Source organism: Rhizobium mongolense USDA 1844 (assembly GCF_000419765.1).
Classification (GTDB): domain Bacteria; phylum Pseudomonadota; class Alphaproteobacteria; order Rhizobiales; family Rhizobiaceae; genus Rhizobium; species Rhizobium mongolense.
Genome location: NZ_ATTQ01000014.1, coordinates 56,966 through 113,769, shown reverse-complemented (window position 1 = coordinate 113,769; position 56,804 = coordinate 56,966). Strand labels below are relative to the sequence as shown.

Annotated in this window: 49 protein-coding genes, 1 tRNA gene and 3 pseudogenes (2 of these 53 running past the window's edge); 22 read left to right on the top strand and 31 right to left on the bottom strand. The window is 60.1% G+C overall.

Annotation, left to right across the window (positions count from 1 at the left end):
- On the bottom strand, positions 1–1,558 hold the 5' portion of the coding sequence (locus tag A3C3_RS0124770; RefSeq protein WP_022717271.1) for an adenylate/guanylate cyclase domain-containing protein. The gene continues 185 nt to the left of window position 1, outside the view; 1,558 of the gene's 1,743 nt are visible here — the first part of the coding sequence; it begins with the start codon at positions 1,556–1,558; its stop codon lies beyond the left edge, outside the window.
- 184 nt (positions 1,559–1,742) lie between these two features.
- Positions 1,743–2,770: pseudogene (locus A3C3_RS41740) on the bottom strand (amino acid ABC transporter substrate-binding protein).
- A gap of 650 nt (positions 2,771–3,420) precedes the next feature.
- On the opposite strand from A3C3_RS41740, the gene A3C3_RS0124755 reads away from it, so the two are divergent.
- The 3 genes and pseudogenes from A3C3_RS0124755 to A3C3_RS43965 all read left to right on the top strand — a co-directional run.
- A complete protein-coding gene (locus tag A3C3_RS0124755) occupies positions 3,421–3,852 on the top strand; it encodes a serine hydrolase (RefSeq protein WP_084797019.1) in 432 nt (143 codons plus the stop codon).
- 103 nt (positions 3,853–3,955) lie between these two features.
- The gene (locus A3C3_RS0124750; RefSeq protein WP_233450651.1) at positions 3,956–4,237 is read left to right on the top strand and encodes a GYD domain-containing protein; all 282 of its coding nucleotides are present in this window, start codon (positions 3,956–3,958) and stop codon (positions 4,235–4,237) included.
- Between the two features lie 68 nt (positions 4,238–4,305).
- Positions 4,306–4,451 (top strand): annotated as a pseudogene (locus A3C3_RS43965) (DUF2277 family protein); the annotation flags it as partial.
- A gap of 272 nt (positions 4,452–4,723) precedes the next feature.
- Here A3C3_RS43965 and A3C3_RS39200 read toward each other — a convergent pair.
- Positions 4,724–8,242 carry a DUF3427 domain-containing protein gene (locus tag A3C3_RS39200; protein WP_022717267.1) on the bottom strand — a complete coding sequence of 1,173 codons (3,519 nt, stop codon included), beginning with the start codon at positions 8,240–8,242 and terminating at the stop codon, positions 4,724–4,726.
- Positions 8,243–9,278: 1,036 nt separating this feature from the next.
- Between A3C3_RS39200 and A3C3_RS0124735 the strand changes: the two genes are divergently transcribed.
- The gene (locus A3C3_RS0124735; RefSeq protein WP_022717265.1) at positions 9,279–9,545 is read left to right on the top strand and encodes a hypothetical protein; all 267 of its coding nucleotides are present in this window, start codon (positions 9,279–9,281) and stop codon (positions 9,543–9,545) included.
- A gap of 599 nt (positions 9,546–10,144) precedes the next feature.
- Here the strand turns inward: A3C3_RS0124735 and A3C3_RS0124730 are convergent.
- Together A3C3_RS0124730 and A3C3_RS0124725 are read right to left on the bottom strand one after the other, a co-directional pair.
- A complete protein-coding gene (locus tag A3C3_RS0124730) occupies positions 10,145–10,774 on the bottom strand; it encodes a hypothetical protein (RefSeq protein ID WP_022717264.1) in 630 nt (209 codons plus the stop codon).
- A gap of 29 nt (positions 10,775–10,803) precedes the next feature.
- A complete protein-coding gene (locus A3C3_RS0124725) occupies positions 10,804–12,198 on the bottom strand; it encodes a selenium-binding family protein (protein WP_022717263.1) in 1,395 nt (464 codons plus the stop codon).
- Positions 12,199–12,771: 573 nt separating this feature from the next.
- On the opposite strand from A3C3_RS0124725, the gene A3C3_RS0124715 reads away from it, so the two are divergent.
- The 5 genes and pseudogenes from A3C3_RS0124715 to A3C3_RS0124700 all read left to right on the top strand — a co-directional run bounded on the left by A3C3_RS0124715 (position 12,772) and on the right by A3C3_RS0124700 (position 18,582).
- Positions 12,772–13,866 carry a branched-chain amino acid ABC transporter substrate-binding protein gene (locus A3C3_RS0124715; protein ID WP_022717261.1) on the top strand — a complete coding sequence of 365 codons (1,095 nt, stop codon included), beginning with the start codon at positions 12,772–12,774 and terminating at the stop codon, positions 13,864–13,866.
- Positions 13,867–13,953: 87 nt separating this feature from the next.
- Positions 13,954–15,822 (top strand): annotated as a pseudogene (locus tag A3C3_RS47270) (PAS-domain containing protein); the annotation flags it as partial.
- Between the two features lie 51 nt (positions 15,823–15,873).
- Positions 15,874–17,169, top strand: coding sequence for a response regulator (locus A3C3_RS47265; RefSeq protein ID WP_312866137.1), 1,296 nt, complete (start codon positions 15,874–15,876; stop codon positions 17,167–17,169).
- Positions 17,162–17,539, top strand: coding sequence for a response regulator (locus tag A3C3_RS0124705; protein ID WP_022717259.1), 378 nt, complete (start codon positions 17,162–17,164; stop codon positions 17,537–17,539). The genes A3C3_RS47265 and A3C3_RS0124705 overlap by 8 nt, the downstream gene beginning before the upstream one ends.
- The gene (locus A3C3_RS0124700) at positions 17,536–18,582 is read left to right on the top strand and encodes an adenylate/guanylate cyclase domain-containing protein (protein WP_022717258.1); all 1,047 of its coding nucleotides are present in this window, start codon (positions 17,536–17,538) and stop codon (positions 18,580–18,582) included. Before A3C3_RS0124705 ends, A3C3_RS0124700 begins: the two co-directional genes overlap by 4 nt.
- Positions 18,583–18,891: 309 nt before the next feature.
- On the opposite strand, the gene A3C3_RS0124695 is transcribed toward A3C3_RS0124700, so the two are convergent.
- Positions 18,892–19,521 carry a Vgb family protein gene (locus A3C3_RS0124695; protein WP_022717257.1) on the bottom strand — a complete coding sequence of 210 codons (630 nt, stop codon included), beginning with the start codon at positions 19,519–19,521 and terminating at the stop codon, positions 18,892–18,894.
- Positions 19,522–19,563: 42 nt separating this feature from the next.
- Positions 19,564–20,784: a hypothetical protein gene (locus A3C3_RS0124690; RefSeq protein ID WP_022717256.1), complete on the bottom strand. Its 1,221-nt coding sequence runs from the start codon at positions 20,782–20,784 to the stop codon at positions 19,564–19,566.
- Positions 20,785–20,905: 121 nt separating this feature from the next.
- On the opposite strand from A3C3_RS0124690, the gene A3C3_RS39185 reads away from it, so the two are divergent.
- The 5 genes from A3C3_RS39185 to A3C3_RS0124670 all read left to right on the top strand — a co-directional run bounded on the left by A3C3_RS39185 (position 20,906) and on the right by A3C3_RS0124670 (position 24,145).
- Positions 20,906–21,742, top strand: a complete 837-nt coding sequence (locus A3C3_RS39185; protein ID WP_022717255.1) for a DUF899 domain-containing protein — start codon at positions 20,906–20,908, stop codon at positions 21,740–21,742.
- The gene (locus A3C3_RS39180; RefSeq protein WP_022717254.1) at positions 21,723–22,097 is read left to right on the top strand and encodes a hypothetical protein; all 375 of its coding nucleotides are present in this window, start codon (positions 21,723–21,725) and stop codon (positions 22,095–22,097) included. Before A3C3_RS39185 ends, A3C3_RS39180 begins: the two co-directional genes overlap by 20 nt.
- Before the next feature lie 72 nt (positions 22,098–22,169).
- Complete coding sequence (locus tag A3C3_RS48635) at positions 22,170–22,526, top strand: DUF899 domain-containing protein (RefSeq protein WP_233450652.1); 357 nt, start codon at positions 22,170–22,172, stop codon at positions 22,524–22,526.
- Complete coding sequence (locus A3C3_RS0124675) at positions 22,454–22,903, top strand: SRPBCC family protein (protein ID WP_022717253.1); 450 nt, start codon at positions 22,454–22,456, stop codon at positions 22,901–22,903. The genes A3C3_RS48635 and A3C3_RS0124675 overlap by 73 nt, the downstream gene beginning before the upstream one ends.
- Positions 22,904–23,086: 183 nt before the next feature.
- Positions 23,087–24,145, top strand: coding sequence for an adenylate/guanylate cyclase domain-containing protein (locus tag A3C3_RS0124670; protein WP_022717252.1), 1,059 nt, complete (start codon positions 23,087–23,089; stop codon positions 24,143–24,145).
- A 274-nt stretch (positions 24,146–24,419) separates the two neighbouring features.
- Here the strand turns inward: A3C3_RS0124670 and A3C3_RS0124665 are convergent, their stop codons facing one another.
- Entirely contained in the window at positions 24,420–25,376 is a 957-nt protein-coding gene (locus tag A3C3_RS0124665) for a DUF2950 family protein (RefSeq protein WP_033419811.1), read from the bottom strand.
- A gap of 21 nt (positions 25,377–25,397) precedes the next feature.
- On the bottom strand, positions 25,398–26,783 hold the full coding sequence (locus A3C3_RS0124660) for a DUF3300 domain-containing protein (protein ID WP_028739961.1): 1,386 nt from the start codon (positions 26,781–26,783) through the stop codon (positions 25,398–25,400).
- Between the two features lie 257 nt (positions 26,784–27,040).
- Between A3C3_RS0124660 and pepT the strand changes: the two genes are divergently transcribed.
- Entirely contained in the window at positions 27,041–28,273 is a 1,233-nt protein-coding gene (gene pepT, locus A3C3_RS0124655) for a peptidase T (RefSeq protein ID WP_022717249.1), read from the top strand.
- Positions 28,274–28,297: 24 nt separating this feature from the next.
- On the opposite strand, the gene A3C3_RS0124650 is transcribed toward pepT, so the two are convergent.
- The 6 genes from A3C3_RS0124650 to A3C3_RS0124625 form a co-directional block, all read right to left on the bottom strand.
- A complete protein-coding gene (locus tag A3C3_RS0124650; RefSeq protein WP_022717248.1) occupies positions 28,298–29,920 on the bottom strand; it encodes an ABC-F family ATP-binding cassette domain-containing protein in 1,623 nt (540 codons plus the stop codon).
- A gap of 184 nt (positions 29,921–30,104) precedes the next feature.
- A complete protein-coding gene (locus A3C3_RS43950) occupies positions 30,105–30,269 on the bottom strand; it encodes a DUF1328 domain-containing protein (protein ID WP_022717247.1) in 165 nt (54 codons plus the stop codon).
- Between the two features lie 77 nt (positions 30,270–30,346).
- Complete coding sequence (locus A3C3_RS0124640) at positions 30,347–30,874, bottom strand: hypothetical protein (protein WP_022717246.1); 528 nt, start codon at positions 30,872–30,874, stop codon at positions 30,347–30,349.
- Between the two features lie 78 nt (positions 30,875–30,952).
- The gene (locus tag A3C3_RS0124635) at positions 30,953–31,750 is read right to left on the bottom strand and encodes an anti-sigma factor family protein (RefSeq protein WP_022717245.1); all 798 of its coding nucleotides are present in this window, start codon (positions 31,748–31,750) and stop codon (positions 30,953–30,955) included.
- Complete coding sequence (locus A3C3_RS0124630) at positions 31,747–32,352, bottom strand: RNA polymerase sigma factor (protein WP_022717244.1); 606 nt, start codon at positions 32,350–32,352, stop codon at positions 31,747–31,749. Before A3C3_RS0124630 ends, A3C3_RS0124635 begins: the two co-directional genes overlap by 4 nt.
- Before the next feature lie 38 nt (positions 32,353–32,390).
- A complete protein-coding gene (locus A3C3_RS0124625; protein WP_022717243.1) occupies positions 32,391–32,936 on the bottom strand; it encodes a tetratricopeptide repeat protein in 546 nt (181 codons plus the stop codon).
- Between the two features lie 168 nt (positions 32,937–33,104).
- Between A3C3_RS0124625 and A3C3_RS0124615 the strand changes: the two genes are divergently transcribed.
- The 3 genes from A3C3_RS0124615 to A3C3_RS0124605 all read left to right on the top strand — a co-directional run bounded on the left by A3C3_RS0124615 (position 33,105) and on the right by A3C3_RS0124605 (position 35,982).
- Complete coding sequence (locus A3C3_RS0124615) at positions 33,105–34,157, top strand: type III polyketide synthase (RefSeq protein WP_022717241.1); 1,053 nt, start codon at positions 33,105–33,107, stop codon at positions 34,155–34,157.
- Positions 34,154–34,657, top strand: coding sequence for an isoprenylcysteine carboxyl methyltransferase family protein (locus A3C3_RS0124610; protein WP_022717240.1), 504 nt, complete (start codon positions 34,154–34,156; stop codon positions 34,655–34,657). The genes A3C3_RS0124615 and A3C3_RS0124610 overlap by 4 nt, the downstream gene beginning before the upstream one ends.
- Positions 34,658–34,734: 77 nt before the next feature.
- Complete coding sequence (locus tag A3C3_RS0124605) at positions 34,735–35,982, top strand: NAD(P)/FAD-dependent oxidoreductase (RefSeq protein ID WP_022717239.1); 1,248 nt, start codon at positions 34,735–34,737, stop codon at positions 35,980–35,982.
- 27 nt (positions 35,983–36,009) lie between these two features.
- Here the strand turns inward: A3C3_RS0124605 and A3C3_RS0124600 are convergent, their stop codons facing one another.
- The 9 genes from A3C3_RS0124600 to A3C3_RS0124560 form a co-directional block, all read right to left on the bottom strand.
- The gene (locus tag A3C3_RS0124600) at positions 36,010–36,396 is read right to left on the bottom strand and encodes an ester cyclase (RefSeq protein WP_022717238.1); all 387 of its coding nucleotides are present in this window, start codon (positions 36,394–36,396) and stop codon (positions 36,010–36,012) included.
- A gap of 76 nt (positions 36,397–36,472) precedes the next feature.
- Positions 36,473–37,006: a gluconokinase gene (locus tag A3C3_RS0124595; RefSeq protein ID WP_022717237.1), complete on the bottom strand. Its 534-nt coding sequence runs from the start codon at positions 37,004–37,006 to the stop codon at positions 36,473–36,475.
- A gap of 28 nt (positions 37,007–37,034) precedes the next feature.
- On the bottom strand, positions 37,035–37,988 hold the full coding sequence (locus tag A3C3_RS0124590) for a dipeptide ABC transporter ATP-binding protein (RefSeq protein ID WP_022717236.1): 954 nt from the start codon (positions 37,986–37,988) through the stop codon (positions 37,035–37,037).
- Positions 37,985–39,001: an ABC transporter ATP-binding protein gene (locus tag A3C3_RS0124585; protein ID WP_028739960.1), complete on the bottom strand. Its 1,017-nt coding sequence runs from the start codon at positions 38,999–39,001 to the stop codon at positions 37,985–37,987. Before A3C3_RS0124585 ends, A3C3_RS0124590 begins: the two co-directional genes overlap by 4 nt.
- Entirely contained in the window at positions 39,001–39,897 is an 897-nt protein-coding gene (locus A3C3_RS0124580; RefSeq protein WP_022717234.1) for an ABC transporter permease subunit, read from the bottom strand. Before A3C3_RS0124580 ends, A3C3_RS0124585 begins: the two co-directional genes overlap by 1 nt.
- 25 nt (positions 39,898–39,922) lie before the next feature.
- Positions 39,923–40,927 carry an ABC transporter permease subunit gene (locus A3C3_RS0124575; RefSeq protein WP_022717233.1) on the bottom strand — a complete coding sequence of 335 codons (1,005 nt, stop codon included), beginning with the start codon at positions 40,925–40,927 and terminating at the stop codon, positions 39,923–39,925.
- An 87-nt stretch (positions 40,928–41,014) separates the two neighbouring features.
- Complete coding sequence (locus tag A3C3_RS0124570; protein ID WP_022717232.1) at positions 41,015–42,610, bottom strand: ABC transporter substrate-binding protein; 1,596 nt, start codon at positions 42,608–42,610, stop codon at positions 41,015–41,017.
- Between the two features lie 342 nt (positions 42,611–42,952).
- The gene (rirA, locus tag A3C3_RS0124565; protein ID WP_022717231.1) at positions 42,953–43,429 is read right to left on the bottom strand and encodes an iron-responsive transcriptional regulator RirA; all 477 of its coding nucleotides are present in this window, start codon (positions 43,427–43,429) and stop codon (positions 42,953–42,955) included.
- A gap of 303 nt (positions 43,430–43,732) precedes the next feature.
- Positions 43,733–45,229 carry a CoA-acylating methylmalonate-semialdehyde dehydrogenase gene (locus A3C3_RS0124560; RefSeq protein WP_022717230.1) on the bottom strand — a complete coding sequence of 499 codons (1,497 nt, stop codon included), beginning with the start codon at positions 45,227–45,229 and terminating at the stop codon, positions 43,733–43,735.
- 197 nt (positions 45,230–45,426) lie between these two features.
- On the opposite strand from A3C3_RS0124560, the gene A3C3_RS0124555 reads away from it, so the two are divergent.
- Together A3C3_RS0124555 and A3C3_RS0124550 are read left to right on the top strand one after the other, a co-directional pair.
- Positions 45,427–45,759, top strand: a complete 333-nt coding sequence (locus A3C3_RS0124555; protein WP_022717229.1) for a putative quinol monooxygenase — start codon at positions 45,427–45,429, stop codon at positions 45,757–45,759.
- A 32-nt stretch (positions 45,760–45,791) separates the two neighbouring features.
- Positions 45,792–46,673 (top strand): LysR family transcriptional regulator, encoded by an 882-nt coding sequence (locus tag A3C3_RS0124550; protein WP_022717228.1) that lies wholly within the window; start codon positions 45,792–45,794, stop codon positions 46,671–46,673.
- Here A3C3_RS0124550 and A3C3_RS47260 read toward each other — a convergent pair.
- From A3C3_RS47260 to A3C3_RS0124525, 5 genes are all read right to left on the bottom strand, one after another.
- The gene (locus tag A3C3_RS47260) at positions 46,634–46,834 is read right to left on the bottom strand and encodes a hypothetical protein (protein WP_022717227.1); all 201 of its coding nucleotides are present in this window, start codon (positions 46,832–46,834) and stop codon (positions 46,634–46,636) included. The two genes, A3C3_RS0124550 and A3C3_RS47260, sit on opposite strands and share 40 nt — an antisense overlap.
- Positions 46,835–46,859: 25 nt before the next feature.
- Positions 46,860–47,297: a DUF4174 domain-containing protein gene (locus A3C3_RS0124540; protein ID WP_022717226.1), complete on the bottom strand. Its 438-nt coding sequence runs from the start codon at positions 47,295–47,297 to the stop codon at positions 46,860–46,862.
- Between the two features lie 130 nt (positions 47,298–47,427).
- On the bottom strand, positions 47,428–47,673 hold the full coding sequence (locus tag A3C3_RS0124535) for a helix-turn-helix domain-containing protein (RefSeq protein ID WP_022717225.1): 246 nt from the start codon (positions 47,671–47,673) through the stop codon (positions 47,428–47,430).
- A 202-nt stretch (positions 47,674–47,875) separates the two neighbouring features.
- A tRNA-His gene (locus A3C3_RS0124530) sits at positions 47,876–47,952 on the bottom strand.
- 130 nt (positions 47,953–48,082) lie between these two features.
- Positions 48,083–48,532, bottom strand: coding sequence for a phasin (locus A3C3_RS0124525; protein WP_022717224.1), 450 nt, complete (start codon positions 48,530–48,532; stop codon positions 48,083–48,085).
- Between the two features lie 215 nt (positions 48,533–48,747).
- Between A3C3_RS0124525 and A3C3_RS0124520 the strand changes: the two genes are divergently transcribed.
- Positions 48,748–52,278: an ATP-binding protein gene (locus A3C3_RS0124520; protein ID WP_022717223.1), complete on the top strand. Its 3,531-nt coding sequence runs from the start codon at positions 48,748–48,750 to the stop codon at positions 52,276–52,278.
- 218 nt (positions 52,279–52,496) lie between these two features.
- Here A3C3_RS0124520 and A3C3_RS0124515 read toward each other — a convergent pair whose 3' ends face one another.
- On the bottom strand, positions 52,497–54,449 hold the full coding sequence (locus tag A3C3_RS0124515; RefSeq protein WP_022717222.1) for an acetoacetate--CoA ligase: 1,953 nt from the start codon (positions 54,447–54,449) through the stop codon (positions 52,497–52,499).
- A gap of 165 nt (positions 54,450–54,614) precedes the next feature.
- On the opposite strand from A3C3_RS0124515, the gene A3C3_RS0124510 reads away from it, so the two are divergent.
- The gene (locus A3C3_RS0124510) at positions 54,615–56,504 is read left to right on the top strand and encodes an AsmA family protein (protein WP_022717221.1); all 1,890 of its coding nucleotides are present in this window, start codon (positions 54,615–54,617) and stop codon (positions 56,502–56,504) included.
- Positions 56,505–56,507: 3 nt separating this feature from the next.
- Here the strand turns inward: A3C3_RS0124510 and A3C3_RS0124505 are convergent, their stop codons facing one another.
- Positions 56,508–56,804, bottom strand: partial view of an ABC transporter permease gene (locus A3C3_RS0124505; protein WP_022717220.1) — the end only. The gene runs 522 nt beyond the window's last position; only the last 297 of its 819 coding nucleotides appear in the window; the start codon falls outside the window, past its right edge; the stop codon is at positions 56,508–56,510.

Genomic DNA, 56,804 nt, shown 5'->3' with positions numbered 1-56,804 from the left:
GGTAAGCAGGTCCTGGCTCCGTCATTTTTTCCAAAAGAGACAACGCACCAAGATAGTCTCCGGAAAGATACTTGCTGGCGGCAATGTCCCAGAGGTACCAATCGGGCCGGCTTGGATTAAGCCGGACGGCCAGCTCTCCGATCCTGATCGCGTCTTCAAGGCGCCCGAGATAACCCAAGGCATCACAGTACTCTGCGAGGAGATCACAGTTATAAGGTGCCAACTCGCGAGCCCGTTCGTAGCAGCCTATAGCCCGTTCAGCCTCCCCCCTCCACAGGTGGATGACGCCAAGCGCCCAGTGAACATCGGCTTCGTTGGGATTGAGTTGCAGGGCCTTGCTCGCCCATGCAGACGCAGTAGCCAGCGCGGTATCAATGTCGGCCCTTTGATTCCATTTCAGCTTCCGTAGCTCGATCCAGGCAAGCCCCAAATATGGACGCGGGTAGCTCGGATCATCATCGATCGCGGCGACGAACATCTCCTTCGCAAGTCCGACGTCCTCGGGATTGAAGCTTTGTTGAAGATGCTTCCCTCGCAGATAAAAGTCATACGCCTTTAGTGCCGTTGCCGGTTTGGCCAGAACGCGTTGACGTTCAGCCTCTTCAATCTTGACGTTCAGTGCGGCGGGGATCGATTGAGCCAGCTCGTCTTGGATATAAAACACGTCGACAAGGTCGAAGTCGTATTTTTCTGCCCAGACGTGTTCGCGTAGAATATTGGTCAGGCTGGCATTAACCCTGACACGATTGCCGAGCCGCCTCACACTGCCCTTGAGGGTGTAAAAGTTAGTCGGACCGTCATGCCGGGGTTCTAAACGGGGCGGTTGAACGATCACGTTCAGCCTCGAGAAGCGCGATAAAGCGGCCACGACGTCCTCCGTTAAACCGGACGCAAAATATTCCTGATCTGGATCGCCGCTCAGATTTGAAAACCGTGAAACATAAAGGATCGTTCTGTTCGGCTTGAAAACTGGATCAGCTTGTATGGTCATCGCTGGCACTGCGGCAGAGGCGGGGGAACTTTCGGATTCCGGTGTTTCGCGATCACCGACAATGACGTTGAAGATGCGGAGCGGACGTTCAATGTTTTTCAACGTTTGCTCACCTGCATCCTCAAAGCCAATGCCCAGACGGTTTCCCAATGTGTCCCGCACCGATGCGGACACCGCGATACCTCCGGGCCTTGCGATGTTCTCGATACGAGCTGCAACGTTCACGCCGTCGCCATAGACGTCGTCGTCTTCAAAAAGGATGTCTCCGATATTGATTCCGATCCGAAATTCTATTCGTCGATCGGGCGAAACATCCGAATTCCTCGTCCGCATTTCTCGCTGGATTCCGACGGCGCAGAGAACCGCCTCTTCTGCGGTCCGGAACTCGGTCAGCATTCCGTCGCCGACGAGCTTAATGGTGCGGCCATGATGCAGAGCGATCTTGACATCGAGGAGTTCATGTCGGTGCCGCTTGAGAGCCGAAAGGGTGCCTCTCTCGTCGATGCCCATCAGGCGGCTGTAGCCGACTACATCAGACGCCATGATGACGGAAAGCTTCTGTTCCATCGCCACCCCGAGTCACTGACTTAACTATCAACTACATAGCACATCCACACCGCCGAAGCATCGCCCTTGATGACTGGAAATCGGATGCCAGTCGGACATCGGGGCTGCCGCATACGGTGACCGAGTTTTATTCTCGACCTTTAGGGCTCATCGACTGGTTCGGTACGCTGGAGCCCTATTTCGGCTAGCGGATGGGCGGAGCGTACTGGATGCCGCCCTTGTTCCACAAGGCATTGAGACCTCGCTTGATCTTGAGCGGGCTGCCTTGGCCGAGATTGCGCTCGAAGACTTCGCCATAGTTACCGACGCCTTTAATCACGTAGTAGGCCCAGTCGTTGGTCAGGCCGAGATCGGTGCCGATCCTGGTGCCGGCTTCAGAGCCGAGGAATCGCTTGATGTCCGGGTTCGGCGAGTTCTTCATATCGTCGACGTTCGCCTGGGTAATGCCGAATTCCTCAGCGTTGATCAGCGCGTAAGCCGTCCAGGAAACGATGTCGAACCACTGGTCGTCACCTTGGCGGACGGCGGGGCCGAGCGGCTCCTTGGAGATAATTTCCGGAAGAACTACGTGCTCACCGGGGTTCCTGAAGTTCAGAAGCCAGATGTACAAGCCGGACAGGTCTGTTGTGTACACGTCGCAACGACCCGCCTCATAGGCCGTAAAAAGGCTTCCTCCTTCTCGAACACGATAGGTCGGTAGTCCAGCTTGTTGGACTTGAAGAAATCGGCGAGGTTGAGCTCGGTGGTCGTGCCCGCCTGGACGCAGACCTCTGTGCCTGAAAGCTCGAAGGCAGACTTCACGTTCAGGGACTTGTGAACCATGAAACCCTGACCGTCGTAGTAGGTGATCGCGCGGAAATTGAAGCCTAGACTGGAGTCCCGACTGGCTGTCCAGGTCGTGTTTCTCGACAGAAGATCGACTTCGTCGGACTGGAGCGCAGGAAATCGGTCGATAGCGGTCAGCGGCTGGTATCTGACCTTGTTGGGTGCGCCGAAGATGGCAGATGCGACTGCCTTGCAGAAGTCGACGTCAAACCCTGCCCAGTTTCCGGAGGCATCGGGCGCAGAAAAGCCGATGAACCCGGAGTTGATGCCGCATTTGACATAACCTTTTGCCTTGATGTCATCGAGCATCGTCGCATGGCCAACGCCAGAGATCGAGATGAGGACCGCGGACACAGTGATAGCGTCGCGAAGTTTGATGCGGGTCATGTCATCTCCTTCCAGTTGATACCGAGCTAGCAACTATGCCCGCTACCTGCTGATCCGATCTTGATCGCTGCGACTGGCGCTAGCGGAGGCGGCCAGGCTCCTTGGCCGGGGGTAACTTGTGAAATAGCCCCGGCCTTACGTTCTAAGATGAATCTCGAAGTCGTTGATGGGCGCAGCTGCCCTGTGAGTGGATGCGGGCCCGCGCGCATCGGATCAACGCGAGCCCTTTTCGCACCGCGCGACAGGGACTCTGCTCCTCCCCGACACGCACCAGGAGAATGACAGACCAGCAAAAGACAGCAAACTACCTAAAACTGGTTAGGTCATTCCTTTGCGCCCTCTGCGCCGGGCTGTTCAGAAGCCGAATGCCTCTTTCTCAGGGCGTCAACGATCTCCATAGCGGTGGCTTCATCAAGGCGTTTGAGCGGGAGAGTTTCAGCAATGACAGCGACCTTGTGCGTCTGTGCATCGACAATCGACCACTTGCCATCCCCGTCGTGCCTGTTCAAAGGATGAGGAAGCGGAAAAAATTTCCGCTTCCCTGACGGAACAGCCTCACTCCTCGCCGAAGAAGTCCTCGTCCAGCCGCTTAAACTCGACGACACGATACTTTCGGCGACACTTATACTTTCGCTTCAAGCACTGCCACTCTGGCGGAGTATCTGGCCCGCAATCCAACGACGGGGTTACTGATAGCGCACGACCAGACCATATTGTACGAACACTACCAATATGGCCCCACCAATCACGACCGATTTCTTTCGCAATCGATGGCAAAAACCATAACTGCCATGCTGATTGGAATTGCGATCTCGGAAGGTGCGATCCACTCTGTAGATGACACGGTGCAAACCTACGTGCCCGAGCTGACGGGTAAAGAGATCGGCAAGACGCCGATCCAGGCTTTTCTCCACATGGCGTCCGGCATCGCTTTCACGCAGAGCTCTCAAGGAGCTGATGACCGCACGAGCGACGACGCGAGGCTCGATAGAGAACTTTTCGGGAAAGACAAAATCAGCACCATCGACCAATCTAGCGCTCTGCGGTCCGACGCTCGTCTAACGCCAAGTTTTTTGAGATAATAAGTATTGGGCAGATCACCCGATCTGCCCAATTATCGAGGGAGGATGTCCTATGCCACTTTTCGTAACAACAGGGTGCTATACAGCCACGTCAGCGAAGGGAATGATTGACAATCCATCGAACCGAGAAAAGGCGGCCCGTGGCGTCATGGAAGCAGCGGGCGGGAAACTGCATTCTTTCTACCTCACGACCGGCGAAACCGACTGGATGGCAATCACGGAATTCGACGATGGTGCTGACCTGATCCCCGCACTTCTCGTCGTCAGCGCATCGGGAGCCGTATCGAATGTCAAAACCGTGCGAGCCTACACGGGCGCGGAATTCAAGGCTGCGCAAGAGAAGGCGGGCACAATCGCATCTTCCTACAAGCCCCCGGCAAAATAAGCAGACCACTGGTTGAAACATCTCTGGCAGCGGATCGAACCTCCGCTGCCAGAAACGATGTGATGGCGCGCAATGAGGCCGCATTCGAGCGCGTCAGTTCGATCGCGGCATGTCCCGCGAGCTGCTCGATTCGCTGGAGACCTCTCAACCTCCTCGCGATCGCGAGGAAGTAGCGGCAAAGGCGCGCGCGAGAACGGCGATCCGGTTCGCGTAAGAGAGTCCGTCAGCGCACAGGAGATCATCTCAGTCAGGTCTCAAGTTGGCCCGTTTGCGGTGTTGAGAAGAGCTTAGAAGATTTGCAGCACTCCAGCCGTCCAGCCCTGTCGCTAGCGACGTCTGCTTTCGGGCCGCGTCCAAGTTGGTCTCTACGGCCGCCATGAAGGCGCTCAGCTGCCGCGGCGTCTCGGCAAGTTGACCTAAAAGACGGAAATCATTTCCGCATTTGCGCACACAGCCCGCCGCCTAATCGACCCATCAGCGTTCTGTTCAGCTCTTCAGCTGTGACAGAAGCGTCAGTGGGACCGCCTCCCGCAGTCGCCATGTCACGGTAATCGGCATCTCGCCTGTCCAGGTTTCGAAATCCACTTCGCCACAATAGATAAACGGTGCCGGCTTGGGCCCGATCTTCTTCGTCTTGCGGACGAGCAAGTGGATGTGAAGACCCAGTGCTTGATGGTCGCGGATCATCTCGCCATGCTTCGATTGTTGCTTGGTCCTGTTCTGGCTTTGCCAGGAGAATTCCGTGGCTGAGGTGAAGTGATCAGTATAGCGGTGCTCGTCCATCATCCCCTCCTTCTCCAAGGTGACGAGCAGAAAGATGTGAGGCGGTTTCGGCACGAAACCAGCGTTCCACGTCGCCTGATCGAAGGTTAGGCCAAAGACCGGGGGGATAGCCTCGCGCAAATAGCGTTCCCAAAGCCGAAGGCTGGCCTGTGCCTGGCTCTGTGCGCCCATCGGCCCCATGCGCCAGACATCGCTTTGGAACCGGAATCGGACACGATCGCCTTTGCCTGGCAGTCCGGCATCGTCGCCGAACCACCCGCGAAGGATGGTGGGCAACTGGTTGGACGGATCGCCGGCTCTTCGCACAACGTTAATCGCGATCTTGGCAACTGTTGCCTCCATCGGCTGATCGTCTACAATAACGTCCAAGGGACCCTCCGGCAGCGGTCCCGCCCCCGACGTATTCGGGAGGAATAGGATAGGTTGGCCGCTCGTGTTTCGGGCGACGCGGCAAACGGCATCCGCCCGTTCGTTGGGGCCACCGCTCCTGCTTAGATATTGCGCGAGACGCCAATCGAGGATTTCCCGCAAAAGTTGGCTGAACGTCTCTCTGTCCCGTGTCGCTCTTACTAAGCGGAATTGATCTTCTCCCAAAATAAAATAGGGAGCGCCGTCGCTATCCCGCAGCTTCGTCAGGACATCGATCGGAAACCTTAGCAGGAGCGATTTAAGCGCTTTCCGATCCGCGAGATCGACAGAGAAATCCTGCTGAAGCTTGTGGACTCGAGAGGCCACCTGCGCGACGCGCTCGACGAGCTCATCGACGGTACAGCGGTCCCGCACGGTCTCCTCATCGAACAGTGCGAGAAGCGTCACGAGCTTGTAGCTTCGGGTTAGTTCGGTCTTCTCCATCTCCTGAAAGAAATCCCGATGCTCCAGCCAGGTCCATCGTTCCAGATCGTCCAACCCACGCATGCGTTCCACGAAACCAATCCAGGAACGTTCGCTGCTGCTTCTTGGATTGTTACCTGAGTGGAAAACCTCTGACGCCGTTGGGCGGACGCCATGCCGCTCCAGGAAGTCGCGGTAAAAGTCTTCCAGTGCATTCTCGGTGCTGGCTGGTTTCACCAGCATGCGCAGTATGTCGAGCGCCTCGAGGTCGTAGGTCACTTCACAACCGGTGGGCAGATTGATCTGATCGCCTTGCAGCCGTTCCAGGAGCTCGCGGATATGGCCACCAGAAGACGCATCGACATTCGCAATCGAGGCGATCGCACGCAACTTCGTGAGGAAGATACGATGGTTGCCGATATAGTCGATGACAACGAGACGCTTCTTGTTTGCGGATTTTCGCAAACCGCGGCCGAGCTGTTGCAGCCAGATTATAGTCGATTCCGTTGGCCGCAACATCAACACGGTATCGATACTTGGGACATCGACACCTTCGTTGAACATGTCAACGGCAAACACTACCTCGAGTTCGCCCGCTTCCAGTCTCTGCAGCGACGTAGCCCGAGGTGCGGAGTTGATGCCGGAATGGACGGCGACGGCCGGCACGCCGTGGCGGTTGAAGAAGTCGGCCATGAAATCGGCATGTGTCTGGGAGCAGCAGAAGCCGATGCACTTCGTCCCGCCGCGCAGTCGGTACTGTTCGAGCGCGTTCTGGGCTCGTGCTTCTGTGGCGACAGCAGCGGTGAGTTCTGTCATGTCGAACTGCGCGCTGCGCCAGGGGATGTTTCGATAATCTACATTGTCCGGGATGCCGAAGTAATGAAAGGGGCAGAGATGCCCGGCTTCTATCCCCAGATGGACACCGGCCTGGAAGACGAGGTTCTCTTGGCACAGACCGAGGAGATCAGCTCCATCGCTCCGCTCGGGCGTCGCCGTCAGACCGAGGAGGAACTTTGGTTCGAAGTAAGCGATGATGCGTCGGTAGGTGGTCGCTGCTGCGTGATGGAATTCATCGATGACGATATAATCGAAGGTGTCCGGTCGAAATTGCTTGATCTGGTTCACCTTGCCGAGAGTTTGAACGGAGGCGAAAAGGAGATCGGCATCCGTGTCCTTGTAATCGCCCGACAACCTTCCGATCCGAGCTGTCGGTCGCACGCGTCGAAATGTCTCGATCGCCTGATTGAGTATTTCCTCGCGGTGGGCGACGAAGAGGATGCGACGATATTCGAGGCGATCGCTGTCGAAGGCCGCCAGCCAAGTCTTGCCAAGACCGGTAGCGAGCACAACAAGGCCCGCAGTAAATCCGTCCTGCCGTGTGTGCTCGAGCGCTGCGAGAGCCTGCCGTTGGAGGGCGTGGGGTTCGGGAGGGGGCAGCGGCGGCTCGTATGCTAAGCCAGCATCCTTGAAGCCTAGCGGATTCCTCCGGCTTTCATAGCGGTCGATCCACTCCGGCGTGACGGAGACGGCGCTATAGGAATTGAACAGGTCTTCGAAGCCATTGGTGATCTGGGGGAAGGCCGATCGGTCGTGGCTGGAAATGACCTTGTAGTTCCACTCGATGGATGTGGTCAGCGCCGCCTCTGACAGGTTGGAACTGCCGACGAATGCCACGCCCTCCTTGCCCGATAAAAAGATATAGGTCTTGAGGTGAAATCCCTGCGCCGCAGCCTCGAAGACCCGGAACGTCAGATCGCCGTCGAGATCGGCCAGACGCCGCAGTGCCATCGGCTCCGTCACGTCCATGTAGTCGCCGACGAGAATTCGGGCTCGTCCACCGCGGGCCAGAAAATCTTTCAGATGTTCGACGATCAGTCTGGCGCCGCTATCAAGCAAAAATGCTACTGCGATGTCGCAGGCGTTCGCCTCGTCCATGTGCATGATGAGATGGGGCAGAAGGTGGTCGCTTCCACCAGTGACCAAGCGCTTTAACGCTTCGGTGCTGCTCACCTCCTGGGCTAGGTAGTTGGCCTTGTGCGGGATAACATGCCTGATGCCGCCTCTCGGATCGTCGACGTCACCTAGGTAGCGCGGAATGACGTGCAGGTGAAAATGGGAGACCGTTTGTCCTGCAGCCTCAGCCAGATTGAAACCGACGTTGTACCCATCCGACTTATGCTTTCGTTCGATCTCGATCTTTGCCCTGTCGATGTTCTGCCAGATAGCCTGCTTCTCGTCCGCTGAAAGATCGTCCCATGTCGCCGCATGCCGTCGTGGAACGATGAGGCAATGTCCCGGCGACACCGGGAAGGCGTCCCACATGGCGACGACTTGATCGTCCATAAAGGCGATGCGGCTCAGTTCGGCGGTGCAGAAAGGGCATTGGATCATCGGTAAACTATGGGCTGCGTCGCCGAAGCATCCCAGGATGGCTGATGCTTTTCCACACAATGATTTTTGAGAACCCGCCGCGTTTCGGCACCTGGCTGAGGCGCCATCCAATGTGGAACCGTGAGGTGGAAGCGCGTTCAATCTAAGGAGGAGAATTTGGATCAGCTTCGATTCAAGGTTGCTTTGGCGCAAACTTGCCGCCTCGCCGATTCACGGAGACGACCACTTCTGGCACGCGGCAGGAGCTATGACGGGAATGAGCGGTCGTTAACAAGGTGATGGCCAGACAATAACTTCGCCCCGAAAGCGGAAATTATTGCCGGTATACCCCTCCTGTTGACTGAGGCCCAAAGCCAGGGCACAAAGGTGGCATCCGCGGTCGCTCGCGACGGAAAAACAGAGGGAATTTCAAGGCTATCTTGTTAAGCCATTGAAATCATGTGAGAATCCAAGGTCTCCAGGGAGGCGCAATCTTGGCCTGTAGCGCTACTTTCTTGCGGACTAAGTACCCGAGAAAATTCTGCAGCTTTTTCAGCTATTTGGTCGCCCTTCCTTTGCGGCGCTCGCAGATCGTGGTTCTACTTCGTCGCAATGGTCGCATTAAATGCTGGCTGGGACCTGCTTTGCGCGGAAGTTATGTCCGATTTGCGCCCAGAAGTCGACGCAACGCATTTCAAGGTTAGCGGCTGGAATCGACCCGAAGACGACCTTGGCCCGCCGGATCATGAATGGCAGCCCTACGCCCACTGCCCTTTCCGACCCCCGCGCCGGATCCCGATATCTGCCACGCAGGCCCTTGCAGTTGTTGTCCGGCTGTTTGCGCATGTCCCATGTCATTAGCCACAGCCGCGTGACCGCGATCCTGGTTCATTGAGGTCGAACCGTCCGCAAGAAACGCCCTCTCCGAATCGGGCTTCCGCGCCCTTAACGGAAATAATTGACAGTCCAACCAAAACGGCGCTCCGTGGTTCGACGGCGATGGATCTTGGCACGTTTGGTTGATGCCGGCCCTCGCCGTTACGATAGGGAGGATGCAATGCCGACAGTCATTGGCCACCATAACATCTCAAAGGGAACGAAGCACTGGCTCGACTCGCCAAAGCGCAAAGAGCTTTTTGGTCCGCTCGGCGTGACCAACATACGAACATTTGTAGATCCACAAAATCCGTCTCGGGTGGCCGTTCTTATGGACGTTCCGGACATGGACGCCATGATGAAAGCTATGCAGAGCAGGGAAGCCGCGGATGCGATGGCCTTCGATGGAGTGGTGCCAGAGTCCTTGGTAATCCTGGTCGAATCGTAAAGGTGATTGCTCTGCTGGCCAGGGTTAGTAGGGTTTGGTCAGCGGTTGCCGTGCGGCTCCGGTCATTCTGGAAAGCGCCCATTATCGGCGTAGAGCCCGTTGGCCACTGGCTTCAAGAGCGGGCCCTGTGCGTGAGCGCCGACGTTGGTCTCGGTCGCGCCAAGATCAGCCGCTACAGCTTGCGCAACCTAATGTCGGCTCAAGTCAGCAAAGCAACTATTCCGCGCGTTCACGCTGGACTTCCGCTGCCACCCGATTCGGACCCTGACGTGCGAGGCCCGCTTTAGGCCCCAAGAGCGGAAATTATTTCCGTTTCCGCGCGCCGGTTGACTGAGGCCCTGAGCCAGGGCACAAAGATGGCATCCACGGTCGCCCGCGACGGAAAAACAGAGGGAATTCAAAGGCAATCTCGCTAAGCCTTTGAAATGATGTGAGAATCCAGGCTCCCCAGCCATTCACACTCACGTCGTGAACCGACCTCGTTATGTCAACGACGTAGCGTTATCTTCGCCTCTTGGATGTGCCGCTTGCGATGCCAAGCCGATCGAAGAACACCGCACGGATTGCTTCCTGACTTCAGCGCATCGTTCCCGTCTTCGCTAGACGATCAGCAGCACGGAACCAGTGCCAAGCAGTACCAGCGTCCATACGAGATCCACGTTGAGCCAGGCGCTGCGCAATATCTCGAGCCCGATCCAGTGATAGACCACCAGGGCAACGAGACTTGTAACCGCCAACATCGCAAGTGTATGGACGCCGACCGCGGCGATCGCGATGGCAGCAGACCCATCCCCGCCGATTTCGCGCAATGGTGAATCCGCGAGACAAAGTGGTATCAACGCTGGCAGGATCATCAGTCCGGCCCCATGGGCCGTCGCCATCAGGAACGACCAGAACGCCAGGCCGGCAAGCCCCGTGCGCATGCCGATACGAACGCGACGCCCGTGTCCGACGAAATGATGCCAGACAGCCCAGCCTATGAGGCCGGCTCCCGCAGCCGTGCGCACGGCAGCCTGGTCCACGAAGAGGCCGGCCGCGACCAGGACTCCAGCCACCAGTGCAATCGACACGGCGTGTCCGACGGCGATGGCGGGCACTGCCTGAACCACGGCGGCAGAACTCTGTCGGTGAACGCCAAGCGCCACGGCAAACAGCCATCCCATCGCCGGGTTGAGACCATGAAAGGCTCCGAGTCCCGCCAACAAAATCCATGGCCAGAGTTCGTTCATAGGCGCCTCATCCGGCGAACCTTCGCTCCTTAGGGATAACAATATGAATCTGACGAGCAATCCCCACCCTGGAGGCGGACCTGGTGCGGGCGATGCGATTTTGGCCATTCGATGAAGAATTTCTCGTCGAATGCAATCCCGCCGTCAGGCTCCGCGTCAAGCTTCACCATCCAGCCAGAGACGCCATCGGGATAGAACTGCTCGTCGATCGCACCGTAGAGAGAGTTGGTGAAATAGACACGGCGACCATCGCGGCTGATCTCGACCATCTGCGGGCCGCCATTCAACGCGCCATTCTTCGCTCCTGGATGTGAAGCACGCGAAACGATGCCGCCGATCCGAACCTTGCCTGTCAGCTTCGGCTTGAACGGATCGGAAACATCGTACTGATGCAGGTCGCCGGTTCCCCAGCAAGACACGTAGAGAAATCTGTCATCCATCGAAAGGTCGATGTCGGTGACGAGTGGTGGCACGGCATTGAAACCCTTCAGCATCGGCGGCAACAGGTCTGGATCGGCGGGCTCGGCCGGAATGTCGATCACCTTTGTCACCGCCCACTGGGTGCCGTCACGGTGCCAGACCCATATCGAGGAGGAGAGGTCCTCAAGACTGAGAACGCAGTTGACAAAACCATAGGCTTTGGTCGGGTCATGCGCGGGTCTAAGTTCGAATACGAGCTGATACTTGTCACCGAAATCGATCGTCTGCAGGTGCTTGCGCTTATGCAGATCCCAAAAGTGCAGACGGCGGCCGTATTTCGCACCGAGCAGGATTTCCGGGATCAGGCCGTTTTCGAACGTATCCGGCGTGCCCCACTCGCTGGTGACGAGTGTGTCGTGTCCCAGATGCCACCAGACGTCATAGGAAAGCTGTTGCGGTCCGCGATCCATTTCCCACTGGCCGCGCACCTCGAATGTTTCGTGATCCATGAGGAACACGCCGCCCGGTCCCTTACCCTCGGCATTGCCAAGTGCAGCGACATAGATCCCTTCTGGTCCGCAGTGAACGGTATGCGGCCTGGAGTAGCCGGCCCGGTCGGCGACTTCGCCGGGTTCGATGACCTTGACGATCGATGGCCTGCGGCCATCGGGCTTGGTGTCGATGATATGGATACGCGAGGATTTCAATCCCGGCACCACCAGATAGCGGCGCTCTGCATGCGGGTGCGGCGCATTCGGGCAAAGGCAGGATGAACAGGCGTTCCAGCCGAAATGATGCAGCTCGTCACCGACATTAGGCATCGCAAGCGATGTGACGATCTGACTATAGGAGGCTGATTGAGGATCGACATCGACGACCGCGAGTTCGTCGGGAACCGCTCGCGTCGGATCGAAGGCGACGACATAGGCAAGTGTCTCCGGCGCAGCCTTCATAGCCATTCGCGGTGACGGATAAAAACTTGGATCGGGTTTCCACGTTACCATGTGAAGTGCTCCTGGCTCGCGTTTGCTGAACAATATGAACGATGTTCGCTAGATGCTTGCCGACAGCCGACTCAGCGCTGCGGACGGGGCAGGATCCAAGGATGTTTCGACGAGATACAGATTCGAAACCGCCCTCTGCGGCTGAGCGAGCTGTAGAGGTAATCCTCCCTGCGTAATTGTCTCAGATAATGGCGAGTTTTGGCAGTCCCTTTTTCGCCGCCTCCCTCATCACGGCTTCCACTTCATCGCTTCATGCAAGCCGCGCCCACCATACGACAGACGTCGCGAGATTCGGCAGTTCCGCGCGGCAAGCCCCGCTGCCCGCCCTCTTCGCGACGGAGCCGCTCACGTGCTCGCCATGAACGCGCCCTGCTCGCGCCATCGACACCAAAGGCCGTATCACTCCTCAGCGCCGCATGGTATATTTTCAAGCATGGCGACTAGGCGCCGCTGGAACAGCAGATTGCTGATCGCGGCAAGTCGCAAGTGCCACATCATGACAGAGGCGCCCCGCTGCGCAGTTGCGGTACCGCTCTCGTGCACAAAATTGGTATCAAGGCGGAAGGCTGTTTCATGCACCGAATCGCCGTCGCAGTTTTCGCGCTTGCAGCCGTGGTCAGTTATTCCGCGCACGCTGAGATACTGATCGGCGTTTCAGCCGCGATGACCGGACGGCTCGCGTGGATCGGCGAACAGGGGCAGCGTGGCGCAGAGATGGCCGTGGCCGATATCAATGCGGAGGGCGGCGTTCTAGGCCAGCGAGTGCGGATCATCGCAGTCGACGACTTCTGCGATCCAGAACAAGCGGTGGCCGTCGCCAAAAAACTCGTGGCTGACGGTGTGGTTCTCGTCGTCGGGCACTACTGCTCTGGGGCCTCAATCCCGGCATCAAAGGTGTATGAGGCGGCGGGAGTTCTGCAGATTTCACCGGGGTCGACCAATCCGCTGCTGACCGAGCAAGGCCGTGCCAACGTGTTCCGCGTCATTGGTCGCGACGATGCGCAAGGCATCGTCGCCGGCAACTATCTGGCCGATCATTGGGGCAACAAGAAAATTGCGATCCTTCACGATGGCACCACCTATGGCAGGGGCCTTGCCGATGAGACGAAAAAGCAGTTGAAAAAGCGGGGCATGACCGACACGATCTACGAGGCGTACAGTCCTGAGAAGAACGACTATTCGATTGAAATCGCTGCACTAAAGGCTGCAAAAGTCGCTGTGGTATATGTCGGCGGTTATCATGCTGAAGTTGCGCTGATGGTTCGCGCTGCACACGACCAAGGCTACGCCGTTCAGTTCATCTCAGGCGATGCCCTGGCGACCGAGGAATTTGCGCTGATCGCCGGTCCAGCCGCTGAGGGAACTCTCTTCACGTTCTCCGCGGACGCCCGGCGGACACCCCAAGCGGCCCGGGTGGTGGAGCGGTTCCGTGCAGAAAACTTCGAACCCGCAGGCTATACGCTGCTGAGCTACGGCGCCGTTCAGGCCTGGGCGCAGGCGCTCAAGGAAGCCGGTTCGCTGGAGGTGCACGAGGTGATTGCTTCATTGCGCGGCCACTCGTTTGATACTGTATTGGGCCGTATCGACTTTGACGACAAGGGCGACCTCACGGTTCAGAGCTGGGTATGGTATATCTGGAAGGGTGGCGAATACGTGCCATTGGAATAACGCAACGCTGATCACTGCCGATCGCGTTCGAGAAAAAAGCTGTGCGGGCCATGTTGACCACATCAGCCGGATCGATGGGTCGCCGCGATGTTTGAACGTCTCGGCATACGTGGCCGCTTACTCTTCGCTTTCTTTGGTATCAGCACCTTCGCGGTGCTCGCAACCGCTGCAGCCGTGTATGCCTTTCTGCAAGTGGGCGAGGTCGTCGAGAGGATCACGGAGCGCCGGGTCCCCTCGGCGCTTGCATCGCTCGAGCTCTCCCGTCAAGCTGAGCGGGTCGCCGCCACTACGCCGGCCGTACTTGCTACGACCAGCACGGTTCAGCACAACGAGGTCTCGGCTGCGATCGGAGCAGAGATGTCGCGCCTCGAAGAGTTGCTCGCCGCGCTCAAAGACACCGCGGCAAGCACGGCGGCGGTAGCTGAGATCGAAGCCGCAGTGATTGGCCTGAGGCGCAATCTCAACGCACTCAACGAACTTGTCGCCGCTCGCCTCGGTGTGGTTGCACGCAAAGAGGAACTGCTGGGCCGTTTGTCGGCTACGACAGTCGCAAGCGAGCGTCTCGTGGCCCCCGGCATCCTCGTGATGAACTCCAAGGTCCCCCAGTGGCGTGTAACCGTGGCGGATGCCGCCGTACCACCCGAAGCACGCGTGGCGGCTACGACAGAGCTTGCGCAGGCAATCTCCGCCTACATCCCGCAACAGAAGGCACAGCGGGAGATTTCCGCGATCAACGAAGCGCTGCTCAAAACGGCCGTTGCGCCGACGCCCGGCGACCTAGCGCTGATGTCGTTTCCGCTGCGCCGCTCGGTCGAGTCGCTTGCGGCGGTGACATCGGAGATCGATGAGAAGCTGCAGACACGGTTCCGTCAGCGCGTTGACGAGTTCGAGGGGCTGATCGACGGGCCGAAGAGCATTGCACAAGCGCGTGAGGATGAGCTCGCATTACTCGCAAACGGCGGGAAGCTTTTGGTCGAAAACGCTCAGCTCTCGCGTAATTTGACCGTTGCCGTGGATCGCTTGGTAGCTGCGGCTAACCGTGACATCACCGAGGCTGGTCGTGAAGCTGCGACCGTCCAGCGCTACGGTACCGGTGTTGTTCTTGGCTCAGCCGTTCTGAGCCTCCTGAGTTCAGTTCTGATCGTCTGGTTGTATGTCGACCGCAATCTTCTTGCCCGCTTGTCGGGGCTGAGCCAAAGCATGCTTGCCATCGCCGGCGGCAATCTTCGGGCACCACTGCCTGCCACGGGCCGCGACGAGATCGGCCGCATGGCCAAAGCGCTTCTGTTGTTCCGTGACACTGCGGTCGAGGTCGAGGAAAAAAACCTGCGTGACGTCGCCGAAGCGCGCCAGCGACTCGTCGATGCAATCGAGAGCATCTCCGAGGGCTTCGCCCTTTACGATGCTCAGGACCGGCTTGTTCTATGCAACAGCCGCTATAGGGAAATCCTCTATCCCGGCATAGCCGATGCCGTCGTGCCGGGTGCGCAATTTGAGACGATTGTCCGTAAGGCGGTGGAACAGGGCCTCGTCGAGGATGCGAAAGGCCGGGAGGAGGAATGGCTCGCCGCGCGGCTTGAGGCACACTGCAACCCTAAGCAGACGCTGGTTCAACATCGCAGCCATGACCAGTGGGTTCAGGTAAATGAGCGGCGCATTACCGGCGGCGGCACGGTCGCGGTCTACACCGATATCAGCAAGCTGAAGAGGCATGAAACGGAGCTTGAGATCGCCCGCGACGCGGCCATGGCGGCGACACAGGCCAAGAGCAAGTTCCTTGCCAGCATGAGCCACGAGTTGCGCACACCGCTGAACGCCATCCTGGGCATAACCGAAATGTTGCAGGAAGATGCCAGCGAAGCCGGCCAGGGCGAACTGATCGAACCGCTTCAGCGGGTCTCGCGCGCCGGCAAGCATCTGCTCAAGCTCATTAATGAGGTCCTCGATCTGTCAAAGATCGAGGCCGGCCGACTGGAATTGCATATCGAGGAGTTCGATATCGCAGGAATGGTTCAAGATGCCGCCACAACCGCGCAGCCCCTTGCGCAGAAAAACCGCAACCGGATCATCATCCGCTGTCCGGATGACATTGGCAGCATGCGCGCCGATCAGCTTCGTGTGCGCCAGATCCTCCTCAACCTGTTGAGTAACGCCTGCAAGTTCACGGAGAACGGCCAAGTGACGATTGGGGCGACCTGCGCGAAGGATGATGGAGGCGGTGGCGTAATATTTACCGTCTCCGACACTGGCATCGGTATGACGCCGCAGCAGATGACGAACCTGTTCCAGGAGTTTAGTCAGGCCGACAGCTCCACCACCCGCAAGTACGGCGGCACTGGGCTAGGGCTTGCCATCAGCCAACGCCTGTGCCGCGCGATGGATGGCCAGATCACTGTGGACAGCACTCCCGGCGCCGGTACCAAGTTCACGGTGTGGCTGCCGTCGGCAATCGACGCGGGCCCCGCGCTGCAAGAGCCGGCCTCTGGCACCGGGGTCGCCGCCGATGATCACATTCGCCTCGTCTCGAACGTGGTCCTCGTCGTTGATGACGATAAGGCGGTGCGGGACCAGATGCGCCGGTTTTTTGCCCGCGAAGGTTGCGATGTCGTGACGGCCAGAGACGGTGCCGAGGGCCTTAATCTGGCCCGGCAGGTGAAGCCCGCGCTCATCACCCTTGACGTGCTCATGCCGGGTTGCGACGGCTGGAGCGTCCTGCAGGAACTGAAGGCGGATCCTGAGCTCGCGAGTATCCCCGTGGTGATGCTCACCATGGCCGATAAGAGGAATCGCGGGTACGCGCTCGGTGCCGCCGATTACATGATGAAGCCGATCGACCGCGACGCGCTCCGGAAACTGATCGCCAAATTCTGGTCGGGCGCGCCCAGCCCAGCACTTCGTGTTCTGATCGTTGAAGATGATGAGAACACGCGCCAGCAATGGCGGCGCATATTGAGTGCCGAGGGTTGCGCTGTGGACGAGGCCGAGAATGGCCGGGTCGCGCTGGAACGGCTCATCCGCGCGCCTCCGGACCTGATCATTCTCGACCTCATCATGCCGGAAATGGACGGCTTCGAGTTCCTTGTCGAACTGCGAAAGCAGCCTGCCTTCAAGGCGATGCCGGTCGTGGTTGTGACGGCGGCGACCCTTGGCAAGGAAGACCACCGGCGTCTGAACGGTGGCGTCGAGCGCGTGCTCGCCAAGACCGCCTTCAGCCGCGACGATCTTCTGGAGGAATTGCGCAAGATGGTTGCTCGATACATTGTCAAACGTAACTCACCTGATGAGGATCGACGTGATGGTTAGGATCCTCTATGTCGAGGACAATGAGGACAACATCTACATGCTGTCCGCGCGGCTAAGACGCAAAGGCTACGAGGTAGTCGTCGCCACCGATGGCGATCAGGGCGTGGCGCGTGCACGATCGGACGCCCCGGCGCTAATCCTGATGGACTTAAGCCTTCCCGTCCTCGACGGCTGGGAGGCGACAAGACGTCTCAAGGCATTGGCTGAGACGCGGGGTATTCCCGTGATCGCACTCTCGTCGCACGCGATGGCTGGCGACCGCGAAGCAGCACTGGCAGCCGGGTGCGATGACTTCGATACCAAGCCCGTCGACTTCGCGCGCCTGCTTGGAAAGATCAAGGCCCTGCTCCCAAAGGAGTCGATGCCATGAGTGAGGTTGGACCTGCCCTGCTCGTCGTCGACGATAACGAGGACAATCGCTTTACGCTGACCGAGCGCTTGAAGCGAGAAGGCTACCGGAACGTGGCGTGCGCCAGCAATGGACGAGAGGCGCTCGAAATGCTGGCAACGAGACCGTTCGACCTCGTACTGCTCGACATTACGATGCCGGAAATGGACGGCTACCAGGTGCTCGAGCACCTGAAGGCCGACACAACGCTGCGCAACATTCCGGTCGTCATGATTTCGGCGGTCGATGAGATCGACAGTGTGGCGCGCTGCATCAGCCTCGGCGCCGAGGATTATCTGGCCAAACCGTTCAACGCGGTGCTGCTGCGTGCCCGCGTGGCTGCGTGCCTTGAAAAGAAGAGGCTGCGCGACCAAGAGGCGGTATATACGCAGCAAGTCGAAAGCGAAAAGCGCCGAGCCGACGAGCTTCTGTACGCCATCCTACCCGCCGGCGCGGTGCGCGAGCTCAAAGCGACCAATGAGGTCCGGCCCCGTCGATACAATGAAGTCGCGGTGCTATTCTGTGATATCGTTGGCTTCACAGCCTATTGCGATGAGAATCCACCGGAGAAAGTGGTGGAGGATCTTCAGGCGCTGATCGGCGAATACGAACGAATCGTCCGTCAGCATGGGATGGAGAAGATCAAGACAATCGGCGACGCCTTTATGGCTACGGCCGGCCTGTTTGATCGCATGCCAGATCCAGTTTTTGCCAGCTTGCAATGCGGACTCGACATGGTGACGGCATCACGCCGCATCGAGCCCAAATGGGAGGTGCGAGTCGGCGTTCAATTCGGTCCAGTTGTGGCAGGAATCATCGGGAAGCGGCAATACGTGTTCGACCTGTGGGGCGACACAGTAAATATGGCCTCACGGATCGCAGCCCATGCTAGCCCTGGGACTGTAGCAACCAGCGGGGCCACGTGGCATCGCATTCGCGAGCGGGGTCGGGGGCGCTCACTGGGCTTCGTAGAAATCAAGGGCAAGGGTCGGATTGAACTGATCGAATGCCAGGAACTTCGTTGAGGGGACCGGAACAACCCTAGCCATCGCATCCCCATGCAGCCCAGTCCTGCCAGGCTGAGATGTTCCTGAGCAACGGCAAGAGCCTGCAGCTTTTGCGGCAGATGCAAAAATTGTTGCCGTTTTGGGTAGCTAAGCCTTTGAAATTATGTCAGAATCCAGATTCCCCACCAATTCTCGCTACATCATCTTAAATCCTTGTTTTTCTGGGTGTTTCGGGGCGCGTTTTGACGCGATACGCTTGTCGTCCGTGAGGCCGCTTCGACCACTCGTCGGGTTAGTCAGCATGTGTCCCCGGCACCGCGGCATATCTCACCTCGGCCGACGAACGGCCCGCACTTTGCCGCTGTTCCCGCCGCCGCAGAAGAGCTGATCGCCGCCATCGGATTCGAGCCCGGAGACACTCACACCGGCCGGCATGGCGAGCACTTCCAGGACCTCCCCCGTTTCAGGATCGATTTGCCTGACCTCGCTCTCGTCACCTTCCCAGGTGGCGTGCCAGAGTTCGCCGTCGACCCAGGTGACCCCCGTGACGAAGCGGCTGGACTCGATGGTGCGGAGAACCGCTCCTGTCTCGGGATCAATCTGATGGATCTTGCGGTCCCGGTATTGCCCCACCCAGAGCGTGCCCTCGGCCCAGGCAAGGCCAGAGTCACCGCCGCCGGGCGCCGGGATCGTCGAAAGCACGCGGCCGGTCTTCGGGTCGATCTTCTGGATGCGGTCCTCGGCAATCTGAAACAGGTGCTCGCCGTCGAAGGCGGTCCCTGCGTGCGCGGCTACATCAATGGAGCGCACCGTCTCTCCGCTCGCGGGGTCGAGGGCGTTCAGTTTGTCTCCGGACGCAAACCAGACGTGCCGGCCGTCGAAGGTGACGCCGTGCACCTGCTCGGCACCCGGAAAAGGACCATATTCACGGAGAATTTCGGCTGCGGATCTTTTCATGATTCACCCTGTCGTCTCAGGTTTTCAACTCAGGCCCTGATCTTAATCACCCGGCAGCGGACCGGGGAGTAACAAGATCGTCGGGAATCCCGGCACGGGTGGGGTCATCCAGCGACGCGCCCGCCCGCGACCATAAGACTGCACCTTGCCTCCTGCGGCAAGCTGCTCGAGCGCCCGCTGTACCGTGCGCGGGCTGGCTCCGAGCGCAATCGCAAGCGCTGAGCTCGACCATGACTCGCCGTCGGCGAGAAAGGCGAGCACCGCCGGATGCTGCTCTTCGACGGGCGGCGCCAGCACAGCGATCTCGCAAGCCCGGCGCGGCGCCAACACAAAGCCTCGCTTCGTCGCCTTCACATCTGCAAGCGTTCGGATCTCCGCGCGCAGCCGCCCGATCTCGACCCGCAGTCGCACGCGATGGGATTCGTCGGCATGTTTTCCCCGGAATGCGCGTGCGATGAGCGCGCCCCTCGGCACGTCTCCAGGCCAGGCTTCGCCCAGCGCACGGGCAAGCGCGAACAATACCGGGCGCGTCGCGAGCGGGACGGCCAGCCGGTCGTCCCGCACGATATTCCGGCACGCGTCCACAACAAGCGCACCGGAGGCCGGGAGCGCTTCGATCTCCTCGAGCAGGAGCGGGCGTTCCTCACCACGCGCAATGAGGCGCGCTGCGGGCGTGATCAGGAGGAGGGATGCTCGTTCTACCTCCGCCGTGAGCGCAGGGATGTCTGCCTCGCTGGCGGCGTGCCTGGCCCGCGTGAGAGCCTCGCCCGCCGCTTTCGTCTGGAGACGCCGAATGGCGATCCCTGCAACAACCAACTCATGGGCGGCCCTCGACGCGGGCGGGAGCGGTGCTTGGTCGAGCGTAGCCAGCATACGCTCGGCCTCGTCGAGGCGGCCGATCAGGAGCAGGCGCCGGACCTCCACATTCCGTGCATGCGCGGCATTGATGCGGTCGCCGTGGGCTTCGAGGGTCGCCCGCGCTGCGTCGAGCGCCTTCGCAGGCCAGGTGAGATCGCGCGAGACGAGTGCGATCTCGGCCTCGGCGACGACACACCTTGCGCGAGCCACCGCCTCTTTGCGGCCGAACGCACGCGCCGCACTCTTGAGGAGAGCCGTGGCCCGGACGAGATCGCCGAGCTGCGCCATCGCAATACCCCTAAGCGCAAGTGCTGGTGCGTCGTCGCGCAGGGCGACCCGCTTCAATGCGCCGAGGGGATCGCCTGCGGCGAGGGCGCGTGCTGCGGCAGTGATCAGCGAGTCCATCGGAATCCCGTCACACTTGTAACTCCCACCATTCGATATCCGGCCCTAGTCTATTCACGACCAGCAAGCAACACGCCGCACCGAAAATGAGACGGCGACAGACAGCCATTGGAGAAGAACGATGACGGCACACATAACCGGAACACGCCAAGAGTGGTTATCGGCACGCCTCGACCTGCTCAAGGATGAGAAGGAGCTGACACGGCGCAGCGACGCATTGGCGTTGCGGCGCCAGGAATTGCCCTGGGTTCGGATCGACAAGGAATACCGGTTCGAGACCGAAGAAGGGAACGCCAAGCTGGTGGATCTTTTCAGGGGCCGCTCGCAGCTTCTCGTCTATCACTTCATGTTCGGCCCCGACTATACCGCCGGCTGCCCGTCCTGCTCTTCGATCGCCGATGGATTCAACGGCATCGTCGTCCATCTCGAGAACCACGATGTCGCCTTCTCGGCGGTCTCGCGCGCACCGCTCGCAAAGCTGCAGGGATTCAAGCGGCGGATGGGCTGGACCTTTCGCTGGGCGTCGTCGAACGGCGGCGATTTCAACCGTGACTTCGGCGTCTGGTTCACTGAAGAGCAGCAGCGCGAGGGCAGCATAGAATACAATTTCGACCGCGAGCCGCCGGCACCTGAGCCGCTTCCCGGAAAAACCGTTCAGGAATGGCAGTTGCGTGGCAGCGAGGAGCCGGTCGCGCAGATCGCAGCCATGACCGGAACCGACGTTGCCACATATACGCGCGACAGGCCGGGCCTCAGTGCCTTCGTGCTCGACGATGGCATCGTCTACCATACCTATTCCAGCTATGCGCGCGGTCTGGACGGCCTGTGGGGTATGTACCAATGGCTCGACCGTGCTCCTATGGGGCGCAACGAGCACGGCGTCTGGTGGCGCCACCACGACAAGTACGACAAGCAATTTCGCCCGGAGGGTCACAACAATGATTGCTGCTCGGCGTGAAGCTTTGGGCTCCTCCGGCGAAAGCGGCAACCTGGCGGCCCTCGGTGCTGCGGGTTGGCTATCCCTTGCGGCGGCGCCGACCTTCGCGGTCATGGCGCTGTTGACAGCGATCTTCGGCGATACGGACATGATCTGCTCTGCCGCGTCTCATGCGTCACCGCTGACCGGAATGGTCCCGATGTACTTGCTGATGAGCGCCTTCCATTTGGCGCCCTGGCTGAAGCTGATCTCCGGCCTGCGAAGCAGAACCCGCCGTCCCGACCCGGCTTTCGCCCCGCAAAGCACCGACGAACAGGGGAATAACCATGCAGAATCAAGTCGTTTCGCACGAGGAGTGGCTGAAGGCGCGCCTTGAGATCAGCCTCTTCTACAGGGACGAGTGAGGTCAGGTGTTCCACACCTATTCCTCTATGAGCGGGGCATCGACATGGTCAATGGCGCCTACCAGTACCTTGACCTCGTGCCGAAAGGCCGTGATGAGCACGGTTTTAACTACCGATGGAATAGCTACGCCGGCACGATCAGTGTTGATGGACGTAAAAGATGCGGGCGCCCGGTGGTGTCACCAGCAACCATCTGGCAGTGCCATCGCAAGCGCTGGCCGGTGCCCTTGTTGCGGGTGTGCGTTTGCCTACATGCTGTCTCACGCCAGCGGGACATCCATTCTGCGCCTCAAACGGTGGCAGGCAATAGCAACCACAGGAGAGACCAATGCAAGAGGCCCTTGTCGTTCGTCGTGAGACGCATATCCCGGCGCCGCCCTCGGCGGTGTTTGCCCTGTTGACAGATCCAGAGAAAATCCTGCGCTGGATGGGTACTGAGGCGGAGATCGAGCCGCAGCCTGGGGGGATCTATCTGGTCAACGTCACCGGCGCCCGCTTCGCCCGCGGCTCCTTTCGCGAGGTGGTGCCGGTGCACCGTCTGGCCTACAGTTTCGGCTGGGACGGCAGCGAAATCGTGCCGCCGGGGTCGAGCCTGGTCGAGATCGACCTGATCGAGCAGCCGGACGGGACGCTGCTGCGCCTGACCCACACTGGCCTGCCCAATGCCGAACAATGCGCCGGCCATGCGGAAGGCTGGGCTCACTACCTCGGCCGGCTGGTCGAGGTGGCAGCCGGACGCGACCCAGGCCCGGATCCGATGCATGGCAGATATGACTGAACTCCGCTCCCGAAACGCCCGCCTTGAGGCGATCGCCAGGCAACGGTCAGCCGTCCGGAGCTACGTCCGGGGGGCCGCCTCTCCTCGATGACGTTCGCGGGATGTCCTCCGACATAGGCCAGGCGGACATCCCCTCGCCACGGCGTGGATGACAGCCTCCGGCCCGCGTGGCATGATCGCGGCATGGATCTGCCCGCCCCCCTCGCCTGGCTGGTCGACGAGGCTGGCGCCTCATCCGACCCGGAATTGTTCCTGGCCGAGCTCGGCGGCCGGTTGCTGGCCGACGGCCTGCCGCTGGCCGGCGCAGCCCTGACGCTTACCCTGCCGCATCCGATCATCGCCCACCGCACCTGGCTATGGCGGGCCGAAACCGGCGTAGTGATCGAGGCGCTCGGCTTTGCCGGCGGTCCGCCCGGTCAGGCCGGACACGGCTGGCTTGTCGGACTTGGCCCCGTACTGGAGGAGACAGTCGGCACGGCTCCGGACAGCCCGGTGCTGGGCTGGGCCGGGTGCCGACCATTCGATCCCGCCGAGACCTACCGGCTGCGACAGGCCTCGCGCTTTGCAACCGCTCCCCTGGCCGCGCTGGCCGCACGGGCGGCGCTGGCAACGCTGCTTGAGGCCTATCTCGGCCGGCGCAGCGCCGCGCAGGTGCAGGCCGGCGCGCTCTGCCGTGGTGCCGGCGAGACCATCCGCGCCGCATTGCTCTGCGCCGATCTGCGCGATTTCACAGCGCTGTCCGAAGCGACAGAGCCCTCCGTCATGATCGCCGCCCTCGACGCCTGGTTCGACCGCGTCACGGGGGCGGTGCATGCTTTCGGGGGCGAAGTGCTGAAGTTCATCGGCGACGGCGTGCTGGCGATCTTCCCGGCCACCGGCGCGCCGGGCGAGGCTTGCGACGCGGCGCTGCGCGCGGTCGCCGCCGCCCGCGCCGGCATGGTTCATCTCGATGCGACGCGGCAGGCGCAGGGCCTGCCATCGCTGCCCTTCGGCATGGCACTGCATTTCGGAGAGATGCTATGGGGCAATATCGGCGCGGCCGACCGGCTGGACTTTACCGCCATCGGCCCCGCGGTCAACCTGGTCAGCCGGCTCGAAGGGCTCTGCAAGCCCCTTGGTCACAGCGTGCTCATCTCGGGCGCTGTCGCCAAGGAGACGGCAACGGCCTTGATCCCCTTGGGCGAACACGCATTGCGCGGCATCGCCGATCCCTGCGCGGTCTTCACCCTGCCGGAGGATTGAGCTCTGCTGTCCGGGCCCCGTAAGGACACGGGGTGCCCCACCACTTCATGAGAGGTCGATACGTCTGCAGGCAATCGGCTTTGGCAGCGGCCGGCATACGCCCACCTGCGCCGGTCATTACCAGGGGCTGCGCTCGGCTACGACTCCGGCTTCGCTCAACGTCCACTTACCAGTGGCGATGTCCGCCAATGAAGGTCCGGATTGAGGTCAAAAGATTCCCTAACAAGCCATTTCTCCTCGCATTTCCCTTTCCAAGAACAGCGGTGAAATCCGCTCAATCCTCGGTCACGGCCCAATTGTCGTTCGGATTGAACCGCTCGATGCCAGAAGCCAGTCTATCCGTGCCTTCTCCGAGATCCGCCTGATAGACGATGCCGTTGCGGTTGACCACGAAGGTGTGGATGCCGGTTTCGCCGTATGTCACCGGCCAAGCGACGAGGCCGAAACCGGCGATCATGTTTCCGTTGATGGTATAGTCATAGGCGCCGCCGGCGATGTTGGCGCCCTGCCGCTTGAGTATCTTAAAGCGATAGCCGTAATAGCCCCTGTCCTCCGTTGCCTTCTGAAGTTCCGACTGATCGACAAAGGAGCCTGCCGGACTCGTGCCGACATCCTGCCTCTCGGGCCAGTACAGGCCGTCCGTCTTGCCTTCGCTGCTGATCAGCCTCTGGGCATATTCCAAAACGCCGTCGTCATCGCGATCCGCCTCGGCATATTCTTCCTGCGCATCAATATAGGCGCGGACCGTCGCGATCGCTTCGAGTTCGTTTTCGCCGATACGGCGATTGGTGACTTCCTCGATCCCGGCATAGGTGTCGAACGCCCATTTGCCTTCATCGTCTTTTGATATGGGAAACGGGAATGGCCAGAGCTCTTCGCCGATCTCAATGATCTTCTGATTGCCATCGCCGGTCAGAACGACGGCTTTTGCCGCACGGTCCCTGACGGTGCCGAAGGTATCCATAACGCCTTCGCTGGTCTTCAGTTTTTGCGCATCGAGGCCGAGTATCCCCGCGAGCTTGTCGAAGTCATTGGCCGACAGGGCATCCTTGAAGGCCGCGACCGCCTTGCCGGGGTCGTCATATTCGGCCGGTTCGGTTGCCGCCACATATTGCTCAAGCGTGGTCGCTCCCTCTTCAGCCGCATTCGCCACGGCCGGCAGCATGGATACGCCCAGGAGGAGCAATCCCAAGCCGGAACGAAAAATCATTCGCCGATACCGCATAGCCATAACGTTCCCCCGTTCACCCGGTCAGCGGCGCCGACCGCCACCGCCACGACGCATGACTGCGCCGCCACCGCCACCACCCCGATGGATTTCCCTGTGCGGCCTGCCGCCGCCACTGATGCCGCCCCCCATGGCCTTGCCGCCGCGGTTGGATTGAATCTTCGCCACTTTCCCGGAGCGCACCTCGCCGAGCGCTGACGGTTTGCGCGGGCGATTGTCGAGCTTCGCGGCCGGCCGTTGCTTGCTGACGGCGTGGGTGATCTTTCCGCTCTCCTTGACATTCCGCGTCGGCCGGCTCGGCGCGGCGTCGGGTCTTCGCGCGGCAATCGCTCCGTCGGGCCGTCTAGCCGCCCCTTCGCGACGAGATGTCACCTTGTTCGCACGAACATCCTTGAGAGCCCCCGAACCCGCTCTCTGACGCAGCTCTGATGCGGCATTGCTTTTCGTGAGCTTCGCCTTGTCGCGGATATTGTTGCGGCCGTCTGCCTCTATCCTGTTTTTGACGTTGGTCCGGTCGAGCTTAGCGAATTGATCCCTGTCGAATTTGATCTTGCTGCGATCGACATTCTTCCAGTCGACATCGTTGAATTTGAGCTTGCCGTTGACGTCGATGTTGTTGAAGCACTTGTTGCAGTCGATATCGATGTCATTGCCGTCAAAGCGGCCGCCCCAGACGCCCCAATTGTCCCAATCGACAACGGCGCCGAAGATCGCGCCGGTGACAACGCCGGCAAAGAAGGTCGCGGTTGGATAATAATAGTTCGGATAGGGCTCCGGATAATAGGCCAGAGGCACCGGCTCGTAGTCCTCGGCGTAGAGCATTGCCGGCTCATAGCGAGGCACATAGATCTTTTCCGGATTGGCCGCCTGAATAATGACGTTGTCGTTCTCCTGGATAACCTTGATCTTGTCGTCGGTTTTGATGATGTTGTCTGCAACTGCCTTATCGCGTAGTAACTGTATGGCGACCAGAACGTCCTTCTGCTGATAGGCGATCGCGCCGCTGAGAGTCTGCGTCCAGTCAAGATCGTCGCTCATCATCCTGACGATCTCCGGGTAGTTCAGAAGTGAGACGACGCTCCCGTCCCAGCTATCCTTCGGTTTGAGCTTCGCGTCCTTCTTGAGGTTATCGAGGTATCGCGCCGCCTCCACTGTCTGCAGCGGATAGAGAGAGGCCGAGCTGATCAGCGCCACCAGTTCATCCGGATAAAGCGCTATGCGGGCGACCAGAACTTCCATCTCGTCCGCGGTCAGCGGTGCAGGCTGTTGCTCGTCCGCGGAATTCGTTGCCGATGGTTGTTGCTGGGCGTAGGCGTGAGGGCAGAAAGCCACAAGGGTGACGGCAGGCAGCCAAATCGCACCGATAAGAAAAAGGTGGCGAGCTAAATGGACGACGTTCGGAACACTCATTTCCACCCCCAGGCGCCACGGCGTCATCCGTCAACTCAAGTTGGATTTCACTCCCATATCTAAACGAGCATGCGGCCCGCATAAGACAATTTATGATTTAGATTTAGGATACTATATAAGACATTTCTTATCAATGCTCACAATACGAAGCCTGCCTCACCCGCTGACACAGGCGCGAGGCAAAAAGGGCCTTCACCGCAACGCGGATGAAGGTTACAGCAGTTTATCGCTGACGATCATGCACTGGACTTGAGCCTATGACCGATACTGTTACCGATCGCTTCCTTCGATATGTCGTTATTGACACGCAATCGGATCCCACGTCGTCGACGCAGCCTTCCACCGACAAGCAGAAGAATCTCGGCCGTATGCTGGTCGAGGAACTGCTGGCAATCGGGCTTTCGGATGCGCATCTCGACGAACACGGCTATGTCTATGCGACCATTCCGTCCAAAGTGGACAAGCCAGTGCCAGTCATCTGCTTCTGTTCGCATATGGATACGGCACCGGACTTCACCGGAACGAATGTCAAGCCGCAAATCGTGCGGAGCTACAGCGGCGGCGACATTAGGCTCTCAGGCGATCCGCAGCAGATCATTCGCGTCGGCGACAATCCAGCGCTCAACGACCAGATCGGCAACGACATCATCACCACCGACGGTACGACGCTGCTCGGGGCCGACGACAAGGCCGGCATTGCCGAGATCATGACGGCAGCGCAAATCCTGGTCGACAATCCGGATATCAAGCACGGGACAATCAAGATCCTCTTCACGCCGGATGAGGAAATCGGCCGTGGCGTCGACAAGGTCGACCTTGAAAAGCTCGGCGCCCGGTTCGCATACACCATGGATGGCGAGACGGCAGGGCATATCGAAGACGAAACCTTCTCCGCCGATGGCGTCGAGATCACTATTCAAGGTGTGGCCATCCATCCCGGCTTCGCCAAGGGAAAGATGGAAAACGCCATCAAGATCGCCGGCGAAATCATCAGCCGGCTGCCGAAGAACCTGGCACCGGAGACGACCGAAGGCAGAGAGGGATTTGTCCACCCGACGGGCGTCACAGGCTCGATGGAAAAAGCAGCCCTCAACCTTATCGTTCGTGACTTCAATGACGATGGCCTCGCAGCCAAGGAAGCCCTGCTGGAGAGGATCATAAAGGAGGTCATGGCGGACTATCCCGGCTCCTCTTACGGCTTCAAAGTCAAGCCGCAGTACCGCAACATGAAGGCCATCCTCGACCGCCATCCGGAAATCATCGACAACGCCGTCGAGGCAATCCGGCGCGCCGGAATGGAGCCGGTGCGCGGCAGCATCCGGGGCGGGACCGATGGTTCCCGGCTTTCGTTCATGAGCCTGCCCTGTCCCAATATCTTCGCAGGCGGCCACGCCTTCCACTCGCCGCTCGAATGGGTCAGCCGACAAGATATGGAGAAAGCGGTCAAGACGATCGTCGAACTGGCGAAAATCTGGGAAGAGCGCGCTTAAGCGCGCGCCCTTATTGCTCTCGACTCAACTGCGCAGGCCAGGCGCCTCATGACCGGTGCGCGCCACATATTCCGTGTAGCCGCCGCTATACTGGTGAATGCCGTCGGGGGTGAGTTCCAGCACCCGATTGGACAAAGCGCCCAGGAAGTGCCGGTCATGCGAAACGAACAGCATCGTGCCCTCGTATTCGGACAACGCCTTGATGAGCATTTCCTTGGTGTCCAGATCCAGGTGGTTTGTCGGCTCGTCCAGCACGAGAAGGTTCGGCGGATCGAAGAGCATCATTGCCATGACGAGCCGCGCCTTCTCGCCACCCGAGAGCACCCGGCATTTCTTCTCGACGTCGTCGCCGGAAAATCCGAAGCAGCCCGCCAGCGCTCGCAACGAGCCTTGCCCCGCTTGCGGGAACTTATCTTCCAGTGACTGGAGTACGGTGCGCTCGCCGTCCAAGAGATCCATGGCGTGCTGCGCGAAATATCCCATCTTCACGCTGGCACCGAGAGCGACGTTGCCTTCATCCGGCTCCGCCGAACCCGCGACCAGCTTCAGAAGCGTGGACTTTCCGGCGCCGTTGATGCCCATGATGCACCAGCGCTCGCGCCGCCGCACCATGAAATCCAGCCCCTCGTAGATGGTCCGGCTGCCGTATTTCTTGTGCACGTTCTTCAGGCTGATGACATCTTCGCCCGAGCGCGGTGCCGGCAGAAACTCGAATGAGACGACCTGGCGGCGCTTGGGCGGTTCCACCCGGTCGATCTTCTCCAGCTTCTTCACGCGGCTCTGTACCTGCGAGGCATGCGAGGCGCGGGCCTTGAAGCGCTCGATAAACTTGATTTCCTTGGCGAGCATCGCCTGCTGGCGCTCGAACTGGGCCTGCTGCTGCTTCTCGTTCTGGGCCCGCTGCTGTTCGTAAAAGGCATAGTCGCCGGAGTAGCTGTTCAAGTTGCCACCATCGATCTCGATAATCTTGGTGACGATGCGATTCATGAACTCGCGGTCGTGCGAGGTCATCAGCAGCGCGCCGTCATAACCTTTCAGGAACTCCTCCAACCAGATAAGGCTTTCCAGATCCAGATGGTTGCTCGGCTCATCAAGCAGCATAACGTCGGGACGCATCAGGAGAATTCGGGCAAGCGCCACACGCATCTTCCAGCCGCCGGACAGTGCGCCCACGTCGCCGTCCATCATTTCCTGGCTGAAGCTCAGACCGGCCAGAACTTCGCGCGCGCGTCCTTCCAGGGCATAGCCGTCCAGCTCCTCGTAGCGCGCCTGGACCTCGCCGTAGCGCTCGATGATCCTGTCCATGTCATCGGCCTGTTCGGGGTCCGACATGGCCGCCTCGAGCTCCCGCAATTCGGCAGCAACGATGCTCACGGGGCCGGCGCCGTCCATCACCTCGGATACGGCGCTGCGGCCCTCCATCTCGCCGACATCCTGATTGAAATAGCCGATGGTGACGCCCTTATCGACGGATACCTGCCCCTCGTCGGGGTGCTCCGCCTGTGTGATCATCCGGAAAAGGGTCGTCTTGCCGGCACCGTTCGGACCGACGAGGCCGACCTTGTCGCCTCTGTTGAGCGCTGCGGTCGCCTCGATGAAGAGGATGCGGTGGCTGTTCTGCTTGCTGATGTTTTCGATACGAATCATATGCGATAAGGACCCAGAAAAGTTTTTCGGTGGCCTTATGCCACGGGGCGGCGAGGCTGTCGCAAGTTTTTCCGCATTAAGATCTGTTTCGGGGTCGCGCCTGATGCCGGATGACATCGCGCGCTATCGACACAAAAAACCCGGCGCCACAACGCCGGGTTTTCAAACATCTCATTTCGTCGCACTATTCGCGGCGCATCAGGCGCATGACGAGCGATACGACGAACAGCACCAGGAATATGAAGAAAAGAACCTGTGCTATGGAAGCCGAAGCGCCTGCAATCCCGCCAAATCCGAGGACGCCGGCGATCAGGGCTACGACGAGAAATACCAAAGCGTAGTACAGCATGGTGAACTCCTCTCTCGATTCTGATCTATCAACGGCTACCCTTGGCAATTGGTTCCAAAACGCCTGGTTTCCGGCCATCAGCCGAACTGGAGGATGCCCTGATGCGTGCGGTCGCCTTCGTCGGGGGCGGGTGGCTCTGCTGCTTCGAGATAGAACTTCACGGGCGCGGTGAGCACGAACCAGATGCAGGCGCCAGCCATGAACGCCGATCCGATGGGATCATCAATGCGCGTCACGAATGGCAGCCCGGCGGAGGCGAAGAGAACGGTCATCCGCAGAGACCATTCCGCCTCACGCTTGCTGATCGCTCGGGCTCGCAGCGACTTGTAACGCCGCGCGTCATAGCCGCCCCTTCCCACCCTTGCGGAGGAAGCCAGCTTCCAGATGGACGGCAGAGCCAGCATCAACAACGCCGCGAGGCTGAGGACAAGAGGCTGGCCGGAGAGATTGTACCGGCTTGCGATTGCCAGGAACGAAAGCGCCGCCAGGTTCCACACCGGTTCCAAACGCTCCGGATGCTGCGCCGTGTAGACATGCCAAACCCGCAGCGTACGCGCCGCGCCGGAAAGCAGCGGCTCGTCGATATAACGATTGATCCAATCCATGCTGAAATGCCGGCCCCTGTCGTATCGAGATGATCGGCAACACCATGCAATCTGGTCATCATGATGGCGGGACGGCATTCATGCCGTCAATTTTGACCTCAGGTTATCGACGATTTCCTGCATCCGGTCTGCCGGGGCATGGCCGATCAACATGAAGGCATAGCTCCGGCTGGACCAGTAGATGACGTTCATGCCCTCGCGGCCTTCGATGTCCGGCGCCTTTTCACCATTGTCCGAGCGGATGATGCAGAGCGCCATCGGGCCGGTCTCGGGATCAAGGTAGGCGATCTGGGCGAGCGGTCTTTCGTCATATTCCAGGAGCAGCACGCGCTTAAAGTCTATCCCCGGCAGAGCAACCATCCTCGGGGAAAGTGCAAGCCCGAGCTTTCGGTCGATCTGTGCAAGCTGAATGCTCTGCACATCGGCAGGCGGAACGGGACCTGCCAGCGTGTCCGGCGTGTAGAGCGAGATATATTGGGCGACGACAGCGCGCCATTCGGCGCCGCCCCCCTCGTCCTTCGAAAGGCTGCGGCCGATGCCGAGATAGGCGCGGTCTGCAATGACACCCACGACCACCGAAGCGGCAAGCGCGCCGAGAAAGCCGCGGCGGCTCGCAAAGCTTGAGCCCCTACTTTCCCGCTGTGTGGGGATTGCGGCAAGCATCGATTCGAGGCTCGCCCGCGGCGCGGCGGCGAGAAGCGGGGTGAAGGCCTCCTTGAATGGCAGGTTGCTGTGGGACAGGAATTCCAGCCTGGCGGCTACGCGTTCGTCGGCATTGACGAGCGCTTCGATGCGCGCAGCATCCTGCGACGGCAGTTCGCCGTCGATCAAGGCCGTCAGTTCTTCGTCAGAAGGCATGTTGATATCGTTGCTCATTGCCGTCCCTCGTCCGAAATGGCTCCGCAAAGCGTCGCACGTGCTGCCGCCAGCCGGCTCATCACGGTTCCGATCGGTATGGCCAATACATCCGCCACCTCGCGATAGGAGAGCCCTTCCACGTAGGCGAGGAAGACGGCACTGCGCTGTGCTTCCGGCAGTGCGTTCACCTGCAGCAGCACCTGATTTGCCATGACATGCGTTTCGGTGTCGCGGGCTCCATCGAAGACCAGTGCTTCCTCCGGATCAGCCAAGCCCCTGCCCTGGCGGACCTTGCGGGAACGGACCTCGTTCAGCCAGATCGAATGCAGGATCGAAAACAGCCAGCGATCGAGCCGTGTCCCCTTTTCGAATTGCCCGCAGCGTTCCAGCGCCCGGACACAGGTCTGCTGCACGAGGTCATCGGCCACATCGCGCTGCCGCGAGAGCACGAGACCATAACGCCAGAGCCTGGCAAGGTTCTCCGTCAGACCTTTCCTGATGTCCGCTTCGCTCGCGATGGCCGCCTCCGCCCCAGTTCGTCTTCCGGGGATCGCCAGCCGAAGCGGCAATCCCGTTTCCAGGCGACTATAGGCAGGAAATGTGGTGCGCGCGACCGGCATTCGATCATCCCTCCTTGCCGCCACGCGCCCGCCTCTTTTCAGATCTTCGATGGATCGAGGATTGCGGCGTTTAGGTCCTGGTATTCCTCGCAACCCGTGCCGCAGATCGCCTTGATCATGTTCAACTGCTCCTTGGCGAGATCGATGCGGCCTTTGACGACGTAGGCTTCGCCGAGATATTCACGAACCTTCGCATATTGCGGATCGAGCTTGACCGACTGAAGGTAATAGGAGATGCCTTCGTCCGTTCGGCCGAGCTTGCGGGTGGCGTAGCCGCGATAATTCAGCACTTCCGCATTGTTCTGATCCTTGACGGTGTCGAGTATCGCCAGCGCTTCTTCATAGCGGCCGGCCTTTGCCAGCGAATAGGCATAGTCGGTGCGGTTCTCATCCGTCACATTGGCGCCCTGCTGCTTCACGCACTGCTTCGATCTCTTGTCATAGATCTGACCCTTTTTGCAGGTGGGCGTGTTCGCGCCGCCACCGCTACCGCCACCGACGGCGAAGACGGGTGTGGAAAGCATGGAGGCGGCGATGCAGCCGCCGAGGACGAGAGAAGCGATACGGACAATCGTGGTCGTCATGGGATATCTCCGGGAAAATGACGTTGCCGCGAAAGAACACGCCTGCCCGGCATTTTATTCGGACGGCGCACGGCATTTTTCCATCACCTTTTCGTGATGAAACCGGTACGAATAAATCGCTGTCAGACGTGTTCTCCGCTTTACCGCCGGGGGCAAAAGGAGAATGCCGTGAACGATACGGTCAAATTTCTGAGCCTCGCCATTGCAGTGCCCGAGCACATCATCACGCAGGCAGAGGCAGCCGAGGCATCGGCCCGCCTCTTTGCCGGCCGCCTCCAGGACTTTCGGCATCTTGCGAGCGTCTTCGACAATGCGGGCATTACCAAGCGGCATGCGGCGCGGCCGCTCTCATGGTTCGACGAGCCGCATGGCTGGCAGGACAGGATGGAGGCCTATGCGGAGGTCGCAAGCAGCCTCTTCATCGAAGCGGCGACCAAGGCACTGCGGCAGGCCGATTTGCAGGCAAGCGACATCGATTGCGTCGTCACCGTCTCCTCCACCGGGTTTACGACGCCGAGCCTCGATGCGCGGCTTGCCGGAAAGATGGGCTTCCGGGCGGATACAGAGCGCGTCCCCGTGTTCGGGCTTGGCTGTGCTGCCGGCGTCTCGGGTTTCGGCATCGCGTCGCGTCTGGCGAAGGGCAAACCGGGCAAGACCGTGCTCTTCGTGACGATCGAACTCTGCACCCTCGCCTTCCGGCTGGACGAGCTGACGCGGCCCAATATCATCGCAACCGCACTCTTCGGCGATGGTGCCGCAGCTTGCGTGCTTCGCAACGGTGGAGACGGCATCGCCGAAGTGGAGTCGAGCGGCGAACATCTGTTTCCCGACACGCTCGACATTATGGGCTGGAAGATCGACGACGCAGGCTTCGGCATCGTGCTTGCGCAGTCGCTGCCCCCCTTCGCGGAGACGGAGCTTGGTCCCGCTGTCGACGCGATCCTTGCCCGCAATGGCCTGTCCCGTCAGGATATCGACCGTTTCATATGCCACCCGGGCGGGACCAAGGTGCTGGCAGCAATGGAAAGTGCGCTTTCGCTCGCGCCCGGTTCGCTGGATCACGAGCGCGCGGTGATTTCCGACTATGGCAACATGTCCTCGCCAACCGTCCTCTTCGTGCTGGAACGCGCAATCCGCGCCGGCCTGCCCGACCGCGCTGCGATGATCGCCATGGGACCGGGATTTTCCGCAAGCTGCGTTACGCTGCGAAGGACGGCATGATGCTTGCGTCCATCGCGCTTTTGACCTTCGTCACGATCCAGCGGCTCGGCGAACTTGCTCTCTCCAGGCGCAACACGGCCGCGCTTCTTGCAAAAGGCGCACGCGAGACCGGGGCGGAACACTACCCCTACATGGTCGCGCTGCATGCCGCCTGGATCGGCGGGTTGTGGCTGCTCGCCATGGACAGGCCGGTGAACCTTGTTTGGTTCGGCATCTTCATGCTGCTGCAAATCCTGCGCCTCTGGGTGCTCGCCACCCTCAAGGAGCGGTGGACGACGCGGATCATCGTTCTACCGGAGGCGCCGCTCGTGCGTAGCGGACCCTATCGCTTCATCCGGCATCCGAATTATGCGATCGTTGCGGGGGAGATCGCGGTCCTGCCGCTTGCCTTCGGCATGCCGCTCTACGGGGCCGCCTTCACGATCTTGAATGCGCTCATGCTCGCCATCCGCATCCGTGCCGAAAATGCCGCACTCAAAACGGCAATGATTTTGAAATAAAGTGCGATTTTTCAATTGCGCCATTGCAATCCTAAGGGCATTTTCGACCCTCGGAATTCAGTGGGCTGCAGGGAAAAATGACCAAGAACGCAATCGTGCTCGGTGCCGGCATCGTCGGTGTTTCGACGGCAATTCATCTGCAACGGCGTGGACGGCAGGTGACGCTGATCGACCGCAAGGATCCCGGCAGCGAGACCTCGTACGGCAATGCGGGACTGATCCAGCGTGAAGGTGTCGTGCCTTACGGCTTTCCCCAACAGATCGGACTGCTGCTGCGCTACGCGCTCAACAACCGCATCGACGCGCACTATCATCTGAAGGCCCTCCCGAGCCAGCTCGCCTTCCTCGCCCGATACTGGTGGAACTCCAATGCACGGCGCCATGAGATGATCACCCGTGCCTATGCCCCGCTGATCGAGAACTCGATCCTTGAGCACAAGGACCTGATCGAGGCGTCGCATGCACAACAGCTGATCCGCAAGGATGGCTGGATGAAGATCTTCCGGACCGAAGTAAAGCGCGACGAAGAGCTTGCTGAGGCCGAAAGCTGGCAGAAGGAATTCGGCGTCAGCTACGAAACGCTGTCTTCCGCGGATATTGCCCGCATGGAGCCTAGCCTCATGAAGACCTTCGCCGGCGGCATCCGCTGGCGCGATCCCTGGTCGGTCCTTGATCCTCAAGCGCTGACTGCCGCCTACCGCAGCTATTTCGAAAGCCTTGGCGGCCGCTTTGTTGTCGGCGACGCCGTTTCGCTCGGCCAGTCGGGTTCCGGCTGGAAAATCATGACGTCCGAAGGCTCGATCGAGGCAGACGACGCGGTGATGGCGCTCGGCCCTTGGGCTGCGGTTGCAACGAAGCGGCTCGGCTATTCCTTTCCGCTCGGCGTCAAGCGCGGCTACCACATGCACTATGCGGCGGAAGGCAATGCCGTCCTCAACAACTGGACGCTCGATGCCGAGCGCGGCTATTTCCTTGCGCCGATGAACCGCGGCATCCGGCTGACAACCGGTGCGGAATTCGCAGCACTCGACGCGCCGAAGACGCCGGTTCAGCTCGACCGCGCAGAAAAAGTCGCCCGTACCGTCTTCCCGCTCGGACGCAGGCTCGATCCCGAGCCGTGGATGGGCGCGCGCCCCTGCACGCCGGACATGATGCCGATCATCGGCAAGGCGCCGCGGCACAACGGCCTGTGGTTCGCCTTCGGGCATGCGCACCACGGCCTGACGCTCGGTCCGGTGACCGGCCGCGTGCTGGCGGAACTGATCACCGGCGAGACGCCGTTTATCAATATTTCCGCCTATTCGCCGCAGCGCTTCAATCCGTAGCGGCACGACAAGACGCGGCGGCTTTCATCAGAGCTGTGCTTCGATGGCCGCCTTGTCGATGATCGACCATACCTCATCGATCTTTTCCCGATCGAAGCGATAGAAGACGTTTTCGGTGAAAAAGACTCTCTTTCCGTTGACTGGAAGGCCGAGAAACGTTCCCTTCGGCGTGCAATCGAAAGCCAGCCGGCATGCAATAAGGGGTGGGTCGGACGTCAGCAACTGGACGTCAAAACGAAGATCGGGAATCTCCTCGAAATCCCGCTCCAGCATCGCCCGATAGCCTGCCAGGCCAAGCCGCCGGCCATTGTGGCGCACATCGTCGCCGACGAAGCGCCCCAGCCGCTGCCAGTCCCGCGCGTTCAGGCAGGCGATGTAGCCGCGATAAATCGCCGAAAGTTCAGCCCTGTTCAAGGCAAGTCCTCCGGGCACTGGACTTCTATGAGCACTCAAAGATGGCCGCTTCCAAGAGGCCGTCAATAGATCGTGCTCAGGCAACGCCGAGCGGCGCTAGCTTCTTTCGGGCTTCCTCGGCGATGTCTTCGATCGTGTCGTCGATATCCACCGTTACGACCCCTGGCTCGCCGGTCGGCACTTCCAGCGTTTCGAGCTGACTTTCAAGCAGGGACGTCGGCATGAAGTGACCCGAGCGATGCCCCATGCGCTCGCTCAGCAGCTCCTTCGAACCTTCGAGATAGACGAAGAAGAGATTGCCGCCGGCCGCAACTCGCAGCCGCTCGCGATAGATGCGCTTCAGCGCCGAGCAGGAGACGATGACGCCATCGCCTTTTGCAAGAGCCGCCTTCATGGCTTCACCGATAAGGTCGAGCCAGGGCATGCGGTCCGCATCGGTCAGTGGAATGCCTTTCGACATCTTCTCGACATTGGATGCCGGATGAAGCTGGTCGCCTTCAATGAAGCGAAGACTGAGCGCCTCCGCCAGTTTCTCGCCGATTGAGGATTTTCCGGAGCCGCTGACGCCCATGACGATGATTGCATGGGCCCTGTTCGTCCGCTCCGGCATTCGGTCCTCCGTCGTCGCCTGCCTCCGTTCAGTCGAGCGGAAAATGACAGGCGTATTTTTGTTCGCCCTCTCCACTTAGTTCAGGCTCCACCCGGCGGCAATAGTCCTGCGCCTTCCAGCAACGCGGGTTGAAATGACAGCCGGTCGGCGGCTTCAGCGGCGAGGGAAGCTCGCCCTGTAGACGGATGCGGCTCTTGGCGCGATCAGGATCGGCGATCGGCGTCGCCGACAGAAGTGCCGCCGTATAGGGATGACGCGGGTGCGCAAAGACTTCGGCCGCCGGCCCCGTCTCGACCGGACGGCCGAGATACATGACCATCACATCGTCGGCGATATGGCGAACGACCGAAAGACCATGCGAGATGAAGAGATAGGCAAGCCCCATTTCCTTCTGCAGATCCATCAACAGGTTCAGCACCTGCGCCTGGATCGACAGGTCGAGCGCCGAAACCGGCTCGTCGAGCACCAGCACCTTCGGCCGCAGCATGAGAGCGCGGGCAATCGCGATACGCTGGCGCTGTCCACCGGAGAACATGTGCGGATATCGATCGTAGTGTTCCGGCCGCAGCCCGACGCGCGCCATCATTTCCTCTGCCCTGCGGCGGCGGCGTGTGGCATCGAGATCGGTGTTGATTTTTAGCGGCTCCTCGAGGATCGCACCGACCTTCTGACGCGGATTGAGCGATCCGTAAGGATTTTGGAAAACGATCTGCACCTGGCTGCGGAGACTCCGGTCGCCGACGCGAGCTGGCTTGCCGTCGATCAGCAGTTCGCCTGCCGTCGGATCCTCGATCATCGTGACCAGGCGCGCGAGCGTCGACTTGCCGCAACCGGATTCGCCGACGACGGCAAGCGTCTTGCCGGAATAGAGACTGAAGCTCACGCCGTTCAGCGCCTTGACGGTCGCCTCCGATTTGAACATGCCGCGATTGACTGTGTAGAAACGGGCAAGATCCTTGCCCTCGAGAACGGCGCCGGTCATACGAAGTCTCCAGCGGATTGCTTCGGCAACACGCCGGGATGACCGAGCGGCTTGCCGTCTTTCAATGGATAGTTGCAGAGTGCGAGGCCGAGTTCCGTCCCCTGGCGGACGACGCCACGATCGCATTCCACCGTCGCATAGCCGCAGCGCGGCGCAAAGAGACAGCCGCGCGGGCGGTCATGCTGGCCGGGAACGACACCGGCGATCGACGGCAAATGCTGGCCGACTTGGGCACGCTCCGGCAGGGCGGAAAGCAATGCGGCGGTATAGGGATGATGCGGGTCGCGGAAGAGTGCCTTGACCGGCTGCTCCTCGACCTTTTGTCCGGCATACTGAACCTGCACCCGCTCGGCAGTTTCGGCGACGACGCCCATGTCGTGGGTGATCAATACCAGCGCCATGCCCTGCTCCTTCTGCAGGCGCACGAGCAGATCGAGGATCTGCGCCTGGATCGTCACGTCGAGCGCGGTCGTCGGCTCGTCGGCGATCAAGAGCTTCGGATTGCAGGCGAGCGCCATGGCGATCATCACGCGCTGGCTCATGCCGCCGGACATCTGGTGAGGGAAGTTCGACAGGCGATCTTCCGGCGCCGGGATGCCGACAAGGTTCAGGAGCTCGATCGAGCGCTCGCGGCGCTCCTTGCGGTTCAGACCCATGTGCACCCGCAGACTCTCGCCAAGCTGGAAGCCGACCGTGAAGCACGGGTTCAGGCTCGACATCGGCTCCTGGAAGATCATCGCCATGTCCTTGCCGATAATCCTGCGGCGCTGTCGGCCGGAAATGCCGATGAGTTCCTTGCCGTCGAAAGTCATGCGGTCAGCGGTGATCTTCGCCGTCCAAGGCAGAAGGCCCATCATGGCGAGCATTGCAACGGACTTGCCGGAGCCGGATTCGCCGACGATCGAGAGGATCTCGCCCTTGTCGCAGCTGAGCGATACGCCGTCTACGGCGCGGAAGAGACCGGAAGACGTCTGGAATTCGACGGTCAGATTCTGAATATCGAGAAGTGGCATCATGACCTCTTCAGCTTGGGATCGAGCGCATCGCGCAACCCGTCGCCCATCAGGTTGATGGCAAGAACGGTGACGAGGATGGCAAGCCCCGGGAACGTTACGACCCACCAGGCGCGCTGGATGAACTCTCGCGCTTCGGCGAGCATCGTGCCCCATTCGGGTGTCGGAGGCTGGGCGCCCATGCCGAGGAAGCCGAGGGCCGCAGCATCGAGGATCGCTGCCGAGAAGGCGAGCGTCGCCTGGACGATCAGTGGCCCGAGACAGTTCGGCAGGATGGTCTTGAACATCAGCCGCAAGGTGCCGGCACCGGCGACGCGCGATGCGATGACATACTCCTTCTCACGCTCGGCCATGACCGAGGCACGCGTCAGGCGCACGAAATGCGGCTGGTTGACGATGGAGATCGCAATCATTGCGTTGATGAGGCCGGGGCCAAGGACTGCGACCAGGACGAGGGCCAAAAGCAGCGACGGGAAGGCGAGGATGATATCCATCAGGCGCATGATGGCGATATCGATGCGGCCGCGGAAATAGCCGGCCACGAGGCCGATCAGAACACCAGCGATCACCGAGAGCGTCACGACGACAACGCCGATGAAGAGCGAGAAGCGCGCGCCATAGATGAGGCGCGAGAGAATGTCGCGTCCGACAGCGTCCGTCCCGAGCGGGAAGGACGAGCTGCCGCCTTCCATCCAGAACGGAGCAAGAAGCAGCATTTGCCGGTTCTGCTCGTTTGGGGTATGCGGCGCAACGAGCGGCGCAAATAGCGCCACGACGAGGATGAAGATGAAAACGGCGAGGCCGATGACGGCGCCCTTGTTTCGCGAGAAATAATACCAGAATTCCGCAAGAGCCGATGGGTGGGCGGTTTTTGCAGCGACCGTGCCGGTTTGCATGTTTGTCGTACTCACGGGACCGCTCCTAATACCGAATACGTGGGTTGATGAAGCCGTAGGTGATGTCGACGATCAGATTGACCAGCATGATGATGCCGGCAATCAGCAGGAGACCACCCTGGACAACCGCATAGTCCCGCTTGAACACCGAATCGACCATCCACTTGCCGATACCGGGCCAGGAAAAGATCGTCTCGGTCAGGATCGCGCCCGCTAGAAGGACGCCGATCTGCAGACCGATGGTCGTCACAACCGGTATCATGGCGTTGCGCAATGCATGCACGCCGACGACTCGAAGTGGCTTCAAGCCCTTGGAGCGGGCAGTCCGCACATAGTCTTCGCCAAGCACTTCGAGCATCGCCGAGCGGGTCTGGCGCGCGATGACGGCAAGCGGAATGGTGGCAAGCACGATCGTCGGCAGAATGAGATAGCTGACGGCGGAGCGGAAGGCGCCCGCCTGCCCCGACAGCAGGCTGTCGATCAGCATGAAGCCGGTGACCGGCTTGAAGAAATACATGAGCGAGATGCGGCCCGAGACGGGCGTCCAGCCGAGATAGCCGGAGAAAAAGATGATGAGCAGCAGGCCCCACCAGAAGATCGGCATCGAATAGCCGACAAGGGCGACCCCCATCACACTTTGGTCGAACCACGTGCCTCGCTTGACGGCGGCAAAGACGCCGGCGGGCACGCCAAGACAGACCGCGAGAAGAATCGCACAAAGCGAGAGCTCGAGCGTTGCCGGGAAGAGCGCACCAAAATCACCGAGAACCGGGCGCTTCGTGACGATCGACGTTCCGAAGTCGCCCTGCAGCACCTTGCCGAGGTAATCGAAGTACTGGATGTACATGGGCCGGTCGAAACCGAGATCGTGCATGATCTGGGCGTGACGCTCAGGCGCCATCACGCGTTCACCCGACAGAAGCATGACGGGATCGCCGGGAAGCATGCGGATGAACGAGAAGGCAATGAGCGTGACGCCGAGGAATGTTGGGATCAGGACCGCGAGGCGCCCGATGAGAAATCGCAACATGGCAGATGTTCCAATAGTTTCCGGCGGTCAGGGGAGCCTGACCGCCGGCCAGCCCGGCGTTAGCCGGGCATTCTTGCATAATTCTTGTTATTCGGAAATGTCGACGCCGTCGAAGCGGTGGTAGCCGAGCGGATCCTGGACGAAGCCGGAAACCTTCTTGCTGACCGGAATGAAGACGAGCGAATGGTCGAGCGTTGCCCAGGGAGCTTCCTTCTTGAAGATCAGCTGAGCCTGCTCGTAGGCCTTGGTGCGCTCGGCAACATCTGCCGTCGTCTTGGCCTTGGTCATCAGGTCGTCGAATTCCTTGTTGCACCACTGCGCGCGGTTGTTGCCGCCGACAGCGTCGCAGCCCAGGAGCGTATCCATGAAGTTGTCCGGATCGCCGTTGTCGCCGGTCCAGCCGAGGATAACGGCACCGTCACGGTCCTTGGCGGAGGAGAGCTTCAGGTACTCGGCCCATTCATGGGTCACGATCTCGACTTCGACGCCGATCTTTGCGAGGTCGGCCTGCATCAGTTCAGCTGCGCGGCGAGCATTCAGCATGTACGGACGCGAGACGGGCATCGCCCAGAGCTTCATCTTGAGATCCTTGACGCCGGCATCGGCAAGCATCTTCTTTGCCGCATCCGGATCATATTTGTCGTCTTCGACGGCATCGTTATACGACCACATCGTCGGCGGGATCGGGTTCTTGGCAACCGCTGCAGCGCCCTGGAAGACGGCATCGACAATCGCCTGCTTGTTGATCGCCATGTTGAGAGCCTTGCGGACTTCAACCTTGTCGAACGGCGGGATCAGCGTGTTGTAGGCAACGTAGGAAACGTTGAGGCCGGCCTGTTCCATGACGGTCAGGTTCTCGTCCTTCTTCAATTCGGCTACGTCGGCAGCATTCGGGTACGGCATGATGTGGCATTCGCCGGCCTTCAGCTTCTGCGCGCGGACGGCAGCGTCGGAGGTGATCGCGAAAACGAGATCGTCAATCTTTTCCTTGCCCTTGAAGTAGCTCTCGTTGGCCTTGTAGCGGATGACGGCATCCGGCTGATAGGCGACGAAGGTGAACGGACCGGTGCCGAGCGGCATCTGATTCATCTGGTTCATCTTGCCGTCAGCCGCAAGCTTGTCGGCATATTCCTTCGACAGGATCGAAGCAAAATCCATGGCGAGGTCGGCCATGAAGGGTGCTTCAGGATGCGCCAGGGTGAACTTGACCGTCAGGTCGTCGACCTTCTCGATCGACTTGATGAGCTCCGGGAAGCCCATGCCGGCGGCATATTCATAGGAACCGCCCTCGACATACTTGTTCCACGGATTGTCGGCCTTCAGCTGGCGCTCGAAGGAGAAGATGACGTCGTCGGCGTTGAGATCGCGCGTCGGCGTGAAGAACTCGGTCGTCTGGAACTTGACGCCCGACCGCAGCTTGAAGGTGTAAACCGTGCCGTCGTCGGAAACGGTCCAGCTTTCAGCGAGACCCGGCTCGATCTCGGTGCTGCCGTGCTTGAATTCGACGAGACGGTTGTAGACCGTGCGCGAGGTCGCGTCGAAGGTCGTGCCTGCGGTGTAGAGGCCCGGATCGAAGCCTTCCGGCGAACCTTCAGAGCAATAGACAAGGGTTTTTGACCAGGCCGACGTCGCCATGACCGAAGCCAGGGCCGTCGCTGCCAGCAGGACGGAGAGCTTTTTCATAATTTTGTTTCCCAGGTTTGTTCTTTTTTGATCTTTGGAGATCGAGCACAAATATTCCCGATCAGGGGGCCGATGGAACGATATTTATTTGCTGAAAGCAACGGTATCTGCAGAAAATTTTTCCAGTTGGACAACTTTAGAAATTTTCCGTCAAAAATCGGCCTCATTTGGAAATAATCGGACGTAAGAAGCTGAATTTTTGTCGCTTTTGGTATAATTTCGCGCTTTTTGGATACACGAAAAAGCCACTCGGGTTCAATCCGCAGGAGCTAAACGCAAAAACCGCAGCTGCATGCTGCAGCTGCGGTGGATGAGGCTTATTCGACTATTACGTGTCAGGCGTCAAGCTGCCGGAGCGCTGATGGCGGGTTTGCGGTAATCTTCGCCAGTGAGGCCGAGAAGGAAGTTGATCTGCGGGCGCGCCCTCACGAGATCGTCGATCGAATATTCGGCCAGCACGTCGAAGAAAGCGTTGAGCGCCTTGCGCAGCGCCGAGTTCAGACCGCAGCTGTCGACCAGCGGGCATTCGACCGCGCCGTCTTCGAAGCACTCGGCCATCGCAAAGCTGTCTTCGGTGACTTTGACGACGTCGAAGAGGCTGATGTCCTTCGCCGGTTTGCCGAGCCGGACACCACCGTTGCGGCCCCGGACGGTTTCGACCAGGCCCGCCTTATTCAGCGGCTGGAGAATTTTGAACAGGAAGAGTTCAGAAACCCCGTATGCCTTGGCAATTTCGGGAATCCGGCTCAGACGTCCTTCATTGGCAGCGCAATACATCAACATGCGAACCGCATAGTTGGTCTGCTTCGTCAATCGCATGCCGTTCTCCTGAATCGCGCGGGCTGGATACTCGTATGGATGCTATATAGTGGCTTTCGTAGTTTTGAACAATTCCAAAATATGAAATTTACATTCACGTTTGCACCGCCAGCCTCGCCCGCGCCATTTCAATTAGCGCTTCCGGCGTCTTTCCTATCTGGCGTACCGGGATGCGTGGAGAGCATGCTGGTTTCGGAGTGGTCGCCAAGTTTCGTCTCGATCATGCGTATGAAAATTTAACAACTTAAAATCGCAAAATTGGGGGCCGTGGCCCCCAATCGGTATTCACTTGCTTTTTCGATACTACTTCATGGTCGGCATGACGAATTCGGCACCGTCCTTGATGCCTGACGGCCAGCGGGCGGTGACGGTCTTGGTCTTGGTCCAGAACTTGATCGAGTCCGCACCGTGCTGGTTGAGGTCGCCAAAGCTGGAGGCCTTCCAGCCGCCGAAGGAGTGATAGGCGAGCGGAACCGGGATCGGGACGTTGATGCCGATCATGCCGATATTGATGCGCGAGGCGAAGTCGCGGGCGGCATCGCCGTCGCGGGTATAGATGGCGACGCCGTTGCCGTATTCGTGCTTCATCGGCAGATCCAGCGCCTCTTCGTAGTTCTTGGCGCGAACGACTGAAAGCACAGGTCCGAAGATTTCGGTCTTGTAGATATCCATGTCAGGCGTGACGTGATCGAACAGCGAACCGCCGACGAAATAGCCGTCTTCATAGCCCTGCAGCTTGAAGCCACGGCCGTCGACGACGAGTTTCGCGCCCTGCTCGACGCCGCGATCGATCAGGCTATTGACGCGGGCATAGGCTTCCTTGGTGATGAGCGGTCCCATGTCGGCCTTATCGTCGGTATAAGGGCCGATGCGCAGCGACTCGATCTTCGGGGTCAGCTTCTCGACGAGGCGGTTTGCGGTTTCCTCACCGACGGGAACCGCAACCGAGATCGCCATGCAGCGTTCGCCAGCCGAACCGTAACCTGCGCCCATCAGCGCGTTGACGGCCTGGTCCAGGTCGGCATCCGGCATGATGATCATGTGGTTTTTCGCGCCGCCGAAGCACTGGGCACGCTTGCCGTTCATGGCGGCGGTGCCATAGACGTAACGGGCGATCGGCGTGGAACCGACGAAGGAGACGGCGCCGATGTCCGGGTCCGTCAGGATCGCATCGACGGCGGCCTTGTCGCCGTTGACGACGTTCAGGATGCCGGCCGGAAGTCCGGCTTCGATCATCAGTTCGGCCAGACGCAGAGGAACGGACGGGTCGCGCTCGGAGGGCTTGAGAATGAAGGCGTTGCCGCAGGCGATTGCCGGCGCAAACATCCACATCGGGATCATGGCTGGGAAGTTGAACGGGGTGATGCCAGCGCCAATGCCGACGGCCTGGCGCAGGGAATACATGTCGATCGCCGGACCTGCGCCTTCGGTAAATTCGCCCTTCTGCAGATGCGGGATACCGCAGACGAATTCGCAGACTTCAAGACCGCGGACGATATCGCCCTTGGAGTCTTCGACAGTCTTGCCGTGCTCCCTGGAGAGCAGCTCGGCAAGCTCGTCCATATGCTTGTTCAAGAGTTCCACGAACTTGAAGAAGACGCGGGCGCGGCGCTGCGGATTGGTTGCGGCCCACTTCGGCTGCGCCGCCTTGGCGTTTTCGACCGCGGCACGGATTTCCTCGACGCTTGCGAGCGCCACCGTCGCCTGAACCTCACCAGTTGCCGGGTTGTAGACGTTGCTGCTGCGGCCGCTTTTGCCCCCAACATGCTTGCCGCCAATGAAATGACCGATCTCACGCATGGATGTGCCTCCTCTTTGATTTCCGTTGATGGTGCATAATCGCACTTCAATTTGCACAAATCAATGCAATGCGATAAGCAACCGTTGTGCAAAAATTGAAGCTCCAACGTGCGGGCACTCCTCCAGCAGGCCTTCTCAAGGCGCAACCCTGGACAGCCGCGCGCAAGGGGCCGAACTCAAGAGGAGGTCGTCCATCGATGAGCGGCAAACGTGTCGTGAGAATGGCGGAACTGGAGATAGACCCTGCCCAGCTCGATGCCTATCGTGCGCTCCTGGCTGATGAAATCGAGGCGTCGGTCGCGTCCGAACGAGGCGTGCTGACCCTATACGCGGTCTCGATCAAGGATCGTCCGGAAAAAATCTGCATCTTCGAAGTCTATGCCAGCCAGGAGGACTACGAAGCGCATCTCCAGACGCCGCATTTCCTCAAGTACAAGACGGCGAGCGCCCGCATGGTCCGGTCGCTGTCACTCATTGATGTCGATCCCATCATTCTGCGCAGTAAGACCGGCGATCATTTGGCCATGTAGGTTCGGGACTTGGGCAGCAAGGACATAAGAACATGAACTGGGACGACGTCCGCATCTTCCTCGCCGTAGCCAGAACGGGGCAGATCCTTGCCGCCTCCAAGCGGCTGGGGCTCAACCACGCGACCCTCTCGCGGCGCGTGACGTCGCTCGAGGAGGCACTGAAGACTCGCCTCTTCACTCGCCGCACCAATGGCTGCGAACTGACTGCCGAAGGCGAAGTGTTCCTCGCCTCGGCAGAGCGGATGGAGACGGAGATGCTCGCCGCGCAGGCCAACCTCGGCCGCACCGACAAGGCTATCGCTGGCACCGTCCGCGTCGGGGCGCCAGACGGCTTCGGCGTTTCCTTTTTGGCCCCGCGTATAGGACGGCTGATCGAGCGCCATCCGGAGCTGAAAATCCAGTTGGTGCCAGTGCCGCGTTCCTTTTCGCTATCGCAACGCGAGGCGGACATCGCCATCACGCTGGAACGGCCCGAACAGGGGCGCCTCGTATCCTCGAAGCTGACCGACTATACGCTGGGGCTCTATGCCTCGCGCGGCTACGCCGAACAGAACGGCCTGCCCGACAACAACGAGGCGCTCAAGCAGCATCGCCGCATCGGTTATGTCGAGGACCTGCTCTTCTCTCAATCGCTAAATTTCACCGGCGAGGTCATGCGCAACTGGAGCGCTGGCTTTGAGATCTCCTCGGCAACCGGTCAGACCGAAGCGGTGCGTTCCGGCGCTGGAATCGGCATTCTGCACGACTACATCGCCCGCCAATATGACGAACTGGTTCGTATCCTGCCCGATGTCTCCATCCGGCGTGCCTACTGGACGACCTATCACGAGAGCGCCCGCGATCTGGTGCGCGTACGCACCGTCGCCGACTTTCTTCAGGAACTGGTCGGCGCGGAACGGCAGATATTTCTTTGACCGCCGGCCTGCTTTGGAGGCTCTTCGTTTTCGTCCGGATTGGGATTGGGCGTCTCGTCCGGCAGGCGATCGGGATCCGGCTCCTTGAAAGGCGGCTCCGGTTTCCAGCCAGGTCCTGGCATCGGCGGCTGATCGGGGATAGGTTCGTTGGGAACGGACATCCTGCTCCTTCCGTCTTCGATTTGCTCACTTGTCGGGTTTCAGGGATTCGGCCGCACGCATCGGCATGCTGTCGATGATGGCAAAGAGTTCGCCGTTGCTCACCGGCTCGCTCACCTTGAGCTTCACCGTTCCATCCTTGCCGACAAGGGCGGCTCCGAATTCACCAGCCTCGGGAGCCCCAAGCTCCTTTCGAAGTGCCCTTTCATTCAGATTGCCGCCTGCGCCGAAGATCGGCTTGACCGTGCTGCCGGAAATCTTGAGAACGATCATGTCGCGCTCACCCAGGCCGGCGCGATCGGCAAGCAGCTGGTTTTCTTGGCGCGCAGCGCGGCTATTGTCCTTGTCGGCGAAAATGACCAGAACCCGGTTCTTCCACCGGAACTCTTCGAGGCTAGCGACCGGCGCCTGAGCGCCGTCCGTCTCCTCGACCTTGGTTGCACCGTAAAGAAGCGTTTTTGACATTCTCATCCTCTCCCGTCGCATGTAAACGGCGGGAGGATGGGCAGGTTCCATCATTTCGGAGGGCATGGCGAAAAGCCAAAAAAAAGCCGGTCAAAATTGACCGGCTTTTTAGTTCGTTCACAGTGTAGCCTTACAGAGGAACGAAATCGGACGGCGGAACCTGCAAGGCGGCAGCAATGCGCCGCAATTTTGCAGGATCGGCATTTTCCCCATTCTCGATTTCGATGATTTCATTGGTGACGAGGCCACAGGTGACCGCCAGATCATCGACGCTGTAACCAACGGCCTCACGCGCTTTCCTGACCTCGGCGGCAACGTTCATCGCGGAAACCACCGTCGCTTTGGATTCATCCAGATTCTTGAGAGAAATGGACATTAAAGTCTCCTTCTAAAAGCACTCTGATGTAACCCCCGGCACAAAATGACATTCCGGCTCACATTTTGCAACGCAATATAACACAAAGTTTACCTTCGCTGCGGTGGCTAGATAGGGAGCCGGTGCCAGAGGGCAATAGTTCAGCAGATAACAAGCCGGACGGCCCAAGTGGATCTGCCGAATTTCGGATTTTTGAGAGGAATGGTACGGTTGGGTGGTCTCGAACCACCGACCTCAGGTGCCACAAACCTGCGCTCTAACCAACTGAGCTACAACCGCACAAATCGCGCCTGGCGCGACGGGGGTCACATACGAGGACTTGGAAATTAATTCAAGCCCTATCTCCCCTCAATGTACAAAAAGGCCGGACATTGGGTCCAGCCTTTTGTTTGATTGCGCTCGTAACGGATCAGGCAGCCTTGAAGGAGGCCATGACCTTTTCGGCGGCTTCCTTGCTGGGCTTTGCGAGCTTCTCGGCAACCTGCTTGGAGGTTTCCTGCATCGACTTCGCTTGCTCGACGGTCAGTTCCGCCTGCTTGCGCAGGAAAGCGGTCTGAAGTTCGACGAGTTCTGCAATCGACTTCACACCGAGCAGAGCTTCCATGTGCGAGAGGGAATTTTCAGCATTCGTGCGGAGTGCGTCGATCGCCTTCAGGCCGATTTCGACCGTGCCGGCCTGCGCGGTCTGAACCGTGGCTTCGAGGGTCTTGCCGGCATCTTCGCCGGCGGCCTTCATCTTGGCATAGGCTTCACGCGACTGCTGGGCGCCTTTTTCCGCGAAGTCGCGGAAGGATTCGGTGAATTTGGACGGGTCGAAGGAGGACATTGAAAAAACGTCGTCGATCTTTATGTTAGCCATCGAATTAAGCTCCTTGGGTTCAGGCGGATCATGCCTGGATAGTTTGGATATTTCTTATATAAGGCATCTCATTGTGCATTGCAACATAATTGTGCGTCGCACAACGAATTAACCTTTCCACCCGAAACCCGACCCCTACGCTGGACCCATTTCCGGCGCGTCGTTATTAATAGACTGTTAATTTTTGAAGAGGCCGAAAGGGACAAGGTTCCGACATGCCCGCAGTCCAATACCCGTTCATCGACATTGCCGTGCATCAACGGGTGCGGGAACGCTTTTCACGTGGCGAAGCAATGGTGCTTTTCTCGGCCGACCTTTCCCGCTTGCTCTGGGCCAATGGCGCCGGCGCGGAACTCTTCAGCCAGACCGCCGTCTATGATCTTCTCGATCAAGGCGTGAATCGCGCCGACATCACCTTCCGCCAGATCGAGACGACCGCTCGCCAGCTCGCCGCGATCGGCGACACCAGAAGCCTAGTGATCCGGATCGCCAAGGGCTTCCAGCGGGCTCCGGCCCAAGCAACGGCCGAAATGATCGGGCTTTCGTCCGGCGAGCGCGGCATTCTGTTCTCGGTTCCCGTTTCTTCACAACCGCTTCCTGCCGCAGAAACCGCAGCGCGAATGCTACAGGGGCTCGACGATCCCGATACGCATATGGCCGTGATCGGCGCGGAAGGCGAAGTCATTGCGTCCTCGCCCGGCTTTGCGTCGCTCGGCATCACCCAGCAGACCGCCAAGACGCTGACGAACCTTGCAGGCGCCCATCCCGACCGGCTTGTCAAGCGTCCGGTCGCAACCGGCAAGGGGTACCTGCCCGCTGCCGTCGGCAAGCTCAGCGACGAACCGGCGCTCAATCTTCTCTTTGCCGTCGAAACCGTGCTTGGCAATCTCGACCCGATCGACGCCGCAGCGCCAGATGAACCGTTATCCACAGCCGCCGTTAACCATATCGACGAGCCGAAGGGCGCGAGGTTCGACGACGCGCTCAACGCAGTTGCGCATATCGAGGACGTCGAAGAAGCGCTGGAGATTGTCGACGGCGGGGAAACCAAGCCCGTAGCCGAAGCGGCAGATGAGCCGCTCATCGATCACGAAGAACCGGAAGAGCTTATCCTGTCCGAACCCGAGATGCCGCTCGCTGACCGCGCTGAGCCGGCCGGCGACGACACGGTAGACGCGGAGACCAGGACAGAGCCTGCCGATGCCGAGGTGCGGCGCGAGATCGAACCCGCCGGAAGCAATCCGGGGCGCGAAACCGAAGATGGCGGCCAAGACAGGGTGGCCGCCCAGCCGACAGCAAACGGCTTTGCGTTCAAGCCAAACAGCCGCGCGACGCGCTTTGTGTGGAAGATCGACGCTGACGGCCACTTCAGCGAAGTGTCGGGCGAATTCGCCGACGCCGTTGGTCCACACGCAGCCGATATCATCGGCGTTGCTTTTTCCGACATTGCGGCACTCTTCAACCTCGATCCCGAAGCCAAGATCGCCGAAGCACTCGAGCGCCGGGACACATGGTCAGGCAAGACGATCCATTGGCCGATCGAAGGGACGAGCTTGATCGTTCCCGTCGACCTCGCCGCGCTGCCGACCTATACGCGCAACCGGGAGTTCGACGGCTTCCGCGGCTTCGGCGTTGTCCGGCTTTCCGATGCCACCGAGGATCCGCTGGCGCTCGGTCTGACGCTCGGAGCCGATGCCTTCGGCCGCGACACGGGCGGCCCCGAACAGCCGCCGGAGGAGGCTGCTCCGGAGGCATCCGACGTGCAGCTCCAGCCGGAAGTGCCGGAAGCCGCACCGGAGCCCGAGGCGGCCTCCGAAACCGTGTCTCGCGAAGAGCCGCCAGTCCTGCGCGTGGTGGAAACGCCGAGCCGCCGGCTGACGGACAAGATCATTCAACTCCATGGTGCAGGCCCGGCGCTGAGCGCGGCCGAGCAGGCAAACTTCCGCGAGATCGCCAAACGCCTGGAAGCTTTCGGCGTTCGCGACGATGAGCCGGCTCCCGCCGAGCCCGATGCTGCAGAGAGCCAGGCTCCCACAGAGCCGGCAGAAGCTGCATCCGAAGGCGTGCCGAACGAGGCAATCTTCGAGAGCGCGAGCACGGCCGCCGAAGAACCGGCCGACGCAGAAGAGCACGTCGAAACGCCCGAGCCGAGTGAGAACGACGCCACCGAGGGCCTGCACGAAACCTTCAGCCCGATCGAGGTGCTGCACAGTGCCATCCCGCCGCGGGTGAAGATGACGGATGGGCTATCGGCCAACACCGTCGACCAGTTGCCGGTTGCCGTGCTCGTCCATGCCGGCGATGCGCTGATCCACGCCAATCCCGAATTCATGCGTCTGACCGGCTATGCTTCGCTTGGCGATCTCAGCGATGTGGGCGGGATCGACGCGCTGCTTCAACGCCGCGACTTGGATGAAAAAGCGGGACGCCCGGGCGCAATGGTGCTGGTAACGGCCGACGACTCGCTCGTGCCGGTCACCGCCCGCCTGCAATCGATCCGCTGGGAAGAATCCAGCGCGCTCATGCTGGCGCTAATGCCTGTCGAGGGAAGCGACGTTGCGCCGGCTCAAAACGAAGAAACCCGCTCGGACATCCGCTCCGACCGCATGATCGAAAAGGTCGCCAAGCTGCAGGTCGAGGTGGAAGAACTCCGCTCCATCCTGGAAACGGCGACGGACGGCGTGGTCGTCATCGGTGCAGAAGGCGACATCCGATCGATGAACCGCTCGGCAAGCGCGCTTTTCAACTATGATCAGGAAGAGACCCGCGGCAAACCCTTCGTGATGCTCTTTGCGCATGAGAGCCAGAAGGCGGTCCTCGACTATCTGAACGGCCTTTCCGGCCATGGCGTCGCAAGCGTTCTGAACGACGGGCGTGAGGTGATCGGCCGCGAGTCATCCGGCGGCTTTGTTCCGCTGTTCATGACCATGGGCCGGCTCACCTCCTCGAGCGGCTATTGCGCCGTCATCCGCGACATCACCCAGTGGAAGCGCACCGAGGACGAGCTTCGCAATGCGAAGGGCGCCGCCGAAACGGCGAATGCCCACAAAACGGATTTCCTGGCGCGCATCAGTCATGAAATCCGCACGCCGCTCAACGCCATCATCGGCTTCTCGGACATGATGGCGAGCGAGCGCTTCGGTCCGATCGGCCATCCGCGCTACATCGAATATGCAAACGACATCGGCCGCTCGGGCCGCCATGTTCTCGATATTGTCAACGATCTGCTCGATATCTCGAAGATCGAAGCGGGCGAGATGGATCTCGATTTCGCATCCGTCGGCCTCAACGAAGCGATTTCGGAGGCCGTGGCTCTGGTCCAGCCGCAGGCAAACGGACAACGCGTCATCATTCGTACGGCGCTGTCGCAGGCGGTGCCGAATGTCGTTGCCGATCTCCGCTCCGTCAAGCAGATCGCTCTCAACATCCTTTCCAACGCCATCCGCTTCACGCCGTCAGGCGGTCAGATCGTGGTTTCAACGTCATATGAAGCCAATGGCAGCGTCGTGCTGCGTGTGCGCGATACCGGCATCGGCATGACGCGCAGCGAACTCGATCAAGCGATGAAGCCGTTCCGGCAGGTTTCCGCCCAGTCGCGCCACCGCGGCGACGGTACGGGTCTCGGCTTGCCGCTGACCAAGGCGATGGTGGATGCAAACCGGGCGATCTTCTCGATCAATTCGGCGCCGAACGAGGGCACGCTGGTTGAGGTCACCTTCCCGTCGCAGCGCGTGCTGGCAGGCTGAATCAAAAAAGGCAGCCGCGAATGGCTGCCTGGAATTTGGTGCTGTTCAACAAGAGCTTGGTCGCTCAACATCATGTTTCGGGAGCCCGCAGGCAAGCTGCTTCGTTCATGCGCAGCCCCGACTTCCTTTACCTTTGACCAACCTTTCTTAACGAAAGGTTTCCAGGCGACGGAAACGATCAAACGATAGCTTATAGTTTGCGGTGCATTTGATTGAAATCAGACGCGCAGTTCCTCGAGTCCGACGAAAAGGTCGAGCGCCTCGGGATTGGCGAGCGCCTCCTTGTTTTTCACCGGCCGTCCGTGCACGACCTCGCGCACCGCAAGCTCGACGATCTTGCCGGATTTGGTGCGCGGAATATCGCCGACCGCGATGATCTTCGCCGGCACATGGCGCGGCGAGGCCCCGGTGCGGATGCGGGTCTTGATGGCCTTGACGAGGTCGTCCGTCAACGCGGCGCCCGGCGCGAGGCGAACGAAAAGCACCACTCGGACGTCGTCCTCCCAATCCTGGCCGATGCAAAGCGCTTCGGCCACCTCTTCCATCTGCTCGACCTGATTGTAAATCTCGGCGGTGCCGATGCGCACACCGCCGGGGTTGAGCGTCGCGTCGGAGCGGCCATGAATGACAAGGCCGCCATGCTCCGTCCATTCGGCGAAATCGCCATGGCACCAGATATTCTCGAAGCGCTCGAAATAGGCCGCTTTGTATTTCGCGCCATCCGGATCGTTCCAGAAGCCGACCGGCATCGACGGGAAGGCCTTGGTGCAGACCAGTTCGCCTTTCTGCTGACGCACAGGCTTGCCCTCATCATCCCATACGTCGACGGCAAGGCCGAGGCCCGCCCCCTGGATTTCGCCGCGCCAGACCGGCTGCAGCGGATTGCCCAGCACGAAGCATGAGACGATATCCGTACCGCCCGAGATGGAGGCCAGCTGGATGTCTTCCTTGATCCCCTCATAGACGAAAGTGAAGCCTTCGGGCGAAAGCGGCGATCCTGTGGATGTCATGAGACGCAGGCTCGAAAGATCATGGGTGGTGCGCGGCGTCAGCCCGCCCTTGCGCACCGCGTCGATATATTTCGCGGAAGTGCCGAAGACGGCAAAGTTTTCAGCCTGCGCATAGTCGAAGAGCACATTGCCGTCCGGCGCGAAGGGCGAGCCGTCGAACAGGCAAAGCGTGACGCCCACGGCAAGGCCGCTCACCAGCCAGTTCCACATCATCCAGCCGCATGTGGTGAAATAGAATAGCTTCTCGCCACGTTTCAGGCCGCAATGCAGCACATGCTCCTTCAGATGCTGCAAAAGCGTGCCGCCAGCGGAATGGACGATGCATTTCGGCACGCCGGTTGTGCCGGAGGAGAAGAGAATATAAAGCGGATGCGCGAAGGGAAGCCGCACGAACTCGACGGCTTTTGGCTGGTACGGTTTGATGAATTCTTCCAGCGTCTTCGCCTTCGCAGTCTCGCTCGCAACCGCTGCGGCATCGCCGGCATAGTGGACGATCACGACCGGAGCACCGAGGCTCCTTGCCACCGAAGCAACCTTCGACTTCACATCCTGCAGCTTGCCGCCATACCAATAGGCGTCGCAGGCAATGAAGAGCTTGGGGCCGATCTGCCCGAAGCGGTCGAGCACGCCCTGTTCGCCAAAATCCGGTGAACAGGACGACCATATGGCACCGATCGAGGCGGCGGCCAGCATGCAGGCGACCGTCTCCGGCATGTTGGGCATCATCGCGGCGATGCGATCCCCCTCGCCGATGCCGAGCGCGCAGTAGGCTTGCTGCAGCTGGGATACGAGCGCATGCAGCCGGTCCCACGACCAGCGATATTCGACCTTGTCCTCGCCGCGGAAGACGATCGCGTCAGCCGGCCCTTCACCCGAAAGCAGGTTCTCGGCAAAGTTCAGCTTCGCATCAGGAAAGAAACGAGCCTTGAGCATGAGATCGCCGTCGGCCAGCGCTCGTGCGCCCTGCTCCCCCTTCACACCGCAAAACGCCCAAACCGAGGTCCAGAACTTTTCGGGCTCATCGATCGACCAGGCATGAAGGTCCAAATAGGTCTCGAACTCCAGACCAAACTCGGCGTTGCAGCGCTGCACGAAGGCATGCATCGGGCTTGCCTCAATCGACTCTTTCGAAGGCACCCAAAGCGGCACGGTGTCACTCATTTAATCTCCTCCCCTATTATCCGCTATATACCATGCTGCACCGCATTATAAAGTGTGCATCGCTTCAGACGCAGGCCTCTCCAAGATTTGCATATATCTTTCGTTTCATATATCCGGCGAAATCGATAGCTAACGGATAAGCATCTGAAAATACTGGCGGAGCTTATGGGTACGTCAAAACAACCAAAATGGCGGCGCAAGATGATACCCGTTTCCCGCTGGCTGCCGGGTTTCGCGCGAATTGCAACCAGCCTGATCCTTTTCGCCGCGATCATTTTCGTGGCGCTTCGTGTTGCCGCCCCTTATCTCGTTTCGAGCGGACTGGTGCGCTCCGGCATCGAGGACGTATTGTCGAAATGGACCGGCTATCAGGCCGAGATCAAGGGCACGCCGGTTCTCGAATTCTGGCCGACACCGCGCATTACGCTGAACCAGATCACCATCCGCCAGCCCGAAAGCAGCGGCAACAAGCTGCTCGGCACGATCGAGAGCCTTTCGGCCGATTTCAGTCTCATCGACGCCATCCGCGGCAGCGCCCGCTTTCATGAATTCCACCTGCTGCGCCCCAATCTTTCCCTCACCCGCGACCAACAAGGGCTGATCGACTGGACCTATGCCGGGCAGCTTGCGAAGGCGATCACCAGTGCGCGCCAGGAAGGTGGAGCCGAAGTCCTCGATCAAAGGCTTGATGCGACGATCGGTGCGATCACCGTCGAAGACGGCACGCTCAATGTCGCCGATCTTGCAAGTGGCAAGACCTATCATTTCGAAGGCGTGACCGCCGATATCACCTGGCCGCGGCTTTCAAGTCCGATGACGGCGGTGCTGATTGCAAGAACGAGCGGGGAAGATTTGAAGCTCGACTTCTCGTCCAATAGCCCGCTGCTGATCTTCGGCGGCAAGGTTGCTCAGATCAAAACCGCACTCACCTCCAAGCTCATGACGGCAGAATTCACCGGTATCGGCGGTATCTCAGGTCTTGCCGGACTATCCGGCAACATGTCGGTCAATATTCCCGACCTGCCGGCGCTTTTGGCGTGGTCCGGCAAATCCATTCCGGACGTTGAGACGCTGAGATCCTTTTCGATCGAGAGCGACATATTTTCCGCCGCCAACGGCCTGCGCTTCAACGAAGTCGTGCTTGGGCTCAACGATGCGAATGCAACCGGCGTGATGGACATCTCCATTGGCACAAACGCGCGGGCAAGACTTGGCGGCACGCTGGCCTTCGACCGTATGAACCTCAAGCCCTTCTTCGACGCCTTTACTCTGCGCCTGGCCGCCGGCGAAGCCGGCGCGCCGGAAGATGGCGGCCCGCTGCAGAAGCTTGATGTCGACCTCAGGCTCTCCGCCAAGGAAATGCAGCTTCCGCCCTTCCAGCTCTCTGATGTCGGGGCAAGCATCATCGTTTCCAGCAACGAAGCCAAATTCGATATCGGCGACAGCCAGTTCGAAGGCGGAGAGATGACGGCGCATCTGGAGGCAACGCGCGGGAACTTCGACGGCGGCGGCAAGCTGCAGGTCTCGATCCGCGGTGCCGATTTTGCTGGGCTGATCGAACGGCTGCAGTTGAAAGGCCCATTACCGCTCGCGAATGGATCGCTCGACATTTCGCTCAAAACCAACAAGCCGATCTGGACGGCAGGTGCTGCCGACGTGAGCGGACAGCTTGCATTCCGCGGCAATGCGGGCTCCATCGCCGGCCTTGACGTCGAAGCCATCCGAAGCCAGGCCGCCCAGCAGAAATTTTTCCCGCTGAGCGCCGTTTCAGGCCGCGCGTTCGAATTCAATCGGATCGATGTGGCTGCCACTCTCGCGGATGGCTCGGCCGAGCTTCGCGGCGTCGGCGTTCAAGGTACAGACGAGACGCTGACCCTTTCAGGGATCATCCCGTACGAATCCAACGGACTGGCCCTTTCCGGATCCCTGCAGGCGACCGATGACGCCAAGAAGGCAGTGTTGCCACTTCTGCCGTTCTTCGTCGGCGGCTCTTGGCCGAACCCGGTGATTTCGCCGGTTCCGCTGATCAATCAGCAGCCACCCGGCGTCCAGTGATTTTCAAGGCGCGTTGGCGGCCGCACGCTCATCGCGTTCCCGCTGTATCTCGCGGCGCTTGGAGACGATCGAGGCGCAGATGACCCCAACCGTCACGATACCGATCAGAATCGTGCAGACCGCATTGATTTCCGGGGTCACGCCGAGGCGCACCTGGCTATAGATTCGCATCGGCAGGGTCGTGGCGCCCGGGCCTGACGTGAAGCTCGCAATCACGAGGTCGTCGAGCGACAAGGTGAATGCCAGGATCCAGCCCGAAAAGACGGCAGGCGCAATGATCGGCAGCGTCACCTCGAAGAA

Bases quoted from the DNA above. Each gene is read 5' to 3' on its own strand.
- A3C3_RS48635 (WP_233450652.1), top strand. From the start codon at position 22,170: ATGGTCAATGGCGCCTACCAGTACCTTGACCTCGTGCCGAAAGGCCGT.
- A3C3_RS0124670 (WP_022717252.1), top strand. From the start codon at position 23,087: ATGGATCTGCCCGCCCCCCTCGCCTGGCTGGTCGACGAGGCTGGCGCC.
- A3C3_RS0124640 (WP_022717246.1), bottom strand. From the start codon at position 30,874: ATGGATTGGATCAATCGTTATATCGACGAGCCGCTGCTTTCCGGCGCG.
- rirA (WP_022717231.1), bottom strand. From the start codon at position 43,429: ATGCGATTGACGAAGCAGACCAACTATGCGGTTCGCATGTTGATGTAT.
- A3C3_RS0124550 (WP_022717228.1), top strand. From the start codon at position 45,792: ATGAACTGGGACGACGTCCGCATCTTCCTCGCCGTAGCCAGAACGGGG.
- A3C3_RS0124575 (WP_022717233.1), bottom strand. From the start codon at position 40,927: ATGTTGCGATTTCTCATCGGGCGCCTCGCGGTCCTGATCCCAACATTC.
- A3C3_RS0124700 (WP_022717258.1), top strand. From the start codon at position 17,536: ATGAGTGAGGTTGGACCTGCCCTGCTCGTCGTCGACGATAACGAGGAC.
- A3C3_RS0124725 (WP_022717263.1), bottom strand. From the start codon at position 12,198: ATGGTAACGTGGAAACCCGATCCAAGTTTTTATCCGTCACCGCGAATG.
- A3C3_RS0124525 (WP_022717224.1), bottom strand. From the start codon at position 48,532: ATGGCTAACATAAAGATCGACGACGTTTTTTCAATGTCCTCCTTCGAC.
- A3C3_RS0124590 (WP_022717236.1), bottom strand. From the start codon at position 37,988: ATGACCGGCGCCGTTCTCGAGGGCAAGGATCTTGCCCGTTTCTACACA.
- A3C3_RS0124635 (WP_022717245.1), bottom strand. From the start codon at position 31,750: ATGAGCAACGATATCAACATGCCTTCTGACGAAGAACTGACGGCCTTG.
- A3C3_RS0124580 (WP_022717234.1), bottom strand. From the start codon at position 39,897: ATGCAAACCGGCACGGTCGCTGCAAAAACCGCCCACCCATCGGCTCTT.
- A3C3_RS39200 (WP_022717267.1), bottom strand. From the start codon at position 8,242: ATGATCCAATGCCCTTTCTGCACCGCCGAACTGAGCCGCATCGCCTTT.
- A3C3_RS0124610 (WP_022717240.1), top strand. From the start codon at position 34,154: ATGATGCTTGCGTCCATCGCGCTTTTGACCTTCGTCACGATCCAGCGG.
- A3C3_RS47260 (WP_022717227.1), bottom strand. From the start codon at position 46,834: ATGTCCGTTCCCAACGAACCTATCCCCGATCAGCCGCCGATGCCAGGA.
- A3C3_RS0124695 (WP_022717257.1), bottom strand. From the start codon at position 19,521: ATGAAAAGATCCGCAGCCGAAATTCTCCGTGAATATGGTCCTTTTCCG.
- A3C3_RS0124630 (WP_022717244.1), bottom strand. From the start codon at position 32,352: ATGCCGGTCGCGCGCACCACATTTCCTGCCTATAGTCGCCTGGAAACG.
- A3C3_RS0124625 (WP_022717243.1), bottom strand. From the start codon at position 32,936: ATGACGACCACGATTGTCCGTATCGCTTCTCTCGTCCTCGGCGGCTGC.
- A3C3_RS0124705 (WP_022717259.1), top strand. From the start codon at position 17,162: ATGGTTAGGATCCTCTATGTCGAGGACAATGAGGACAACATCTACATG.
- A3C3_RS39185 (WP_022717255.1), top strand. From the start codon at position 20,906: ATGACGGCACACATAACCGGAACACGCCAAGAGTGGTTATCGGCACGC.
- A3C3_RS0124735 (WP_022717265.1), top strand. From the start codon at position 9,279: ATGCCGACAGTCATTGGCCACCATAACATCTCAAAGGGAACGAAGCAC.
- A3C3_RS0124515 (WP_022717222.1), bottom strand. From the start codon at position 54,449: ATGAGTGACACCGTGCCGCTTTGGGTGCCTTCGAAAGAGTCGATTGAG.
- A3C3_RS0124570 (WP_022717232.1), bottom strand. From the start codon at position 42,610: ATGAAAAAGCTCTCCGTCCTGCTGGCAGCGACGGCCCTGGCTTCGGTC.
- A3C3_RS47265 (WP_312866137.1), top strand. From the start codon at position 15,874: ATGGTTCAAGATGCCGCCACAACCGCGCAGCCCCTTGCGCAGAAAAAC.
- A3C3_RS0124665 (WP_033419811.1), bottom strand. From the start codon at position 25,376: ATGGCTATGCGGTATCGGCGAATGATTTTTCGTTCCGGCTTGGGATTG.
- A3C3_RS0124595 (WP_022717237.1), bottom strand. From the start codon at position 37,006: ATGCCGGAGCGGACGAACAGGGCCCATGCAATCATCGTCATGGGCGTC.
- A3C3_RS0124675 (WP_022717253.1), top strand. From the start codon at position 22,454: ATGCAAGAGGCCCTTGTCGTTCGTCGTGAGACGCATATCCCGGCGCCG.
- A3C3_RS0124750 (WP_233450651.1), top strand. From the start codon at position 3,956: ATGATTGACAATCCATCGAACCGAGAAAAGGCGGCCCGTGGCGTCATG.
- A3C3_RS0124540 (WP_022717226.1), bottom strand. From the start codon at position 47,297: ATGTCAAAAACGCTTCTTTACGGTGCAACCAAGGTCGAGGAGACGGAC.
- A3C3_RS0124730 (WP_022717264.1), bottom strand. From the start codon at position 10,774: ATGAACGAACTCTGGCCATGGATTTTGTTGGCGGGACTCGGAGCCTTT.
- pepT (WP_022717249.1), top strand. From the start codon at position 27,041: ATGACCGATACTGTTACCGATCGCTTCCTTCGATATGTCGTTATTGAC.
- A3C3_RS0124560 (WP_022717230.1), bottom strand. From the start codon at position 45,229: ATGCGTGAGATCGGTCATTTCATTGGCGGCAAGCATGTTGGGGGCAAA.
- A3C3_RS0124605 (WP_022717239.1), top strand. From the start codon at position 34,735: ATGACCAAGAACGCAATCGTGCTCGGTGCCGGCATCGTCGGTGTTTCG.
- A3C3_RS0124585 (WP_028739960.1), bottom strand. From the start codon at position 39,001: ATGCCACTTCTCGATATTCAGAATCTGACCGTCGAATTCCAGACGTCT.
- A3C3_RS0124715 (WP_022717261.1), top strand. From the start codon at position 12,772: ATGCACCGAATCGCCGTCGCAGTTTTCGCGCTTGCAGCCGTGGTCAGT.
- A3C3_RS39180 (WP_022717254.1), top strand. From the start codon at position 21,723: ATGATTGCTGCTCGGCGTGAAGCTTTGGGCTCCTCCGGCGAAAGCGGC.
- A3C3_RS0124650 (WP_022717248.1), bottom strand. From the start codon at position 29,920: ATGATTCGTATCGAAAACATCAGCAAGCAGAACAGCCACCGCATCCTC.
- A3C3_RS0124520 (WP_022717223.1), top strand. From the start codon at position 48,748: ATGCCCGCAGTCCAATACCCGTTCATCGACATTGCCGTGCATCAACGG.
- A3C3_RS43950 (WP_022717247.1), bottom strand. From the start codon at position 30,269: ATGCTGTACTACGCTTTGGTATTTCTCGTCGTAGCCCTGATCGCCGGC.
- A3C3_RS0124535 (WP_022717225.1), bottom strand. From the start codon at position 47,673: ATGTCCATTTCTCTCAAGAATCTGGATGAATCCAAAGCGACGGTGGTT.
- A3C3_RS0124690 (WP_022717256.1), bottom strand. From the start codon at position 20,784: ATGGACTCGCTGATCACTGCCGCAGCACGCGCCCTCGCCGCAGGCGAT.
- A3C3_RS0124555 (WP_022717229.1), top strand. From the start codon at position 45,427: ATGAGCGGCAAACGTGTCGTGAGAATGGCGGAACTGGAGATAGACCCT.
- A3C3_RS0124510 (WP_022717221.1), top strand. From the start codon at position 54,615: ATGGGTACGTCAAAACAACCAAAATGGCGGCGCAAGATGATACCCGTT.
- A3C3_RS0124660 (WP_028739961.1), bottom strand. From the start codon at position 26,783: ATGAGTGTTCCGAACGTCGTCCATTTAGCTCGCCACCTTTTTCTTATC.